The 53,940-nt window shown below is 35.6% G+C and carries 51 protein-coding genes and 1 pseudogene; 5 read left to right on the forward strand and 47 right to left on the reverse strand.

Going from position 1 to position 53,940, the window contains the following annotated elements; translation table 11 throughout:
• Window positions 1-465 (forward strand): annotated as a pseudogene (locus SCALIN_RS22190) (IS1634 family transposase); the annotation flags it as partial.
• Between the two features lie 428 nt (window positions 466-893).
• Here SCALIN_RS22190 and SCALIN_RS11405 read toward each other — a convergent pair.
• From SCALIN_RS11405 to SCALIN_RS11595, 41 genes are all read right to left on the reverse strand, one after another.
• On the reverse strand, window positions 894-2,198 hold the full coding sequence (locus SCALIN_RS11405) for a polysaccharide pyruvyl transferase family protein (protein ID WP_096894620.1): 1,305 nt from the start codon (window positions 2,196-2,198) through the stop codon (window positions 894-896).
• 1,366 nt (window positions 2,199-3,564) lie between these two features.
• Entirely contained in the window at window positions 3,565-5,235 is a 1,671-nt protein-coding gene (locus SCALIN_RS11410) for a right-handed parallel beta-helix repeat-containing protein (RefSeq protein ID WP_096894621.1), read from the reverse strand.
• A 689-nt stretch (window positions 5,236-5,924) separates the two neighbouring features.
• Window positions 5,925-6,362: an IS200/IS605 family transposase gene (tnpA, locus tag SCALIN_RS11415; RefSeq protein ID WP_096894619.1), complete on the reverse strand. Its 438-nt coding sequence runs from the start codon at window positions 6,360-6,362 to the stop codon at window positions 5,925-5,927.
• Window positions 6,363-6,564: 202 nt separating this feature from the next.
• Window positions 6,565-7,722, reverse strand: coding sequence for an alanine racemase (gene alr / locus SCALIN_RS11420; protein WP_096894622.1), 1,158 nt, complete (start codon window positions 7,720-7,722; stop codon window positions 6,565-6,567).
• 103 nt (window positions 7,723-7,825) lie between these two features.
• On the reverse strand, window positions 7,826-9,490 hold the full coding sequence (locus tag SCALIN_RS11425) for a hypothetical protein (RefSeq protein ID WP_096894623.1): 1,665 nt from the start codon (window positions 9,488-9,490) through the stop codon (window positions 7,826-7,828).
• The gene (locus tag SCALIN_RS11430; protein ID WP_096894624.1) at window positions 9,481-10,833 is read right to left on the reverse strand and encodes an O-antigen ligase family protein; all 1,353 of its coding nucleotides are present in this window, start codon (window positions 10,831-10,833) and stop codon (window positions 9,481-9,483) included. Before SCALIN_RS11430 ends, SCALIN_RS11425 begins: the two co-directional genes overlap by 10 nt.
• 252 nt (window positions 10,834-11,085) lie before the next feature.
• Window positions 11,086-12,561 (reverse strand): oligosaccharide flippase family protein, encoded by a 1,476-nt coding sequence (locus SCALIN_RS11435; protein ID WP_096894625.1) that lies wholly within the window; start codon window positions 12,559-12,561, stop codon window positions 11,086-11,088.
• A 24-nt stretch (window positions 12,562-12,585) separates the two neighbouring features.
• Complete coding sequence (gene asnB, locus SCALIN_RS11440) at window positions 12,586-14,484, reverse strand: asparagine synthase (glutamine-hydrolyzing) (protein ID WP_096894626.1); 1,899 nt, start codon at window positions 14,482-14,484, stop codon at window positions 12,586-12,588.
• 8 nt (window positions 14,485-14,492) lie between these two features.
• Window positions 14,493-15,494: a glycosyltransferase family 2 protein gene (locus SCALIN_RS11445; RefSeq protein WP_162532276.1), complete on the reverse strand. Its 1,002-nt coding sequence runs from the start codon at window positions 15,492-15,494 to the stop codon at window positions 14,493-14,495.
• Window positions 15,494-16,372 carry a glycosyltransferase family 2 protein gene (locus SCALIN_RS11450; protein WP_096894628.1) on the reverse strand — a complete coding sequence of 293 codons (879 nt, stop codon included), beginning with the start codon at window positions 16,370-16,372 and terminating at the stop codon, window positions 15,494-15,496. The genes SCALIN_RS11445 and SCALIN_RS11450 overlap by 1 nt, the downstream gene beginning before the upstream one ends.
• A gap of 274 nt (window positions 16,373-16,646) precedes the next feature.
• Complete coding sequence (locus tag SCALIN_RS11455) at window positions 16,647-17,351, reverse strand: polysaccharide deacetylase family protein (RefSeq protein WP_162532277.1); 705 nt, start codon at window positions 17,349-17,351, stop codon at window positions 16,647-16,649.
• 495 nt (window positions 17,352-17,846) lie between these two features.
• Window positions 17,847-18,092, reverse strand: a complete 246-nt coding sequence (locus SCALIN_RS11460; RefSeq protein ID WP_096894630.1) for a type II toxin-antitoxin system HicB family antitoxin — start codon at window positions 18,090-18,092, stop codon at window positions 17,847-17,849.
• Window positions 18,093-18,389: 297 nt separating this feature from the next.
• Window positions 18,390-18,551 carry a type II toxin-antitoxin system HicA family toxin gene (locus tag SCALIN_RS23985; RefSeq protein ID WP_203415455.1) on the reverse strand — a complete coding sequence of 54 codons (162 nt, stop codon included), beginning with the start codon at window positions 18,549-18,551 and terminating at the stop codon, window positions 18,390-18,392.
• Between the two features lie 237 nt (window positions 18,552-18,788).
• Entirely contained in the window at window positions 18,789-20,936 is a 2,148-nt protein-coding gene (locus tag SCALIN_RS11465) for a glycosyltransferase (protein WP_096894631.1), read from the reverse strand.
• Between the two features lie 457 nt (window positions 20,937-21,393).
• Entirely contained in the window at window positions 21,394-21,546 is a 153-nt protein-coding gene (locus SCALIN_RS22195; RefSeq protein WP_162532278.1) for a PIN domain-containing protein, read from the reverse strand.
• Between the two features lie 255 nt (window positions 21,547-21,801).
• On the reverse strand, window positions 21,802-22,071 hold the full coding sequence (locus tag SCALIN_RS11470; RefSeq protein WP_096894632.1) for a hypothetical protein: 270 nt from the start codon (window positions 22,069-22,071) through the stop codon (window positions 21,802-21,804).
• A complete protein-coding gene (locus tag SCALIN_RS11475; RefSeq protein ID WP_096894633.1) occupies window positions 22,068-22,415 on the reverse strand; it encodes a hypothetical protein in 348 nt (115 codons plus the stop codon). Before SCALIN_RS11475 ends, SCALIN_RS11470 begins: the two co-directional genes overlap by 4 nt.
• Window positions 22,416-22,524: 109 nt before the next feature.
• The gene (locus SCALIN_RS11480; protein ID WP_096894634.1) at window positions 22,525-22,767 is read right to left on the reverse strand and encodes a DUF4351 domain-containing protein; all 243 of its coding nucleotides are present in this window, start codon (window positions 22,765-22,767) and stop codon (window positions 22,525-22,527) included.
• A gap of 31 nt (window positions 22,768-22,798) precedes the next feature.
• Window positions 22,799-22,969 (reverse strand): hypothetical protein, encoded by a 171-nt coding sequence (locus SCALIN_RS22200; RefSeq protein ID WP_162532279.1) that lies wholly within the window; start codon window positions 22,967-22,969, stop codon window positions 22,799-22,801.
• A gap of 364 nt (window positions 22,970-23,333) precedes the next feature.
• Window positions 23,334-23,699 (reverse strand): type II toxin-antitoxin system PemK/MazF family toxin, encoded by a 366-nt coding sequence (locus SCALIN_RS11490; protein ID WP_096894636.1) that lies wholly within the window; start codon window positions 23,697-23,699, stop codon window positions 23,334-23,336.
• A complete protein-coding gene (locus SCALIN_RS11495; protein ID WP_096894637.1) occupies window positions 23,690-23,929 on the reverse strand; it encodes a hypothetical protein in 240 nt (79 codons plus the stop codon). The genes SCALIN_RS11490 and SCALIN_RS11495 overlap by 10 nt, the downstream gene beginning before the upstream one ends.
• 541 nt (window positions 23,930-24,470) lie before the next feature.
• Window positions 24,471-24,698: a type II toxin-antitoxin system HicA family toxin gene (locus tag SCALIN_RS11500; protein ID WP_162532280.1), complete on the reverse strand. Its 228-nt coding sequence runs from the start codon at window positions 24,696-24,698 to the stop codon at window positions 24,471-24,473.
• Window positions 24,685-24,984 carry a type II toxin-antitoxin system HicB family antitoxin gene (locus SCALIN_RS22750; protein ID WP_096894639.1) on the reverse strand — a complete coding sequence of 100 codons (300 nt, stop codon included), beginning with the start codon at window positions 24,982-24,984 and terminating at the stop codon, window positions 24,685-24,687. The genes SCALIN_RS11500 and SCALIN_RS22750 overlap by 14 nt, the downstream gene beginning before the upstream one ends.
• A gap of 653 nt (window positions 24,985-25,637) precedes the next feature.
• Complete coding sequence (locus SCALIN_RS23990) at window positions 25,638-25,871, reverse strand: type II toxin-antitoxin system HicA family toxin (protein WP_096894640.1); 234 nt, start codon at window positions 25,869-25,871, stop codon at window positions 25,638-25,640.
• Window positions 25,852-26,163: a hypothetical protein gene (locus SCALIN_RS11515; protein WP_096894641.1), complete on the reverse strand. Its 312-nt coding sequence runs from the start codon at window positions 26,161-26,163 to the stop codon at window positions 25,852-25,854. Before SCALIN_RS11515 ends, SCALIN_RS23990 begins: the two co-directional genes overlap by 20 nt.
• A gap of 347 nt (window positions 26,164-26,510) precedes the next feature.
• Complete coding sequence (locus SCALIN_RS11520; protein ID WP_096894642.1) at window positions 26,511-26,735, reverse strand: type II toxin-antitoxin system HicA family toxin; 225 nt, start codon at window positions 26,733-26,735, stop codon at window positions 26,511-26,513.
• A complete protein-coding gene (locus SCALIN_RS11525; protein ID WP_096894643.1) occupies window positions 26,728-27,108 on the reverse strand; it encodes a type II toxin-antitoxin system HicB family antitoxin in 381 nt (126 codons plus the stop codon). The genes SCALIN_RS11520 and SCALIN_RS11525 overlap by 8 nt, the downstream gene beginning before the upstream one ends.
• A 415-nt stretch (window positions 27,109-27,523) precedes the next feature.
• The gene (locus tag SCALIN_RS23995) at window positions 27,524-27,919 is read right to left on the reverse strand and encodes a GNAT family N-acetyltransferase (protein WP_420885432.1); all 396 of its coding nucleotides are present in this window, start codon (window positions 27,917-27,919) and stop codon (window positions 27,524-27,526) included.
• 688 nt (window positions 27,920-28,607) lie between these two features.
• Window positions 28,608-28,787, reverse strand: coding sequence for a GxxExxY protein (locus SCALIN_RS11535; RefSeq protein WP_096894645.1), 180 nt, complete (start codon window positions 28,785-28,787; stop codon window positions 28,608-28,610).
• Between the two features lie 71 nt (window positions 28,788-28,858).
• On the reverse strand, window positions 28,859-29,272 hold the full coding sequence (locus tag SCALIN_RS11540) for a GxxExxY protein (protein ID WP_096894646.1): 414 nt from the start codon (window positions 29,270-29,272) through the stop codon (window positions 28,859-28,861).
• A gap of 140 nt (window positions 29,273-29,412) precedes the next feature.
• Window positions 29,413-30,606 (reverse strand): DegT/DnrJ/EryC1/StrS family aminotransferase, encoded by a 1,194-nt coding sequence (locus tag SCALIN_RS11545; RefSeq protein ID WP_096894647.1) that lies wholly within the window; start codon window positions 30,604-30,606, stop codon window positions 29,413-29,415.
• Window positions 30,607-30,629: 23 nt separating this feature from the next.
• Window positions 30,630-31,025 carry a GxxExxY protein gene (locus SCALIN_RS11550; protein ID WP_096894648.1) on the reverse strand — a complete coding sequence of 132 codons (396 nt, stop codon included), beginning with the start codon at window positions 31,023-31,025 and terminating at the stop codon, window positions 30,630-30,632.
• Window positions 31,026-31,050: 25 nt separating this feature from the next.
• Complete coding sequence (locus SCALIN_RS11555; protein ID WP_096894649.1) at window positions 31,051-31,521, reverse strand: acyltransferase; 471 nt, start codon at window positions 31,519-31,521, stop codon at window positions 31,051-31,053.
• A 63-nt stretch (window positions 31,522-31,584) separates the two neighbouring features.
• Window positions 31,585-32,592 (reverse strand): Gfo/Idh/MocA family protein, encoded by a 1,008-nt coding sequence (locus SCALIN_RS11560; protein ID WP_096894650.1) that lies wholly within the window; start codon window positions 32,590-32,592, stop codon window positions 31,585-31,587.
• Window positions 32,585-33,721, reverse strand: a complete 1,137-nt coding sequence (locus tag SCALIN_RS11565; protein WP_162532281.1) for a sugar transferase — start codon at window positions 33,719-33,721, stop codon at window positions 32,585-32,587. Before SCALIN_RS11565 ends, SCALIN_RS11560 begins: the two co-directional genes overlap by 8 nt.
• A gap of 132 nt (window positions 33,722-33,853) precedes the next feature.
• Window positions 33,854-34,591, reverse strand: a complete 738-nt coding sequence (locus SCALIN_RS11570) for a CpsD/CapB family tyrosine-protein kinase (RefSeq protein ID WP_096894652.1) — start codon at window positions 34,589-34,591, stop codon at window positions 33,854-33,856.
• A 457-nt stretch (window positions 34,592-35,048) separates the two neighbouring features.
• Window positions 35,049-36,251: an ExeA family protein gene (locus SCALIN_RS11575; RefSeq protein ID WP_096894653.1), complete on the reverse strand. Its 1,203-nt coding sequence runs from the start codon at window positions 36,249-36,251 to the stop codon at window positions 35,049-35,051.
• Window positions 36,252-36,569: 318 nt separating this feature from the next.
• Complete coding sequence (locus tag SCALIN_RS11580; RefSeq protein WP_096894654.1) at window positions 36,570-38,063, reverse strand: GumC family protein; 1,494 nt, start codon at window positions 38,061-38,063, stop codon at window positions 36,570-36,572.
• A 68-nt stretch (window positions 38,064-38,131) separates the two neighbouring features.
• The gene (locus SCALIN_RS11585) at window positions 38,132-38,854 is read right to left on the reverse strand and encodes a polysaccharide biosynthesis/export family protein (protein WP_162532282.1); all 723 of its coding nucleotides are present in this window, start codon (window positions 38,852-38,854) and stop codon (window positions 38,132-38,134) included.
• A gap of 170 nt (window positions 38,855-39,024) precedes the next feature.
• Window positions 39,025-39,438: an AAA-type ATPase lid domain-containing protein gene (locus SCALIN_RS11590; RefSeq protein ID WP_096894656.1), complete on the reverse strand. Its 414-nt coding sequence runs from the start codon at window positions 39,436-39,438 to the stop codon at window positions 39,025-39,027.
• 5 nt (window positions 39,439-39,443) lie between these two features.
• Window positions 39,444-40,553: a sigma 54-interacting transcriptional regulator gene (locus SCALIN_RS11595; RefSeq protein WP_096894657.1), complete on the reverse strand. Its 1,110-nt coding sequence runs from the start codon at window positions 40,551-40,553 to the stop codon at window positions 39,444-39,446.
• A gap of 965 nt (window positions 40,554-41,518) precedes the next feature.
• Here SCALIN_RS11595 and SCALIN_RS11600 point away from each other — a divergent pair.
• Window positions 41,519-42,490, forward strand: coding sequence for a peptidylprolyl isomerase (locus SCALIN_RS11600; protein ID WP_096894658.1), 972 nt, complete (start codon window positions 41,519-41,521; stop codon window positions 42,488-42,490).
• A gap of 147 nt (window positions 42,491-42,637) precedes the next feature.
• On the opposite strand, the gene tyrS is transcribed toward SCALIN_RS11600, so the two are convergent.
• From tyrS to argC, 6 genes are all read right to left on the reverse strand, one after another.
• Window positions 42,638-43,855, reverse strand: coding sequence for a tyrosine--tRNA ligase (tyrS, locus tag SCALIN_RS11605; protein WP_096894659.1), 1,218 nt, complete (start codon window positions 43,853-43,855; stop codon window positions 42,638-42,640).
• Window positions 43,848-44,597: a CPBP family intramembrane glutamic endopeptidase gene (locus SCALIN_RS11610; protein WP_096894660.1), complete on the reverse strand. Its 750-nt coding sequence runs from the start codon at window positions 44,595-44,597 to the stop codon at window positions 43,848-43,850. Before SCALIN_RS11610 ends, tyrS begins: the two co-directional genes overlap by 8 nt.
• A gap of 95 nt (window positions 44,598-44,692) precedes the next feature.
• Window positions 44,693-45,220 carry a glycine cleavage system protein H gene (locus tag SCALIN_RS11615; protein ID WP_096894661.1) on the reverse strand — a complete coding sequence of 176 codons (528 nt, stop codon included), beginning with the start codon at window positions 45,218-45,220 and terminating at the stop codon, window positions 44,693-44,695.
• A gap of 1 nt (window position 45,221) precedes the next feature.
• Window positions 45,222-45,785, reverse strand: a complete 564-nt coding sequence (thpR, locus tag SCALIN_RS11620) for an RNA 2',3'-cyclic phosphodiesterase (RefSeq protein ID WP_096894662.1) — start codon at window positions 45,783-45,785, stop codon at window positions 45,222-45,224.
• Between the two features lie 35 nt (window positions 45,786-45,820).
• Window positions 45,821-47,140, reverse strand: a complete 1,320-nt coding sequence (gene gltX / locus SCALIN_RS11625) for a glutamate--tRNA ligase (RefSeq protein WP_096894663.1) — start codon at window positions 47,138-47,140, stop codon at window positions 45,821-45,823.
• A gap of 11 nt (window positions 47,141-47,151) precedes the next feature.
• Window positions 47,152-48,171 (reverse strand): N-acetyl-gamma-glutamyl-phosphate reductase, encoded by a 1,020-nt coding sequence (gene argC, locus SCALIN_RS11630; protein WP_096894664.1) that lies wholly within the window; start codon window positions 48,169-48,171, stop codon window positions 47,152-47,154.
• Window positions 48,172-48,612: 441 nt separating this feature from the next.
• Between argC and SCALIN_RS11635 the strand changes: the two genes are divergently transcribed.
• From SCALIN_RS11635 to SCALIN_RS11650, 3 genes are all read left to right on the forward strand, one after another.
• Complete coding sequence (locus SCALIN_RS11635; protein WP_162532283.1) at window positions 48,613-49,623, forward strand: tetratricopeptide repeat protein; 1,011 nt, start codon at window positions 48,613-48,615, stop codon at window positions 49,621-49,623.
• Between the two features lie 1,022 nt (window positions 49,624-50,645).
• On the forward strand, window positions 50,646-51,932 hold the full coding sequence (locus tag SCALIN_RS11645; protein ID WP_162532284.1) for a TolC family protein: 1,287 nt from the start codon (window positions 50,646-50,648) through the stop codon (window positions 51,930-51,932).
• Between the two features lie 61 nt (window positions 51,933-51,993).
• Window positions 51,994-53,604, forward strand: a complete 1,611-nt coding sequence (locus tag SCALIN_RS11650) for an efflux RND transporter periplasmic adaptor subunit (protein ID WP_096894668.1) — start codon at window positions 51,994-51,996, stop codon at window positions 53,602-53,604.
• Window positions 53,605-53,940 lie beyond the last annotated feature (336 nt).

Genomic DNA, 53,940 nt, shown 5'->3' on the forward strand with positions numbered 1-53,940 from the left:
GCATTGCAAGAATTGGTTGATTGTCACTTTGGACGAACCCTTCTTTTTACAAATCGACATGATTGGAGCAATGCCAAGATTATATTGGGCTATCACGGACAATCTGAAGTTGAGAGATACTTCCAGGACAGCAAAGACCCTGAGCACTTCTCCTTTCAACCTCCCTATCACTGGACAGACCAAAAGCTGCATGTTCATGCCTTTTATTGTAATTTAAGCATGCTCTTGACAGGGCTGCTTCGTCGACGCCTCGCATTAAAAGGTTTGCTTTTACCCCCAGATGTTTTGTTGAAAAAGCTCAATGATCTACAAGAAGCAACCCTCCTTTACCCACAGGAAAAAGCGGCCCCACCACAATTATCTTATTGTTTGGTGCGTCAAGACAGAATACAAAAACAGTTATTTAAATTATTGAATTTATCACAATATACAAAAACAAAAGAAAATCCTTCAAAATCCACGTAAACAACTCCTTTATAGCCTAAAAATTAGTCAAAAAGAGGGTAATACATTTGTATTGTCATAAGATCAACAAACACAAGAGATTGTATCAATTTTTTCATATAACTTGTAAACTGGGGCTAGACAACGGGGAGGGGTTCACCAGAAGGATTAAAAGATACAAGGATGATTTATCTTCTTTAATGACTGAAAATTTTCAAATAATTAGATCAAACATCTAAAACCATTTCGATATGAGTATAAGTTCTGATTGTTTTTTAATATACTTAAAGAAACGTGAATTAAGGTTCAATACCAAATGCCAAGAAGTACAGATGTTTATTTGGAAATGATTTATAAACAACTCTTTATTTAAAAAAAAGAACCTTAAGGAAAAAATATGGCTAATTCATGTTAACAATTGATAAAGCAATTTATGAAAAAATTATTTTTCAACCATTTAAATTTTTAAATAAATTAATCACTGCATCTTTTACCTTAGGTATTTTTCTTTTAAGCTGTTCTCTAATTAAATCTTTTTGCTCGTATGCTTTATCAATTATATTTAATATATCTTTCTTACACATCTTGCGAGGGTCTGCAACAAGGACCTCAACACCTATAGTTTGCATTACTCCCAGAAATTTCTTGCTATAAGCAATTGACACCGGTGGTATGTTTTGAGAGAGAGCGGCAATACATGCATGCATACGAGAACCAATGAAAAAATCGCATAGTCCAATAATATATTTTATCTCATTTTGGTTATATTCCCCTTTTACAAGAAAAAGTTTATCTTCATATTTTTTACTTATTTTATTATATATGTTCTCACAAGCTACTGAGTCACTTTCAAGATGCTGAGAAGAACCAAATACATGAGGCAAGAGAATTATGTTCACATCTTTTTCATGAAACATAAAATCAATTATTCTGCACACAAGTTCTTTATAATCAACTTTTAAACCAAACATATTGTTTTGTGTATAACCACCTGCATACAACAACCCACTTATGTTTAAACCTACAGTACACTTATCCTTATTGCTTCTTTCAAAAAAACCAGGTATATTTATATTGTCAGGTTTTACGGGATCAAGCACAAATCCAACATCATAACAAAACCTTAATTTGTCAAAATTATACTTAGACCCAAGTAACTCTTTAACTTCCTTTAAACCAATGTAATCTCTTGAATAAACAACACTTGCACTATTAAGAATGTACCTTGCTAACTCTTTAGCAAACCTACTTTTAAACGGCCCCAATGTTTGTGGTAATAAAATTAAATCTTTTCCCATAAATAATACAAGAAGTTTTGGGAGAGATACATAAAGCAAACTCCTAATACCATAAATATCACTAAAACTATCACCACCTGCTATAGATGCAATAATGCCTGATTCAGAAATATGTCTCAAATAAATATTACTAGATATAATTTTATTCTTAATATTATTTATTGGTATAAGCTTTATTATTAACGCAATTAGATTTAATGTTACAACATTATTTAGCAAATATAGCTTTTTCGAGAACCGCATATTAAGTAATTGGATTTTAATATTTTTGTCGTTAATATTAACATCATAAAATAATTGTTTTTCACCATAACCTAACAAAGTTATCTCAGCATTAGGGAATTGGGAAGTTATACATTTAATAGATCCATAAGTTAATGCTCCAACACCCATATTGTTTGTATTGAAGACAGCGCCTAATATACAAACTTTCTTTATTTTAGTTCTAGATTTCATAACCTAAAGTTGTATTGTAGAATTCAACTAAGAAAACGAAGTGTGGATCTATATCACCATCAGTAAATTTTAGATTTTACTTGAGAAGATGATGCTTTTCTATATGTATAAAACAATGTATATTTTGAGCCATACTTTTGGAATACTCTTTGTTTTCAAAAAATACTGCATTATTTAAAGTAAATTATAAAAAAGTGGTGCTCATTAGAAATTTTTTTTACTCCTTGAGTGCTTTATTCAAAAAAATCTCTTCAACCTGATAGCCCATAATTTTTACCTTTGATAATGGTGATATGCACTTACTTCCCATCAATAACGGTACTTATCCTTTTCTTAATGGGTTATGGTATTTGGAGCTATTTAGTAGTCATTGAAAAAGTCACTTTTTTAGAAATGATAGTATATTAAACACGACTCTTAAAATATTTCAAATTGTAGATAACAATCTTTGCCACTAGAAAGCTGGGCAAATAAGAATCGGCTTCAATATATGCCTTATGTTATTTTCACAGCCAGACAATATGTATTGATATTGTCTCCCTCTTTTCTAATAAGATAGTTTCTCTCTAACCGTCTGTCTTGATATGTTCATTTACCACTCCAATAGTTGATCACCGTTTTTCACCACTTCGTTATCGCCTTTTTTAACTTCCTCTTGCCTCTACTAACGATATGTACCACTGTCTCACCTTCATCTTTGTATCCCCCCTAAACGAGCAGTTAAGATAAATCATCTTAAACCTTACGCTCGGTGAGACATTCCGTTTGCATGACGGCATCCTTAAGTGTATTCCGATCATATTGATTACCATTATACGTCTTCATGCCCACTATTAAAGCAATCGCTTAACGTAGCATTCACATTCACCTTATAACCAAACTCATACTTCTTATGTGCCTTGGCTTCTTGTTGCCTGATACTCGTTTACACCAACGTGTCATTGAACCCATATCAATAGGATATCCGTGCTCAAAATATTCATTACAACAGAATGCTACCAGTACGGATTTACTAACCATTGAGAAACCACATTCACATAGCTCAGGTCAAACATTCCCCGTGTTGGTTTAGCGGGTCTGCCCTTACATTTGCTCTATAATTGCAAAAGGTTTTATCTAACTCTGAACACTTTATTCTGACTTATAAAATGGATTAAGAGCGTTTAATGTTATTGTTTTAGTAAGAGCTTTATTGAACAATTCTGTCTGTTGAGACTTAGAGCTTGTCTACAAAAAATCCTCAGTATTTTGGGTATTTTACATAATTAATATGTTTTCAAGCTATTATGAAATAGTTGCGGGAGTAATGCGGATATCCCAATTTTTTGATATTTACATAAAAACAATTTTCTCAGGATACTAAATATTATTGTGACTCCACACGTACGTTTTGTGGTGGAGCCAGAGTCATAACAAAATATTCATAAGCTCCAATATCCCATGAAGCTGACTGTGGTCGGAGGACATCATCTTTATCACTATTAAAACCAGATATTGTTGCTCCTGTATTTATGGAGTTAAGAGAACCATTAGAAAGCCTATAATTGCCACTGCTTGACAGTTCTCCATTTGAAGGTATGTTAACTAAATTCGGATTACCATAACTAGAGTTAGCATCATAGCCCAATGCTTTCCACTGGTCCAATGAATACCAAGTATTCGATTGCCTTAATGTTTGTGACTCATTATTTGGTCTATAATATACATTATTACTAATAGTACCCGCCCAACCAGCATCAAATACTTCTAAGCAGGCAGATGAGGCAGAATTATATTGAACAAAGATATTATTTTTCACCTCAAAATCACTACCGCTCCCAAGACCAATTTTCATACATAAGCCAGTATTATAATTAACAAAAGTATTGTTATATATATATATTTTATCTGGTGCAAGTTCACTAAACTGAGTTAATAATGTACCATTATAAGCGTGAGGATTTATGAAAGTATTGTTTCTCCAAGTAATATTATTTACTCCTGTATGCATAAAAGAAAAAGCTGTTCCATGTGGATTTTGAAAATCTCGATTATTATAAAATGAGTTTCCTTCTATTAAAATATCATGTGGATACTCGGCGGCATTAGAATTTCCATAAATATGCAACCAATCGCCAGCATGGCATCTTTGTCCTGGGTCATCACCTTCATATTGCCAACCATCATGAAATATATTGTCGTATATCTGTATATTATGAGAGCTATATGTTATGCGCAAAGCAACACTAAAATATCCTGTTTGAATTCCACGATTAATACCCCCAAAGTTACAATCATGTATTTTAACATTGTCAGAACGAAACATATATATGCAATCCCTTCCAACTGCATAAAATTCGCAATTATTAATTTCGAAATTATCAGTTCCGGCAGTTCTCAGGAATATTTGAGTTTGATCAGCATAAACAGACTCGTCTGACCCTTGTGCACAAAGCATATCCCATCCTTCAGTTCTACTAAATATGCAATCTTGTATCAACCAATCATGACCACCAGAAACACGAATTGTCCCTCGTTGAGTTTCAGTTGATACTCTCTTGACACTATAGATATCAAAATTTAATACTTTAATATAGCTACCGTAACCATTAAATGCATGAAAGTATAATTCTTTTAAATCTAATTTTGCTTTCCCAACGCCCCAATCACCAGCCGGTGTATTTCCTCTATAAGAAATATAATTTTCAATAGAACCTGACCTGTTAACAGTAATTTCACCGCTATAAGTTGAGCCACCTTTAAATATAACAGTGTCACCTGGTATTAAATTTATCAACAGAGCATTATTTGTCGCATTAGAATCACCTGGACAATGTTTAAATGCAGTTCCTATTGATGTGCCAGTGTTTGTGTCAACACCATTTTCATAATCCACGTAATATGTAGTTGCATAAACTTGCAAAGTAAATAAAAAGTAAACTACAAATGAAAAAAACATAGTTTGTTTTTTTATGCAAAAAATATCGCACCTCGCGATACCTCCAACATATGAGATGATAGATAAAATCATTTTCAATATTTTCAGAACATTTTTCACCTTAGTCCTCCTTGAATGATTAATAAAAATTTGAATAATCACAATAATACCCTTTATCTATAATATAAACGATGCAATAGTAGTTGTTTAGTTTATATTTTTCAGATATTTGACAAAAGAGTTAATTTCTATAATAATTACTTTTACATTGCCAACCAAGCCATCGCAAATACAATGCCACCGCCACAGTACTATTTTAATAAATTGCAGCTTGCCATGTACACAGAAAGCTTACAAAGGTGACCTGCTACGGTTGTTAGCACCACCTTTAGAGTTAGAGTTCAGGTTAATACAGAAAGTTGTAACGTAGTGGAAACTATCTGTATAGATTTGATCGTCTCTGGAGCAGGTCACACACATGTATTCTTTTCTGACATTTGTGTGAAACAGTGACCCAGAATAATACATTAAATTGCTTAATGTGTTATTATAGAAATTCGTGCCATAACCAAAAATCTAACAAAATAATATTCGTTTTATAATAAATTAATGATTTGTGAACCAAACTATGTGTTAGAAAATTTAACCTTTTACTAACATGTGAGCATCATGGTTACATCTAATCAAAAGAGTATTATTTAGAGTAAAGAATCCACCTGCATAGCAGGTGGCTTTGGAGTAACCCCTATAAGGGGATAAAAATGCCTTCCTCCCAAAGGAAGCAAGGTTGAGTTGCCCCCATGATAAAGTTAAAATTTAAATTTCTGTTGTGCTTCTCCCTGACTCTCTTTCTTTTCTTGATACTTCACATATTTGAGAATCTTTTCCGCATCTAAACCTACTGTGTCAACACAGTAACCTCTTGACCAGAAATGATTACCCCAATAGGGTTTCTGCTTCAAATTCTTAAATTTATTCAGTACTCGAATTGCTGTTCTACCTTTAACTATGCCAACAAAATCAGATATCGAAATCTTGGGAGGTACCATAACAATCAAGTGAACATGATCAATCTGAATACTTAGCTCTATAACTTCACAACCTTTTTGCTCTGAAAAAGCCCTTATACACCTGTTTACTTCATTTGCAACTTGACCTGTCAGAATCCTTAAACGATACTTCGGTGTCCAAAGAATATGATATTGACAATGCCATAACGCATGCGATAATCTACGAAATCGACTCATTTGTTACTCCTTTGTTGATGTTGTGGGGACAACTCAACTCAGATTGTAACAATGAGTCTTTTTATTTGGCAAAGCCTTTGTTCTCTGACCACGACCAAAGGTCGTGGGTTTCCACAATATAACTAAATATTTTATTGATAGATTGCTGTTTTTGAAAAACGTTATTATATCTTTTTTTTAAGATTTTCTTTTAAATTATTTTTCATACTATGATTCTATCAATTTCTGAATTAATACGTGTAACAACTTCATAATTAATCGTTCCAAGTAAATTTGCCAAATTATCTGCAGAAATCTCTTCATCCCCTTGCTTTCCCAACAAAACAACTTCATCCTCTAATTGTACATCTGGAATGTCAGATACATCCACCATAGTCAAATTCATACAAATTTGCCCACATACAAATGCTTTTTTCCCCTTTATCAAAACATAACCATTGTTTGATAAACCACGATCATAACCCTCTGCATATCCAACGGGCAGAACAGCAATCCTTGAACCTCTTGTCGTCCTATATGTACAATCATAACCAATGTAATGCCCTGGTTGTACCCATTTTATTTGAGCAATACGTGTCTTCCATGTCATGACAGGAAACAGATCCCCTTTGTTTCCTAAAAAATGGTTTTTATAAGAAATAAACGTTTCCCTAGACGGCCATAATCCAAATTGACTTATACCCAATCGCACCATATCATAACGTGTTTCATTTAAAAGAATTGTTGCAGCAGAATTTGCAATATGCTTTTTCAATTTAGGAAATCCTTCATTGATTATTGTATTTATCATTTGTTCAAAGCGGTTTTTTTGATAATAAGCATAATCATAGTTATTTGTATCGTCAACACTTGCAAGGTGAGTGTAAGCTGCGTCAAGAACAACTAATGGTGTCCTTTTCAATTTCGATATAAACCACTGTAAATCATTTTCTGTAACTCCTTGTCTATGAAAACCGGTTTCCAGTTTTAAATGGACAATAACAGGTTTTTTTAGGCGTTGGGTAATATCAATCAATTTGATCAAAGACTCTTTGTTAAATAGTGCAAGATGGCAATCTGTGCGTACAGCCTCTTCCAACCGTGAAAGCGGAACATGTCCCATAATCAAAATATCTTGACGAAAACCCGCATTCAACAAATTTAAGGCTTCATCCAGAGAATAAACACAAAAGGTATTTATTTTACATTTTGACGCAAGCGATGCAATTAACTGCCAACCATGTCCGTAGGCATTGGATTTGATCATTACAGAGAGTTCAACATTATCTTCTATAAGTTTCTGGAAAAAACTTATATTATGAGCATAATTGCTTTCAGATATTTCAATCCAGTTATTTAAATTCTGAGAGTATTCAACCATTTAAAGATCTTAACACCAAATAAATTTAATTAACCAACACCTAGTCTTAAAGATTAACCTGTATAAACTAATTTAAGAAAATCAAAAAAAATCTATTTAAAATTCAACTTATTTTGTCAATGCTCGAATATATAGAGCCAACTTCACGAGCTGCAAGTTCTATAGTTAAAATAGAGCCTATTAACAAAGGGATAAAGTCATCTTGCTTAATCTTATTAACATAACGATTAAATATTTTTTTATTGTAAAGATTACCCGTAACCATTTCATCAATATTTAGTAAAGAATCAACTTCTTTAGAATTTAAAATCAAGCGCGCAAGGTTCTCCATATAGCCGCTAAAGTAGGTCCCTCTCAATTGCTTAATACGCTTTAGTAGTTTAACAATACGATAATTAAGCGACTCATAGGAATATGAAGATTCATTTTCAAAAGGTTTGTTCTTCAAAAATTGCCGAGTTGCTTCTTCTGCCAATCCTGAACTCCATTGGCGTAGTTCGATTGGTATTATAGACAGGCAGTCTATAACTGAAGGATCAAATAAAGGCATTCTTACTGTTCGCCACCTTCCTACAGCAGAGAAAGTGGTACCAGCAAAATGATGCATTCTATGCAATAAATAATAAATATCAAGCCTATGCCAATAAAATGGGGCTTGACTTAAAAATGTTTTTAATTCTTCTCTTATAACTTTATCTCCTGCTTTTGCAATCTCAGTCAATATAATTGGATTTGCAAAAGGCATCATTTCCCTTATCTTGCCATGCAAGAGAAACCACTTTCCAATAGATATAGGTATTTTGCCATTTCCTATCCATTCGTAATAAAACCCTCTAAATACTTCTCCGCCAACTCCTGTAATTGATCCTTTGGAATCTAGTTGGTCAAGTACCCAAGGAAGATGCCAGTATTGAAGCATATTTACCATTCCTCCGGAAGCTCTTAAATATTTTTTAGCTAAACTCATTCCTTCATCAGGATCAATATCCTTCAAACGGTCTAAAAAAATTGCTTGGTGCGGTACTCCAAGTTGTGAGGAACGACGTTTAGCCCCAATCATGTCAGGGTCTCCACTACACCCGTGAGTCCACGTACGAACAGGAATGTCTTCGCTTAATAAAGCGGATAAAACTAACAAACTGTCTCTGCCTGCAGTTAGTTCTTGTACATCACAATCTCGCCAATGACGAACTACCGCCTTTTTTACCGCATTTGTATAAATATCCACTGCATTCCGATGATTAGTATATGATGGATCTTTGGGAAACCAATATACAATCTTTTTCAGATTGGAATCCAATGGAATTAATGTAGAAGGCGAAATACACTCAACCTCTGTGAATAATGTTCTCCCCCCTTGAGGATTTCCTCTAGCCATAAGTTCATATGCTCCAATTGGATCTATATGTACAGAAGCAAATGATGCAACAGCAAGTGCATCAGCACCAACAACAACATCATCATCACCGATATGTCTTAAAAAAAGATGCTGCAAACCAATTGTATCGGTACATATCCAAGCCCCTTCTTCTATTTTGCCTCTCAAAATTACAGCCCACGGTGGAGGAAAATCACGTAGATGACGTTCTTGGATTGCACTAACGACTTCTTTAGGACTAGGAATTCCTTCAGGAGGGTCACTTCCAAACCACCATAATTCTCTGCCATCTTCATCACGTTGATATAATGCTAAGTCTGCTCTAACAATATGTATTTTTCTCTTTTTATAAACAAAAGTAATGGTCTTCATAAGCGTTTTTATTTCCATCTAAATTTAACATTTTTTGCTTTTCCACAATTCTTCTCTAATAATATACCGATTGATATTAAAGACCAAAACAAATAATTCAACTGAGGAGCAAATATCTTAACATTCGTCATCATAAATAACAGTACCGTAATACTTGTTAAAACACCAGCCACTATGTCTACGTTTGCCCTATCGATTCTTGCCCAAATAAAAAACAATCTTTTTAAAACCGTAATGTACAGCAATATAGTTAGACCAAATCCAATAAATCCAGTTTCAAAAAGATTGGCTGCGTAATGATTGTCCCAGCTCCATACAACATATTTCTCATCAGAATACGAAAGGTTTCTATCAATACTTATTACTTCACTGGCGCCTGGACCATAACCAAAAAGTGCTTGCTCAATCGATTTTCGGATTTCAGAATAAGCTATATCCCATAATTCAAACCTATATTGATAAGTTTGGCCTTTAAATGAATCCTGATTAAGTGTATCGGCAGTTTTAATTCCTAATGATTCATAAACACCCGGCTTTATAATCAAAACAGCTATTGCAAAAACAATAACTATCATAACTTTTTTTTTGATTCTGATAGAACCTAATGCAAACATCATCATCCCAGCTATGACTGTTGCTAACAAAGGCCCTCGACTGCTAGAGAAATAAATAGCTGATATTGACACCATTAAAGAAAACCATAATGCAAAATATTTAAAACTATTTACTTTTGAATATCCAATTAATACTAAAGTAATTGGCCATGCCATTGCCATCGCCGTCCCAAGAAGTATTCTATGCGGGTAGGTTGACATCACATCGTTTGCATATTGCTCCTTCCTTACGTATGCAAAAAGGAAGGAATCTACAGGATTAAACCCTGTATATTTTTCGATAAATGCAAGCAAAGCGACCAAAGACAGTCCAAAGGAAATATAGTACAACAATCTGATTGCATCATTTCTATTACTTATGCTTGTCGAGACAATCAAGTAAAAGAAAATTATCTCAATAATATAAGAAAAATATGTTTTAATGCTAAAAACGAAATCACTAGAAAATAACAGAGAAATAAAATTTGCCGCTGCAACTAGGACAAGCAAAAAAACAAAAGGGAGTTTAATTATTTTCTGATAATATATATTTCTTTTGTTCCGAAGATACCAAAATAATAACAATAAAATCAACATTAACCTATGAATCGAAAAGTTTGGAAAGCTACCAGGAGTTACTATCATCAAATAAGAAGTTAAGGATACGAATAATAAAATAGTTACAAAAAGACCATTTTTATAGTCTTTTTTTAAATAACATGTTAGTAGAATTAATATTACTATTATAAAGAGAACATCCGTTTTCACAATTTAGCTTTAGCCCTTATTGTATTTTAGATTTCTTTAATATTTTTTATATTTCCCGTAACAGCGAACTTACCATATTTTTCAGAGAAATTACTTTGACTGCGGTAGACACAAGATGTAATTTTTGTGTCTATGGACGAAATCTTTTTTACCGACTTTTGCAATATACTGTTACTGCCTGACCTTGTTTCCCTGCTTTAAGATAAGAAAGGAAGTTAGACGCCATAGTCCAAGACAAACAAGATTTAGTAGTTACCTTAGCGAAGGTTTTAACTTTAAATTTTTTTGTTTAAGAATGACCATAAAGGAAATACTATATGCAAAGACACATCCTATAATACTTGGTAAAATACCCAACTGATGAAATGGCATTATCTTATACATTGTAAACCATGCGATAATAACAGGAAGAGAACAACATAATGCTTTTGGAAAGATACAAAAGTACTCCCATATTTTAATTTCAGTGAGATAACGTAACCTCACCACCTGAAAGAAATAAGCAATCATCATCGCAAATAATCCAGCGCTTGCCGCGCCTACTACACCGTACCACTTAACAGCAGGATAAATAAATATAACTATTAGGATCGCCCTTATACCCACAAAGAGACGTTGCTGCTCTGGACGTCCCGTTGCAAAAAACAAAGTTGCAATAGGTGCACCGCAAGTTCTTGCCAAAGTAGTAACAAAGATTATGGCAAACGGAATAGCAACTACCGTATATTGAGTACCATAAACTAAGTAAAGCAGATCCTTTCCATTGAAAAACAAAAGGAAAAGTAGTGGGAATCCTAAATATGCAGTTAATGATGTAGTTTTCATAACTGCCCGATTTATTCTTTCTTTTTGGTCTTTCATTTCAGAAAAGACAGGCATCATAATTGGGTTAATAAATATTGAAATTAGTAGAGAAGGAATTCTCGCTAAACTAGCAACCATGCTGTATAAACCCAAATCACCCTTGGATAATAGTTTTCCAACTACAAAGATGTCGGCTTGAATGAATATAAAACAAAGTATTGGCAACCCAAACATACCACGTACATATTTAAATAATTCATTCAATTGTTTTCTATCAAAATCAAATCCAGGTATGAAAGGTGAAATCATGAATGACAAAAAACACCGTGAAGCAGCCTCAACAATAAAACCAATTACTAAAGCCCAAACATTAGTTATAAAAAAAGCTAATATGATGGCCGTTAAGATACCACAAACGCTACCGCCCTGTGATATTGATACCCATCTTGAATATTTCATTTGCTTCAGTACTACAAATGCTCTTGGGCTCATGAACCCATTAAAAAGAATGGTGGAAAACGATAGGATCAGCAACGGCAACAATTCTGGATCATCATAAAATCTTGCAATCCACGGAGCGCCTACATAAGCAATAGCAAAAAGGACTATTGAACGAAAAAATGATACCCACCATGCTCCATTAAGATAAGTTTGTTCTTCTCCTTTTGGATTTTGAATTATTGCCTCTTTAATACCAATTTGCGTAAAAGACTCAAAAGCAGCGTTCACTGCAAGCAAAATTGCCATTGAACCAAATGCTTCCGGTGCAAGCAGGCGAACCAAAATCATGTTGCGGGCAAATCTCAAACCATTTTCAATCGTACTACCTATCCCCAGCCACATACCTCCATGAATTGCACGATCTTTAAGACTTGTACCACTAAAAATTTTTCCAAAGTTTTTCGTTAATTTCCTTAAAATCATTTTAATGTCAACGCTATTTTATAATTATGTGATACAATCATTGTCAATAAACTTTCGGTGCCACAATTCAAGAACAATCAGTGAAAAAATCACCTTTGAATGATTCATACGCTGTGAATTTTCACGAATTAATCTTTCGATTGATTTTTTTTCAAAATAACCTCTATTGAGCGTTTTTTTATCCATCATGATATCATAGACAAAATCTTTCATTTCATTTCTCAACCAAGACTCGTAAGGGACAGGGAAACCTGTTTTTTTTCTATATAAGATTTCCTTGGGTACTTTATTAGAAAATGCCTTCTTTAAAATGTGCTTTGTCGTAAACCAATTAAGTTTATGGCTATCCGGCAAATTAGCAGCAAATTCCAGCAGCCTATGATCAAGAAGTGGCACTCGAAGCTCTACGGAATTAGCCATAGTGATTTTATCAGCCTTGGTTAAGAGATCATCAGGCAGCCATGTTTTCGTGTCTATATAAAGCATTTTATTCAAATTACTTACTTTTGTAATATTCTCAAAATAGTCTCTAGTGATTCCTGCCGAGTTGTTCTTATTTATGTTGTCCCCGAATTCTTTACTATAAAATTCATTCTTGTTATCATTAAAATAACCAGATGGACTTGAAGTTCTGCTATAATAATACTCTTTCATCTCTAATGTCATAAGGGGAGCATATTTTTTTAATTTCTCCAAATACCTCATATTACCCAGCTTGTCTATAAGGACCGAGATAGGGCTATTCAGTGGACCAATAATTTTCTTTATGCGTTCCATCCAAACATAATTTCTGTAATTTGGATAGCCGGCGAATGCCTCATCACCTCCTTCTCCTGAAATTAAAACCTTAACGTGTTCTTTTGCTAACTTAGATACATAATATAACGCTATCGCAGGTGGTTCACATACGGGTTCTTCCATATGCCAGACATATTTTGGAAGAAAATTCAGAAAACCCTGTGATGACATAGTCATTTCGTAATGTTTAGTCCCAAATTTCTCAGCAGCAAGCCTTGCAAATGGTCTTTCGTCTGCAAAGCTCTCTCCCTCAAAGCCAATGGTGAATGTACTTATATCCTTATCGGTCTCATCAATAGCAAAACTAAGCAAAGCCGTTGAATCGATGCCCCCACTTAATAAGAATCCAACCGGTACATCGCTGATCATATGGTCTCTCACTGACTCCCTTAATAAATCAATCAATTGGCCTTTCGAATCTTCAAAACTATAGTTTCTTTTAGAATTTGAAAAATTAAGATCCCAATACTGCTTAATATTTATTTTTTCATTTTTCAAAATTAAGTAATGCCCTGGACTAAGCTTGTGTATGCCCTTGAGTAAAGTTTCTGTTCCTGGAATATAGAAATATGTTAAAAATCTATCAACAATCTCAGGATTTTCTTCCCTCTTCACCTTTGGGTCTTCCAATATTGATTTCATCTCAGAAGAAAAAAGAAAAGAGTCTTTGGTCATACAATAATAAAGAGGCTTTATTCCTACTCTATCTCTGGCAAGTAACAAAACACTCTCTTTCTCATCCCATAAGGCGAAGGCGAACATTCCTCTCAGTTCTGAAATGAAACTCTCGCCATATTCTTCATATAAATGAACTATGACTTCAGTATCAGATTCAGTCTTAAAAACATGCCCCTTCTCTATAAGCCTTTTTCGTAGTTCTCTATAATTATATATCTCTCCATTGTAAACGACCCAGACATTCATATCTTCATTCGAAATAGGCTGTTTCCCCGTATTAAGATCAATGATTGATAACCGCTTGTGCCCTAAGCCAACCTGCCCTTTAATATACATGCCTTTATCATCCGGCCCACGATGGTTCATAATGGCCATCATATTTTCCAAGACCCTCCGATCTACAGTGCTATCTTTGTCAAAATTAACTTTTCCGCAAATTCCACACATTCTCAATCCTAATTTATACTCTTTGATGGTCCATGAGATACTTGACTATTAGATGTTAATTCTTTTGCCCATTTTTCATAGCCTATCGACCAACGAAAGATTTTTTTCCACTTTGTAAATGCAACAAGTATAGTATCTTGCTTACGCAATATTATAGCACTGGGCATGAGTATTATAATCAACATCATTCGACATATTGAAACAAAGGTCATTACAGACTTATAAAAATAAGCGCTTTTCTTACCCCTGTATTTCTCCATGAATTTGGATACAGATTCTCTCATGAGAACAATACCAAAATAGTTTTGTTTGCTCTTTGTACTTTTTCCACCATGATGAATAATTTGAGAGGAGTTGACGTAATATGTTTTGTAACCGGTTTGATTAATCTTATAACAAAGGTCCAGGTCTTCAGAATACATGAAATAATCCGTACTGAATTGATTCACCTCCTCAAAAACACTACGTTTAACCATAATACATGCACCGGAAATGACCTCAACTTCTTGCGGTTTGTCATTACTACGAAATAATGGTTTCATACCCCATAACTTCAATGTGGGAAATAAAAACTTTAGATAGTCAATATCAAATGCCTGGTTTAAAACAGTCGGATAAGGTTGGATACAACTTGTCTGCAACGATAAGTCAGTGTTAAGTAATCTGCAACCAATTGCGCCTGCGTCTGGCATTGTTTGTAAATTTGTATACATTATTTTGACAGCATTGCTAATTATTTCTGTATCCGGATTTAAAAAAAGTAATGTTTTTCCTGTAGAATGTTGAAAACCCAGATTATTTGCATAGGCAAAACCATGATTTTTTTTACTTTGTATAAAAATAACACGTGGAAAACCCTTTTTAAGCATTTCATCACATCCATCATAGGATGCATTGTCAACCACAATAACCTCGAACTCAACATCTGGCGGTTGACTATACATACTGGTGAGGCATTTTCTTAAATGGTGCAAAGAATTCCAATTAACAATTATTATTGAGATATCCACTATTTATATTTCCAGATACTCTGCCGAAAAAATAGTTTATTTAACTGTTGTTTTCTCAGATAAGCAATTAAGTCTTTATCATCAACCTGTGGTATTTTTATTATGTAACCATTTACATATCCCCACATAAGCGCTATGGAAACGATAAAATAAGGTTTTTGAAAAATCCTTTTTATACACTTAAGAATCATAAAAAGCGGATGATATCCGCTAATATAATTTGCCCTTCCATTCTTCGTCCAATTACCCCATGTTCCATCAGCCACTCCGGTACTTCTGTGATGACTTATTTTTAATTCGGGATAACTCCTCGTCTCCCACCCATTCATATTAGCCTTCACTTCATCAAGAGTGTCCCACCCGGGTGCTTTAAGAAGACCACCGATATCGTCCCAGCATTTTGCCCTGTATATCTTTGTAGCACCTCTAACATGAAAAATAGGGTCTCTTTCATATATCATTCTTCCATCAATTATGTTGTAAATCCCACCACCGCATATTCCGAGTTTCTGATTTTTTTTGAAATTCTCAAAACATTTCTCGAAATATGTATCGCTAAAAGTTAAATCACCATCCAATTTAACAATGAAATCCCATTCTTTAAACTGCAAATTATTAAAAGCATCATAAAAAGCCTCAATTACACCTCCACCTGCTTTGCGAAAACCTCTATCATGCCTGTGTATTGTTTTAATCCATCCGTATTGATTTGCATATTCGTCAATTATCATGGCAGTATTATCTGTCGATCCGTCATCAACAATAATCCATTCAATGGGTCTTATCGTCTGTGAAATTACCGAATTGATGGTTTTCTCAATGTATTCTTCTTCGTTCCGAACGGGTGTGATTATGACGTATTTTATTTTTTTATCCATGTTCAATGGTACTGATGAAAACTAAAGTGAGCTAAAGTTTTAAAGTGATCTTAAGTGACTAAAGTTATATTAAATAAAATTCATATAAATTTGACCTCACGCAAAGACGCTAGCTCGCAAAGGTTAAAGCACTTGACTCCCCAGTTAAATATGCTCCCCTATGGAACTTATTGATTCCATGTGGCAAACCCTTAAGGAACTGCTTATGCATTCCATTGGGCAAATCCCCGTGGAATAACTTGTTCCACGGGACAAGCTGGACAAATTTACCAGGTTAATTAAGTTGATTAGTGATTGAGGATAATTTCCTTTTGAACATCTTAAAAATACATTGTGGCTTATTAAGCCAATCATAGCCACCTTCAAGCTTTGCTTTGAAAAATATGATGTCATCACAAGAATTTACGGGTATTCGTTTAGCAAAACAGATATCATCTTTTCTAGAAGTCGTTCCTATTCTAGTACTCACACTATATTTGTAATCACATTCGCGGAGAATGTCTTTTAAATATTTTCTAAATTCATTATCTTCCTCTGGAAATGCGAACGGATAAGAGAAAGAGTCTATTACTTCTCCAAGCTTATCCTCGATGGTTTCCTTGGAATGCCTGATTTCATATTCAATTTCCTCTTTCTTTATAGATTTAAGTTGTGGATGCGTAACCGTATGAGAGCCAAAGTTTATGCTATTATTATTCAATTCTCTTACCTCATCCCAACTGAGATGCTCTTTCTCATTAAGTCTTGATCCATTATTGTTAATAAATTCTGTTGGTAAAAATACCGTAGCAGTAAAGTTATATTTCTGTAGAACAGGAAATGCCTGTGTATAAAAATCACGAAATCCATCATCGAATGTTATGACTACGTACTTGAGTTGACGAGTTGATGAGTTAAGGAGTTGAGGAGTTTTCTTAAGTATATCTACAATATCTTTAAGACTTACAACTGAGTAGTCATTTTCATGGAGATATCTCATATGTTCGTTAAAAATATCAGGGGATGTATTGACTCTATAATATGGGTGAACTCCATTTTCACTCTCATTTGAGATACTGTGATACATTAAGATAGGAATACAATCATCTCTTTGTGACCGTCTAATTCGACTGATAGGGTAAAAGAAATATAGGGTAGCTATACGGTCGATACGGAGCATTTTATAAGTACAATATAGAAATTTAAGAATTCAGGGATTAAAGTACAATGATTCAGGAATTAAAGAATTCAGGGATTTAGGAATTATGGATTTTAGAGATTATTCCATTCATCTACAGAAATGTCTCGATTAAGCTTTTCTTTAACTTGCTTTAATAGCATTTTCATCTGTGGAACTGAGAATTCTCGATTTGTAGGCACAACCTGTTTTTAGGATCCGTATCTCATGATTCCATGCCTGCTGCCTGCCTCAATATCACTGAATCCAAGTTTCTTAAGTTTCATCATAAAATCCCTTCTCTTGCATGGCACCCATTTATGCAACTATAGCTTCCTTTAGATTTAAGTTGATTCCTTCTATAACAGGTATTTTATCGCGATGTCTCAACCCATTGATTAGCCAATCTTCTAAAGCGAAGTGAAGTTCTTTTTGACATTCATAAAGAGTACTTCCGAAAGCAATGGTTCCTGAAAAAGCTGATATTTTTCCACAGTAAGATCCATCTTCTAGTTTTTCGTATTCAGCCTTGCTCATTGCCCTCTCGATATATTGTGTAAGCATTGTTAACCTCCAAAGTTTATGGTTGAACTTCCTGAAAATATCTTAGAAACACGAAAACACCGCGTTATACATCCTTTTCGAATCCTGTTGCAAGGTGTAAAGGCGAAAGCATTAGCTAGATGCTTGATACTGAATTCTCGTTTTGGCTTTGTGCCAAAGTTGCACAGATTTAATAAAATTGGTTAGCATCCTGCCAAGGTGGTTGTATTAAGGTTAATTTAGGAATTCAGGGGTTTGTATGGTTCAGCGTTCTGGGTTCGGCGTTCATAGTTACAATAAAAAACACGAAATGCGAACCTATTTATTTTCAAAAAATATCTTTTCCTCAAGCCCTGATTGGCGTACCATACTCCGAAACGTTTTTATGTCAAAATCCTTCTTATTATCCAGCACAGTAACCCTTCTCTTTACACCATTTATAACAGCTTTAAACTGTTGATGGCTACCCTTTTGTCCCACAAATACGAATTCGGTACTGCAAATTTTCTCGTTCTCATTTCCAGCTCTTTAGAAAATTCTTTATTATCCACAACTCTAGGCACTTTAAAATTTAGTTCATTTTAGTCACTTGAATAGAAGAGTCTTTACAATTAACTTAAGTTGAAATTCATTCAAGCTTTCCAAGAAACTTATTAGCCAATAAGCAATTAACCTTTTTTATCAATGTAATCAACCTATCAACTTATTGACTATTCATCAATTCTTATAATTACCTACCAGTTTATCTACGATATTGAGATAGATATTTTCTTTTACTTCCCAGCAATTGCTTTCCATGTATTTTAGTGAATTTTCAACAAGCTGATCACGTAATACTTTATCTTTTACAAGCAAAAATATTTTCTCTCCCAAATCTCTTTCATCGCCAGATTTGAAAAAACTCACCAAAGACTCATCAAAATAAAATTGATCTATTTTAGTATTAGAAGCAATCACCGGAACTCCGAGACCCATAAATTCAAATATCTTTGTACTGAAAGCCTCATTACCAAAACCATCAGCTCTTTTGGGAACTATTCCTAAATCTGCAGTCGCCATACAGTTTGCATTTTCTTCAACTGGCAGATAATCCTTAAAAAATATCCGTTCTTCAAGTTTCAAATGTGCAACTAATTCCATAAGTTCGCCCACCTGGACACCACCTCCACGGATATGGAACTCTAACTCCGGAATATTATCACAAATAATGCCAAAAGCCTTAATTGCAATATCAAGTCCCTGGTGCCAATTTAGGGTACCAGGGTACATGATCAGAAACTTATCTTTCCTTTTCTTTTTCTCTCGTTTGAAAAAAACACTTGAATTCGGATAGTTTAGGATTGTTGTACATTTTCCCTCATCGACAGATCTGGTGATAAGCTTACTCCGCCATAAATCATTGGAAACGATAACATGATCAGCAAAGGCGGCAGACAGTCTTTCAACCATAACTAAGAGTTTATAAGTTAGAGAATTATTTCCCACCTTAAACTTATCCACATAAAACTCAGGGACAATATCATGTATGTCCAAAATAATTTTTGATCCTGCTATCTTTGGAATAAATGCTGTAAATACTAAAAAATCGGGTATATTGTGGATATGTATCATATCATACTTTTTAAAAACGTATTTTCCAGTTAACACAGTTGACGCCTTAATATAGAACAGAATAATCTTAAACAAATACATATATTTTGAGGTTTCTTTATGAGATCTCTTTTGCACTCGAAATACTCCAACACCATTTACTTTGTCATAACGTGGTTGATCTTTTACCCCCAGACAAATTACATCTACTTGGCCTCCACGCCTGGCTAGTGACTCTGCATATCTTATAACTCTATTATCAGATTCATAGTTTGTATATGCTACCATACAAAACTTCTTCATACCTTTATCACTACCTTTTTCTTGACATTTTTTATTTGTAATTATTTCCCTTAAATTAGTGGATTGCATTTTGCAAAATCCAGCCATATGTTTAGGCAATACATGCCAGTATTGATCTTTATATCTCTTTTTAATATATTTAAGAAGCTCAACATAATATTCTATTGGATATTCTTCAATGTTCCGTTTTTTTTCCCCTAAATTCATATAATCAGGATGAGTATTTAAGAGCACCATTCCACCCTTCTCAACAATCCAGTCCAGCTTTCTTTTCCAGATATCTATTGTATTCTCTCTCATAAATAAAAACAGTGTAGAATCTTGTGGGAGTGTATATGGAAGTTCTATATAACTATTGTGAGTCAAGTTGCTTGTCACCAGGAATGGGAAAATTGTTTTCATGCCTTCTGACTGTGGTTCAAATGGGTCTGTATCGAATGTTGAGGAGTCGTATTCTATATTTAAACCATGAATCCAATCCAGGTTGTTATGCATGGATGGAGAACGAAAACCTACAGAATTCCATTCCTTTAAATAATGGTTAATTTTTATCGCTCGTTTTTGAAATGTCTTTTTGGACTTATAAAGCTTTCCGTCATGATACAATCCATGCACACCTACTTCAAACCCGTTATCCGTAAGATAGTGACGGAGTTCTTTAGATACTTTGTGTCGTTCAGGCACAAAATTAAAGCATGAATGAAAGCCTGATTCCATCTCTAATTCTGCTAATTTACGGCAATTATCCTGGCCCTTTACCGTCTCAACATCGTGTGTGAGTACAAGCGCGAATTTCTTTCCCTCCGGCCAGCCTGTCCAGCCTTGAGGCGGATTTCCCGCCTTTTCATCTATGGGCCAGACGGCTGAGCATGCCCGGCGTTTTCTTTGAACATACATTCTGCGAAGGCCTATCTGCAGGCGTCTCGGGATGAAAGGTTTAAGACTATAGTAGAGGTTGTTGATAAGGTTCATGGTTCTTGGTTCTTGGTGCTTGGTTATTGGTTATTGTTTTCTTTATTGAATTTATCAGTCTATAATGATTACATTCAGAATTCGGTGTCTCTGCAATATCAATAACACCAACTGCAAAGTCTACAGTTTTTTGCCAAACCTCTAAATTATGAAATGAAACAACGAGAATAATCGTTCAGAAGTCAACATTTTCATCCACAGATTACGCAGATTGACGCAGATTTTTTGTAAGGGTTCCCCAGTGAAATTGGTTTCACATTTCACGGGGCAGGCAATCAGAGAATTCAAACCCTTTTACCCAATACTCTCATGCTTCAAAGGATTAATTACTTTGAAATTCATACGCTCAGCCACTTTGCACAAATTTTCGTCAGATGCTACGAAAACCCAGACCTCATCATAAATCATGCTGTATGTCCCTAAATGCAATGCATCAAGGGTCCTCAGCCCATGGGCTTTACCATGCCCCCCTCAATAAACGTTCTGATTCCTTTATTACTGAATGGGTCAGAGGTTCGACATTGAAAAGTGTCATCTGCTCCTCAAATGCTTCTATTGCCACCTCTAATCGGCCTTCATCAATCTCCCTGTTTCTAAACCTCCTGAACACTTGGGGTTACCTAATCTATTGACAAACTTCATACCCATGTTAACTTTTCAACAGACACAAATTATAAAGTTAAGTAGTCTCCCCAGTGGAATAATTGGTTCCACCCCAGTTAAACACGCCTTGCATTTCACAGGGCAGGCGGGATAAGTCGCGTTCCATAGGGCAGGCGCGAAATATGCTAAATTTACTTCTTAATTCACTTCCATCACGTTTCTAATTGCCTCAATCATATCCTTCAATCCCTCATCCGTAGTTTTAGCTGATAATCTCTTTTTGCCTAAGAAGCCTAATGTATTCTTCATACGTTAACGGACAATCTACTAATTCTTTAAAATTTTTTTGAGATAGTTTCAATTGCCCTCTAATTTTATTTTCTATCTTTTTGCTGATATCTCCCTTACCATGAGAATAATGAACCCTTAATATTTTTTTACCGTTCACTACTAACCATCCATAATAATGCCCAGTAGATCTGACACTCAAATTTAGCTTCTTAAATATTTTTCCGACTTCCCTTTTCTTCATCTGTCCTCAATAACTTCCACTAAGAAGGCTAACCATTTCCCGGGTAATCTGCCTAAATTGTCTTTATCTTCTTTTAGGTCTTCATAAACAGAAACAATCTCCTTACATAAATTGTTAATTGCTTCATACTCTGTATCAGCATAGGCAAAAGCTTCTATATCATCAAGAGACGCTATAACTTTATCTTCTTCTATTTCAATCGTGATGTATATTGGCTTTGTCAGAATATAGCTTGGGCTCTGCAGGGTATTTAAGGCTATTATCTTATAGTGACCCTCAATAGCATTTACTAATCTTTTAGAAAGGGTTTTGTATTGTTCTTCTGTTAAAATATCAATCTTCATTTTTTATCTCCTCTTTACATTTCAGATTTTGGGACGCGAAAGCCTTCCAGAAGAGGGTCAATTCTTTATCTTTGACATTTCTCACACTCATAGCCGTAGTTATAACAATTTATTCATTCTTAAATAAATCTTCGATTTTTTCGCAGCCAATTACCTTTTCTCCTAACGCTTCTAATCCTTCTGATGTTTTTATTTCAGATAAACGTTTATTGATATCAGATGGCAATGCACCCCACTTACTTTCTATCAAACGAATTAATAGTGTTTTTTCTCCTTCTATCTTGCCTTCCATCTTGCCTTTTATCTTGCCTTCCATCTTGCCTTTTTCAATTAATTTTAATGCAGTTGTCATACTTATTTCACCTCCCTTCTCTGATATCTCTTTATATAGTATTTACAACCTTATCCACCTCTATTTCGGTTGAACCATATAGATACCTGATTACACTTTCTAGAAACTTTAACCCCTCTTCCTCTTCAAAATACTGTCTGCCTATTTCAAGGAAACCCTTTAAATTTCTCTCCAACTCTCTTTCATTGAAAATATTCCTCATAATCAACAAAGATATCTCAAGAGAAATTCTTCCAAATACCTTCTCTTGCACGGCACCAACTTATACACCAATAGTTTCCTTTGGATTTAAGTATTTAAAATTTTTCAGTTTAAAAACCATGTTGTGGTTCTTTCCGGGTTATTTGTTCCATCTGTTTAATCTGTGGATCTTCTTATCCTTCGTGTTAGAGAATTACTTTTTTTGTCCACAGATTACGCAGATTGACGCAGATTTTTTATCACGCCAGGTACGCCAGGAAAATAAAAATACTAACCACGAAGCTAGAAACAAATTCAAAGGCGGAAATGATAAAAAGCAGAAAAAAAAGGGCTAAACCGCGAAATATGCTAAATAAACGAAATTATTAACGAAAAATTCCCAATTGAAAAAACATGGCATCTAAGATTTTATCTTGCCGTTCTACTGAATCAATCGTGCCAAGTTGCTCTATCAACCGCTTTTTGTCCAATGTTCTGATTTGATAACATAAGACGATGGACTCTTTTGTTAGTCCTCCTACGCCATTTGGAATCAGTGCTTCATTTGGGTAAACCTTCCTGTCAACTTTTCTTGAGGTTATCGGAAGCACATTTACAACAGGTAATAACTGATTGATTTGGTCTTCGCTAATTACCACAACTGGACGAGTTTTACCTTGCTCTGAGCCAATGGTTGGATCAAGATTAGCAAGGTAAACATTCCATCTAAAGAAATCCTTTATTACTGCCACTCCTCTAAGTCAACGTATTTTAAATCTTCAGATACCTCTTTTAAATCACTCAAGAAAAACTTATCCTGGGTCGCATTTTTAAGTTCATTGATTTTATTATTATAGTCTTCTGTCTTATTGCGGAAAAATATAATAATCTCAACAGGATCATTTTCCGGAACATGATCAGGGATCTTGATCCGAATTTCATGATTCTTAGGTGTTCTTACAATTTGCTTGATTGCTTCCATTTTTTACCTTTTTTGGGTTTGGAATTTATTGATACTATATACTTGATAGAAACTAAAGTGACTAAAGATGTTTCCACAGATTACACAGAGTAACTTCCAAATTATAATCCACAGATTTTACAGATTAAAAACCATGTTGTGGTTCTTTCCGGGTTATTTGTTCCATCTGTTTAATCTGCGGATATTCTTATCCTTCGTGTGAGAGAATTACTTTTTTTGTCCACAGATTACGCAGATTGACGCAGATTTTTTATCACGCCAGGTACGCCAGGAAAATAAAAATACTAACCATGAAACTCGAAACAAATTCAAATGCGGAAATGGCAAAAAGCAGAAAAAAAAGGGCTAAACCGCGAAATATGCTAAATAAACGAAATTATTGATAGTTTACATGGGCAATTCTTTAGCCATGAAACTTCTAACGCTCATTTTATCAAACCTAATACCTTTTGCCTTTTGCAATACCTTGAGTACATGAGTGATGATAGTAAATACTGAATTCTCGATGTTTAATGCTAGTCATAAAATACGAAATGCGAATCTATTTTTTTTCAAAAAATATCTTTTCATCAAACCCTGATTGACGGACCATACTCTGAAACGTTTTTATGTCAAAGTCCTTCTTGTTATCCAACACTGTAACCCTTCTCTTTACACCTTTTATAATGGTCTTAAACTGTTGATGGCTACCCTTTTGTCCCACAAATACAAACCCATATCTCTTTAATACCTTTTCAACTTCTTTACTTGTGATGTTAACTCTTGGCACAAGCTTTCTCACTGAATTCGTAAAATTCTGAAGGGGCAGATGATCTCAATAAAGATTTAAACCTTTGATAATATTCTTCGATTACCTTATCAGGAACATGTCTTGGAATAAAATCATCCTCCTCATTATCCTTTATAACGGACTCAAGATAACCTTCTACAGCCTCTTTAAGATTATTTCTTGCTTCTTTTAATGTCCCACCCTCTGTTGCTATATCAAGCTCAATGCATATTGCAGTATACTGGTCATCACTCTTTTCAATAATTCCATGGAATATCATTTCCATTTTTAGCCTCTCCTATTTAATACAAGATATACATTTATTTTCCCACTTTTAAAAGTGAATAAAATTAGTTAAACAGAATTTAAAAAAACAATCTCACGCTAAAAGCCACTGAGAAAAGTGATCTAAAGAGGTTTCCACAGATTACGCAGATTAACGCAGATTTTTTTTCACGCCAGGAACGCCAGGAAAATAAAAATCACTAACCATGAAACTCGAAACGAATTCAAATGCTCAAATGACAAAAACAAAAGCATTAAACCGCGAAATACGCTAAATAATCGAAATTATTAAGAGGTTCCACTGGGCGGGCGCAAAGAGATACAGATTTATGTATTTAAAAATTTCAGTTTAAAAACCATGTTGTGTTTTTTCCGGGTTATTTGTTCCATCTGTTTAATCTGTTTAATCTGCGGATTTTCTTATCCTTCGTGTGAGAGAATTACTTTTTTTGTCCACAGATTACGCAGATTGACGCAGATTTTTTATCACGCCAGGTACGCCAGGAAAATAAAAACTAACCACGTAACTTGAAACGAATTCAAATCTTCAAATTACAAAGATTAGAAACAAAAGGGTTAAACCGCGAAATATGCTAAATAAACGAAATTATTAAGAGTTAGGTTACAGGGGTTAAAGAGATGGTTTACCTTATTTTATGCCAAATCTAAAATCCTTATAATTTTATCTTTGTCGATACCTGCCTGTCTTAACATTTCATGAAATAACCATTGAGGAATATCACTTCCATGTTTATGGCTGATTCTTACTCTCAAAATTGCACCGTTTGATAAAGTTTTCCTCCATGTTTCATGTTTTTTTGAACGGACTTTTTCAAAACCTAATTGTTTTAGTACTAGTGTAAACTGGTTATACGTGTACGAAGCCATGTTTTATTTCGATGAGCATTTTCAATTCCCAGTCGGTTTTACATAAAGATATTGCCTTGATATACGGTAAATGATGCGCTCTGTTTGGACTTTTAGAATATAATTCAATATCTCCCATATATTCTTCAGCATAATCTTTTATGGCTTCAATCATATCATTAATCGCTTCTTCAGGAGAATCCATTTCGGTTACAATATCCAATTCAGGACAAAAGGCACAATATTCCATTCCTTCCTGGGCTAATAAAATAGAAAGTCTCCCTTCCTTTATCATGATTCTTGGCTCTTCCATAAATAACCCTCACTTCCTGCTATGGTAAACGTATTTAACAAAAACTATTTCATCTTCACGATCTAAGCGTATTCTGCGCAACTCTTTCAATATTGCAACCAGGTCCCGCCAAACTAACTGTCGGACAAGCTGGCGAGGACGGAATGTGACTAAAGAGGCTTCCGCAGATTACGCAGATTTTTTATTTTTTCAGCAACCATTATCTGTTGTTCATGAGTGAGTTGTGGATACATAGGGAGTGAAAGGATTTCTGAAGCTGCTTTCTTGCCATTTGTTGTTCAACTACAATTCCTTAATCCCCGAATTCTTAAATCTGTTCCATCTGTGTAATCTGCGGATTAATGCTTTTAATTCTTATTTTCAAATACATCAGCCGGTAATTCAAATTTTTCTATTAAGTCATTAATGGCATAAGATAGAATTGTTGTCTTCTTTCCATGAGACTTAATAGGATATGATTTCTTTGTTTCGGGATCATAAAATTTCGGATGCCTTCCTTTGCCGGTCACAAATATTATGTCATATTTTTTTAATGCTCTGATTACTTTTCGTAATTCCAGATTTTTAGGCATATGTTACTTCAGCAGTTAATTGTTCAAACTTCTTTGGAGACTCCATTATTATTGATTTAGACAACGATCTTTTAAAGCTCTTATTAAGTTGTTTGGTTTCCTGTTCATTAAACATTCTCCAATACATATTATGTGCGGGATCATAGATATTTGCTGTGTTAGAGTTTTCTATTGCCGTCAGAATGTACTCTTTAATTGACTCTGCTAGAGACTTTAATGCATCCGTTTCGTTTTGTCCATGTGAGGATACGGTAAAATCTAAACAACGAGTAACATATAGGTTATCTTCCCTGGTCAATAAAACATGTAGTTCGGGGCTTACCCATAACTCCCCAATTTTTATTTTAATTCTCAAAGCCTTTAATGTTTTCATAGCCCTCTCCAAAAAATTAATATTTTGTACGTTTTTATTTTAATACTCTTATATAGCATTGTCATACCATGTTTTTAATAGCCAGTTGCACGCAAATTTTTTTTTGCTCTCATCCACAAAGCACCTTGCCTTGTTCAAGAACCTCACATTCAAGAGATGCATGCACGCTACGATATTTATCATAGTCATAGACACATCCATGTTTTAAGTGTCTAAAGAGGTTTCCACAGATTACGCAGATTTTTCATCACGCCAGGTACGCCAGGAAAATAAAAATCACTAACCACGAAACTCGAAACGAAATTTAAATGTTCAAATGACAAAAAACAAAAGTGCTAAACCCGCTAATACGCGAAATATGCTAAATAAACGAAATTATTAAGAGGTTACAGGGGCAATTCTTATTACCATATTTCTACCCCATATATTTATAAAAAAGGTTGCCAAAAACTTTTAGTATTGGGATTGGAGTTTTATTAAATACTTTATTGTGAAAACCGGAGACCAATGAACTCTCTTTAACAAATTTGTTATCTTTTAAATCATATTTATAATATTTTATCATATGTTTAGCGGCACCCCACCCATTTTTAAATCGCACAAGGCCTTTGTGTTCTAAATTGGTTTTACCGAAGCAAAACTCTTGATATCCATTCCGGCAGTACCATTTTATGGCCTCCCACATAACAATGTTGTTTGGCCTGAATCCCTGATATTGTATATCCGAAGCGCCATATTTATATATTGCCTTTTCTCCAAAATGAAAATAAACGGCACCTGCAATAATTTTCTTTTTATATGAAGCAAGCAAAACAAAACCAAGATCCCTTGAAATAATATAGTCATATATGTTTCTAAAAAAAAAGCAGGCTGAGGTGGTAAACCATGCATCTTCCTCGTCAAACAGTTTAATCTGTAAAATTCATTTATTGATGCCAATGTATTACAAACTTCCACTTTTATATCTGCCTTGATCGCCTTCTTTATGTTTCTCCTGGTACTATCCCTTAAATTGGAAAATATCTGATCTTCACCTTGTGACAGATCTAACGTGTGTCCGTAGTAATATGAAGAAAGAGGTGATTCCTGAAAGAGCCACTCTCCACCTTTTATCTCAATAGATTTCCAACTACTCTTCTTCCCGTATTCAATTAAATAATCAAACACATCATTAATATGACTTCCCTCTGCAACAATAGGATCAACGTAATCAGCAAATGGTAGTGATACACCTTTCTTTCCTGCTATAAAGTTTTTTACTTCCATAATTGGCATTAAAACCAATAATTTATTTTCTTTAATTAATGTAAAGTAAAGAGGCTTAAAGTTGTATGATTCATGAAGTACCCTCGCCCAGCTTGATGAATGAAAGAAGGAATAATCTGGGTTTGAAAGTAATAGATCGTCCCAACCGGGATATGTTATGGGGTTTATTATTTTGAGGTTCATATTCATCCACAGATTACGCAGATTGACACAGATTTTATGGATTTTTATTATTAAAAATCAACAGGCAAGTTTACTTCCTTTTTCCATTTTATATTTCTATTAGCAAACTCAATACTTAGGGCTTCTTGATAAACGGCTTCCAGAAAACCGGCCCCTAGAGATTTATGAACCTCCATGGCAGCACCAATTATTTCATGTGTTTGTGGATCTTTCCGGGTTATTTGTTCCATCTGCGTTAATCTGTGTAATCTGTGGATATTCTTATCCTTCGTGTTAGAGAATCACTTTTTTTGTCCACAGATTACGCAGATTGACGCAGATTTTTCTTATTATTCTTATTAAAAATAAATCGTTTAAAACCCAGGCTGCTTGCGCCAAAGTTAATCAGTAAACCTGTCTCCAAGCCTGTTGCTTTTAAGTAATTGATAATTTGTGACTCTTCTTTTCCACTAAGTTCACTTAATGCTTTCAACTCCACAATTATTTTTTCGTAACATAAAAAGTCTGCTCTATAACTTGTTGAAAGTTTTACCTCTTTATAGTAAACAGGCAAGTCCACTTCTTTTTTAAATTGTATATTTCTATTAGCAAACTCAATGATTAGTGCCTCTTGATAGACTGCTTCAAGAAAACCGGCTCCTAGCACATTGTGAACATCCATGGCAGCACCAATTATTTCATGTGTTCGTGGATCTTTCCGGGTTATTTGTTCCATCTGCGTTAATCTGTGTAATCTGTGGATATTCTTATCCTTCGTGTTAGTGTATTACTTTTTTTGTCCACAGATTATGCAGATTGGCGCAGATTTTTCTTATTATTAAAAATAAAATTCACCTTCGCGGGAAGCCGCCCGAGTTATATAGTCTTCGCGTGAGGAAAAAACTCTTTTATTTTCTCCGCAACCTGTATCTGTTGATCATGGGTAAGTTGTGGATACATAGGTAGTGAAAGGATTTCTGATGCGGTTTCTTCAGACACGGGGAAGTCTCCCTTCTTATATCCCAGTTTTTCATAGGCTTTTTGCAGGTGAAGCGGTACCGGATAATGGAGTCCTGTAGCAATATTGTTTTCTGATAGATGGTGTTGGAGTTCTTCTCTGCTTTTTGTTCGTATGACGTAAAGGTGATAAACAGCCTTTGACCATTCTGGTTCATGGGGAGTCTTTATACTATCAATCTCGCTTAGCAGTTCGTTATATCCATTGGCCAATTGCTGCCGCTTCTCATTCCATTCAGACATGTGTCTGAGTTTTATCTGTAAAATACCTGCCTGTATCGCGTCAAGCCGGCCATTATACCCTTCTATCTCATGATGATATTTTTTTGTCTGGCCATGGTCACGTAGCTGTCTGATTTTTCCGGCTATTTCTTCATTGTCTGTAGTTACAGCCCCAGCATCTCCAAACGCGCCCAGGTTTTTCCCTGGGTAAAAGCTGAATGCTGATACCAACCCCATCGAGCCCGCAACTTCCCAATTCTCCGTTTTTTTAGATTTGTATTGAGCACCATGTGCCTGACAGGCGTCTTCAATAACAACAAGATTGTATGTTTCCGCTATCTGCAGAATAGGATCCATATCAGCAATCTGACCATAAAGATGCACTGGGATTATGGCTGTTACCGGTTGTCTGGTTTTAGCGTTTAAGAGTCGATGAGTTTTATTATCAAAGCAGCATTTGGTTTCAAGATATTCTCTTAATTTCTCAATGTCAATATTGTAAGTACTTTCATTAATGTCAACAAAAGCGGGTAAAGCACCTGCCTGTGTTATGGCCTCTGAAGTGGCAATAAAGGTGTTGGGGACGGTGATCACTATATCACCATCATTTACTCCAGCAGCTATCAATGAAAACCTGAGAGCGTCTGTTCCGCTATTAAGACCTACACAATATTTTGCATTGCAAAATGCAGCAAAGTCCTTTTCGAAGTTTTCCACCATAGGCCCACCTATGAAGCCGCCTGTACTCAGGGCTTTATTAAAAACGGCCAGGAATTCCTCTTTTAGTTCCAGATGAGGGGTGATGAGGTCTATAAATGGTATTTTGTTCATTTCTTCTCCTCAGATTACGCAGATTACACAGATTTTTTATCTTTAAATATAAAACGTTTAAATTCTAAACTACTTGCACCAAAATTGAGAAGTAAACCTGTTTCCAGGCCTGTTACTTTCAAATAATTTATAATTTGGGACTCTTCTTTTCCACTAAGTTCACTTATAGCTTTTAACTCAACAATTACACTTTCGTAACATAAAAAGTCTGCTCTATAACTTGTTGAAAGTTTTACCTCTTTATAGTAAACAGGCAAGTCCACTTCTTTTTTAAATTGTATATTTCTATCAGTAAACTCAATGCTTAGGGCTTCTTGATAAACGGCTTCCAGAAAACCTGCCCCCAGCACTTTGTGAACATCAATGGCAGCACCAATAATTTTATGTGTTCGAGGATCTTTTTGGGAAATCTGTGCCATCTGTGAAATCTGCGGACTAATGTTTTTAAATCTTTCTTATAAAACGAGCGGGGTTTCCTGCAACTATGGAATCTGGGGGAACGTCTTTGGTCACCGTGCTACCGGCACCGACAATGGAGTTTTCGCCAACGCTTATATTTGCGAGAATCGTAGCGCCAGAGCCGATAGAAGCGCCCTTTTTTACCAATGTTGTCTCCACATTCCAATCTTCTTCACTTTTCAACTCTCCCTCTTTGTTTGTTGCACGAGGATATTTGTCGTTTATAAACATAACACCGTGACCTATAAGTACATTGTCTTCTATAGTCACGCCTTCACAAATGAATGTATGGCTCTGTATCTTACAATTTTCACCAATTTTCGCGTTCTTTTGTATCTCAACAAAGGTTCCTATCTTTGTTTTATCGCCAATTTCACAGCCGTAAAGATTTACAAAATTACAAATTTTTACATCTTTCCCCAACTTTACGTCATCAGCAATTGTAGAAAATTTCATTTTATTTTTAATATTTTAAGCCATGAGTCCTGAATCATAAGCCACCATCTAACAATGGTTTAGTTAAATCGCTACCTTTCCACCGCCATTTGACAATGATTTTGAGGATGCCTCCAGGATTTCAACTACTTTCAAACCTTCTTTGCCACATGAATCGGGTTTTAAATCGCTTTTTATACAATCCAAAAAGTGCTGACATTCCGTTTTTAATGGTTCGGCCTGTTGGATAAATGGAGCATGCATATCGCCGTAGTGGTAAGAAAATTGGAACTCTGCAAATGTGTCATAATGTGGAGGCCTTTCTACTCTTTTGTCATATACCTTAATCTTTTCATTTGGTTCTAAATCGTCGTAAACGAGCATTTTCTTAGTACCGACAAACTTCGTCTCTCTTACCTTGTTAGGATCAAGCCAGCTACTCTGGATAGTGGCAAACCCACCATTCTTGAAATCGATTGTCATATTTGTAATGTCTGCAATATCTTTAGTGATATGTGCCTTACCCTGACAATTTACGTGTGTGGGCTCATCATCCAGAACATAGAGGATAATGGATATCTCATGCGGCGCAAGGTCCCAGGTAACGTTAATGTCTTCCTGGTAGAGCCCCAGATTCAAGCGTCGTGAGCCAATATACATAATATCACCTAGATCACCTCTTCTAATAATTTCCTTTATTTTACGTACCGGTGATGAGTAAATGAATGTATGCCCAATCATAAGTTTCAACCCATTCTTCTCTGCTAGAGCGATCAACTCTTTACACTCCTTTCCAGAACGAGCCATGGGCTTTTCTATGAAAGTATGTTTATTTGCCTGAAGACTTTTCCTGGCCATCTCAAAATGGAATCTAACCGGTGTTACAATAAAGATCACATCTATATCTTTATTGTCGACTAAATCATCATAATTGGTGGTTGTCTTGATGTTACCATAGAGCCCCTTCATATGGTTTAATCGCTTAACATCAATATCACATATCATCTCAACTTTACAGTCAGGAAGAGAATAGAGATTTCTCACAAGATTAGGCCCCCAATAACCACAACCCGCAACTGCAACTTTAAACATATTTACAAACTCCTTTCTCTTTATTTTTGTTTTCCTGCATACTATCTAAAACTTGAAGAACAATGGCAAAAGGAGTTTTGAGTATGATAATAACGTCTAACAAAAAGGATTCTTGTCTTGAATACCTGATGTCAAGCCGTATCATCTGTTCAAAAGTAAGTCTATTTTTCCCACTTACCTGCCACAATCCAGTAATTCCCGGTAAAGCATTAAAGCGCCCGTTATGCCAGCTCTCGTATTCCTCCTGCTCGTAAAGAACCGGTGGACGGGGGCCAATCAAACTCATTTCACCTCGAATTACGTTAATCAACTGGGGTAATTCGTCTATACATAATCGTCGAAACACCTTTCCAAAGGGAATTAAACTATTTAAATTATCCCGTTTGATCATAGGTTTGTTTACATTTCCGTCACTATGTTTTTCAGATTTTATTAGTCCAGCCACATATTTTTTATGAGCATTCGTACAATTTCCGACCTTCATACTTCGAAATTTCAGCATGATAAATGTCTTGCCCATATACCCCACTCTTTCCTGTTTAAAAAAGACAGGCCCTGGAGAGAGTATTTTAATTGATATGATCGTAATGAGAAAAAGAGGAGATGCCAAAACAAGAACTAAGACAGACACGGTTATATCAACATATCGTTTCCAAACGGGCATTTTGTAGTCGTAATTATTTTTTATTTTATACTCAAGTTTAACGTTATCGACAAAATCCTTCTCAGTCTGATCACTTATTGAATATGATTTATTTGAACTGGGGTTGCTCTGTTTAGTGTAACCATTATTTTTATCAGATTTATTTAAGTAGTTAGTTATATTATTAATATCTTTCCAATCAATTGGATAGATATAAACTTTAAAGGTAATATTTTGTCCCGTGGTAGAAATAAATTTCTCTTTTATATTTTTCGCGAAAATCGATGCACCTGCCCTATCAGTATTATTCAAACAGACACCAATGTGTTGATTGTCAATCATTCCAACTTCATCAATCATACGTGTCCCACGCTTATTAAATATCTTTATAAATAGCTCGATAGTTTTTTCGCTTTTTCCACTCAAGTCAAACTCCACAAGAGAAAAAACACTTTCACTTCTGTCGCATCTAACTCGTTCCCGCATAATAATACTCTTAAATTCATTTTCTGAATAAATATTGCAACGTAAATTCCTTGGGCGAGCATCACCATTCAATTTATTATGTTTCAAAAATGTGAATAATTTCATCGTTTTAATACCTAAAGCTTATAACTTTTAAAGTCTTTTATATATACATTCTGGAATATAATGCTTTCTTTTATTCAGAATTACACCAAGTATATTTCCACCATTATTTTTGATTTTTTCTTTTACTATATTTATTTTCTGCCACTTTGTGTGATCTGCCTCTACAACCATGACAACCCCATGCACTTTATTGGATATCGCGATTATATCAGAAGATGTATCTGCAGATGGAGAATCTATCAAGATATAATCAAATTTTTGTTTTAGTTCCTCAAAAATATCACTAATTTTGGGAGATCCAAAAATTGAAGTTACATAGTCCCCATTTAATGAAAGTTGTCCTACATATAATTTAGAATTACCGATCTGATGCAGTACATCGTTAATAGACCTACCATTACTAATAACTTCTGCAACTCCCCCCCTGGGTTTAATACCAAAGAATTTAGAATGGCAAGAGTTAGATTTGGCATCTAATAACAAAACGTTTTTATCAAGTTTGGAAGTAGAAATTCTGGCAAATTCCCGAATCACAGAGGAAGTGCCTTCTCCTCTGGATGAACTAATAAACTGAATAATCTTGTTCGGAAATTCAGAAAGAAGAGAATTGATGTTTTGATAAAGGAGTATCATCTCATCTTCCATATCAATTTTTTTATGGACCTTTGCAGGAGACCGCTCGGCAATATTATCTGCAAAGGGTATCTCCTTTAATCCTTTCTGCTCCTGTCTGGCATGTTCCAAAGCTTTGTATATTTTACTCATAAATGTTTTTCCTTAACAACAAGACAGTAGCAACGTTCATATTTTACTACCATAACAACAAAAAGAATTAAACCGCGAAATATAGGAAATAGGCGTTCTTGGTTCTTAGTTCTTGGTTCTTGGTTCTGGATTCTAGGTTATTTTTTTTGCCGACTTTGATTGTAAGCCAGTAAATATTTTATGAAACCACAATATCCTCAAATCGATCTATCCTCATACCTTCTACTACTAACAAAACCAACGAAACATATGTTCAGCCCTGTCCAGTTAGATGAATCCATTCGGATGCTTCAGCGAATAACAGGCAGGTTTTTTGTACACCCTGAACCTTTGAACGGCAAACCCTGAGCGGCCGCTATATTTTAATACTAATATGTTAATCTGATTTAGACATCTCAGCATTTACGCGTTCTTCATAGCTGGATTTTAGCCTATCTAACGGTTGCTTCTCTTTTGCTCATTTTGTAACATAGTTTGCTGTTTCGTAATTTTCATCGATTGTTACGCCTTTAGAACCTAATACCTCTTTTGCTTTATCATCATGTATTTCACTATTTTTAGTTGAGACAATATTACTGCCGCTAAGATAGATATGAGGATTTGCAGGATTTGCTAACCTTTCTAAAATTGTAATTGTTGTAAAGTTCTTTTTAATCGGCTCTGCAGCTTCTTTTTCCAAATCAGGTTTTATCTCTTTTTCCTCGTTAAATGTTATACTTGTCTCTTGAAAAAGTTCTTTACTCTTTTCAATTGATAAAATTTTACTTTTTTGTGAATAGAACAAAAAAAGTACTAAGAATAGTGCAAATGCTATTGGTAAAGCGAACTCCCATCTCAAAATAGAAAATTTCCTCTTTCCCTCAAAATCAGCAATAACTTCACTGACTGTTCTGCCAGTAACCGGCCTTTGCTGATTTCCATATCCGGTAATTAGCGCATTGTCACAGAGGATATTTAAGATTCGTGGGGTACCTTTGGCTTTTTTAATAATCCGATTAATTGCGCCTTTTGTGAAAACCCAGGCGTCATCTGCACCAACTGTAGCTAATCGGTGCCTGATATATGTTATACTCTCTTGCTGAGTAAGTGGAGATAGTGTGCTTCTGACTGCAATGCGCTGTTTGAGCTGACGCAGGTTGTTTTGCTCAAGCATATTATCAAACTCAGGTTGCCCGATAAGTAATATCTGAACCAGTTTATCTGTAGACGTCTCCAGATTAGAAAGCATACGAAGATTTTCCAACGTTTCAAGGGGCATATTTTGTACTTCATCTATTATGATCACAAAATTATGACCTTTTTTGTATTCCTTTATCAATACCTGATGTAAACAATTTACCATTTCAAAGACTTCATCTGTCTCAAGAGTAATTTCCAGTTCGTCGAAAATAGTCTTAAGAAGGCCCTTGAAGGAAAGGTTGGCATTAATTATATAGATAGTTTTTAAGCTATTCTGATCAATCTCTTTAATATACGAACGCAGTATGGTTGTTTTCCCTACCCCAACTTCACCGGTTATTGCCATAAATCCTTTCCTATTTTCTACCGCGTAGAATATTGAGGCTAACGCCTCCTTATGTCCTTCACTTAAGAATAGAAACTCCGGATCCGGTGTCACATTGAAAGGTTCATTACTGAGTTTGTAAAAGTTCAGGTACATGGTATTAAAGTGAGTAAAGTATAATGAGCTACTTTGTACCTACAGATATAAAAAAATCGCAAGTAATTCACTGTATTAGTTCGTTTTAGTCACTTGTACAGCAGGCCTCTGCATGGCCATTAGCTCTGGCTCAACGTTGGTATTCTGGTGGATGGCTACGCAGCGCAATGAATGTATGCACAGCTCCGCCATCTCAGTTACATCTTAACTGTTCTCCAGGACAAACGCTATTTAGATCCTTCCACTTACAAATGGATTTAAACATTTATCCTCTTTTGACGAATGAGCTTGCTATAATTTGCCCTCTTCGTGGTTTTTTTACTTTTTATAATTTATGGATGTTAATACAGGTAATCCTAATTGTTTCTCTACATTCTCAACCGTCTTTATTGTGTCGTCCAGGTATTCCCGTATGTAGGCAATACCAACACTACCAACAAGGCCCAAAAGCAAACCCATTGCAAGATTACGTTTTTTTTTAGATTCTATAGGAAAAGCGGGTAAGCTGGCTGGCTGGAGGATAAGTACGTTAGAGATTCTGCTTGAATCAAGTGCTACAGATATCATAGATTGTTGGTAGCTTTTACGATACTGACTATACTCCTCTTTTGCAATGTCAACTTCTCGCTGCAAAGTCAATAAAACCGCTTCGTAATTACTTAATTTTTTCAAATTATTTTTTCTCTTTTCCAGAGACTTTTTCAAGAATTGTTTGTTTAAAAGCAATGCCTGGAGCTTTGCCTGTTCCTGTTCCAATTCAAGCTGTATAGCCTGGTAATTGGCATCAATGCCGGTGGTTAGTTCAGTATTAGTCTCCTGCTCTTTTAAGAGTTCGGCCTCTACAAAACTGATTTGTGAACGCAGTTCTACCAGTATCCTGGAATCATCTAAATACCTGTTGCCAAGTTCGACCTCCCTGAATTTAAGGTCAATGAGGCGCTGCTTCAATGAATCTGCCACAGGGTTCGACTTGCCAGTTACTTTGCTTAGTTCTGTGACCTCTGTACGTTCATCCAGGCTTTTTTCAAGCATGGCAATCCTTCCTTGTGAGGATATTATAAGGCCATCGGTCTCTTCTATATTCTGCTCCAGCCCACTAATCCTGGCTATACCTTCTTCTTTTTGCACTTCAATCGAGACAATTCCCTGTTTATCACAGTATTGTCTTAATTGTTTCTCTTTTTCTATCAATAAAGATTTGAACTTGTCAGACTGCTTTCGAAAGAATTTGGGCTGCGCCTCAGCTTTATGTATATCAATATGCCTATCGATATAAACGTCTATCAAATTCTCAAGCACGTCCCTGGCAATACGAGGGTCATGTGACTTGAAACTAATGGTAACAATCTGCTGTTTACCCTTTTCTGGAATGACCGAAAGATTTTCCAGTACCAGCCGCTCTGCCAGTTGGTCTCTCTGCTCCTGAGAATCTAAATCATCGCGCAAGACCGGAAGAATCGCTTCCTGCCCGACTAACTCAATAACACGTCCTAGAACATACCCGCTGGTAAGGATCGATATCTCGGCGTTTAAACCTCCTTCTTTAGCAAAAACTAAATTAGGCGCAAGCGCCGATTCATCCCACGATATATTTTCTCTGCCAGGCTTGATCAATATTTGTGCTTGAGATTCATAAATATCAGTTTCGATTGACAATACAATTAAAGTAGCAGTTACACTGGTTAATAAAAATACCAACAAAACTTTCCATTTATTTCGAAAGATAACAAAAAGGAAATTACGCAACACAAGCGAATTATCTTTTCCCCCGGTTTCTACCAACTCTAAATCTGCATGTTCTTCCAGTTGCATAATAGTTACCTTTTCTTTTAAGAAACTACTTTTTGTGATTTCATTGTTACGTTCATTTTCACTGTTGATTATCTGAAAGACCCCCCACTATTGGGCCTAAACCCTATAGTATTGGTACTTTTTAGCTTTTGAGTAGTGTTTGTTGCAGTAAACGATGGGGGCATTAATCCCGTAATGTATTGTGCTACAAAGTCATTCAGCTTGACAATCATTTTACGTGGTACAAATAACATATCGTTGGGGCCCAGAAAGTATGGATCACTTTCAGGTTTATAAAAAGCGTTTTCTAGATCAAGCAGTGACGCATAACGCTTTTCACCAATGTTTTGTATAAGCACGACATTTTTAGGTGCCGCTGTAGTCGTATCAAAACCACCTGCTATCATAATCGCCTCAAGGGCTGTCATATTACCATTAATAGGCAAAACACCTGGAGTTTTAACCGCACCGCCAATATAGACGCGCTGATCAGCCTGGGAACGAACTATCACAGTAAGAACGGGATCTTTTAAATGTTTCTCATAGAGTTTTGTAAGATGTTCGTCCAGCTTTTCAGGTGTAAGACCCGCTACCTGCACTTCATCTATCAACTGAAGCGAAATATTACCATCGTGCCTAACAGTCTGGATTTCATTTAATTCAGGCCAAAAGCGGTACTTTACTTCTATAACGTCACCCGGTCCGAGTGTAATCGTGGGACGTTCCAGTGGATGCAACGGGAACTCTGTATGCTCTAATTTCGGAATAGTATTCACTCCTAAGCATGAAGCAGTCATTAAACAGATAAGCATAAGACATACTATACTCTTAGCCGCAGATTTGTATTTATGTACTTTCCCTTGAAAATTTCTATTCATAAATATAACGCTTTCCATTAGTTACACAAGTTATTTAATAAAAAACTTTTTACTACCAATTTTCCGGAAGCTATTCTTCGATAGAGATAAACTTGTAGAGTATGTCAGCACAACATATGTCTCAAAATATTAAAATTTTCTATCTTATTATTGAGACTCGCACGGCTAATACCGAGCTTTCTGGAAGCTATGGTTTTATTCCAATTTGCATTTTTAAGCTCATTCTCGATTACTTTCCTTTCAACTGTTCTTAAGATGTTTTTGACGGAGCTACGAGTTGATTTCCTTCTCTCATGTTTTACTGAAAAAGCATTACTCTTCATATGTGGAGGAAGAAGCGTTGCTTCGATTTTATTATTTATACCAGATAGAATGATTAAACGTTCGACCTGATTTTTAAGTTCTCGAATATTACCCGGCCAATTATACGCTTCAAACAATTTTATTACCTCCTCGTCTACCTCCTTTTTTGCCGTATTACAGGTATCCGCATTAGTCTCTAAAAAGTGATATAACAATGGTATTATATCGTCCTTCCTCTCTCTGAGAGGAGGCAAAGTAATTGGAATAGCATTAATTCTATAGAAAAGGTCTTTTCGAAATAATTTTTTTTAACCTGTTCGTGTAATTTTTTGTTTGTTGCAGCTATAATCCTGACATCGACCCTTTGTAATTCAGTGCCTCCTACCTGGTAATACGTGCCATTTTCCAATATGCGCAAGAGGTTTGACTGGTTTTCTATACTCATATCTCCAATTTCATCGAGGAATAAAGTTCCCCCATCTGCAATTCGAAACAGACCTTTCTTATCTGATATGGCGCCTGTAAATGCACCCTTTACGTGCCCAAACAACTCTGAACTCAAAAGTGCATTATTAAATACTGAACAATTTTGAATAATAAATACTTTGTCCTTGCGGGGGCTATTATAATGTATGGCCGCTGCCAGCAGATCCTTGCCAGTTCCAGTCTCTCCTTCAATCAAAACTGTCGTTTCAGACCTCTCTAAAGTTCCCACTAAATCAAAAACCCTGGTCATTGCAGTGCTTTTGAAAATTATATTCTCATACTTTTCAAGATAGTGATTTTCCCGCAATTTTTCATTACTCTTATCTAACAGCAATATCTCATTTTGTATTTTAAAATTAACTTTGACAACTTCAACAATTAGTTTTAAAAAACTCTTTACATACTCTTCTGCAGAACCATTTAGAGGGACAATACTATCATAATTCCGATTAATTATTGTATCGTCAATCCCGAAGCTTTTTAATTTTATATAAATATTTTTATCAAGATTTTTTTTCTTAGACAATTTCAAGCCAGAAACAATTATAGTACCTACAAATTCCTCATCAACCATGATTGGGAAAATTATTGCATCTAAATCATTATAGCATTTCATAGAGAAACACCCATTGTGTGTGTCAACTTCCTTGAGACATGTACTATAAAATTGACGGCAACTTTCTGCACTTTCATTACATGAATGCATTAAATTACAAAAAGAATTTCTCATATGTCTTTTTTCGGATATGCAATTGTTATCTTTATCATAAAACAGTGTTACCATTCCCCACCTTTTATAGCCGATATAACAAATTGTTTCGATCACATGAGATTCTAATATCATATTCCAGTCACCATATATTTTTATTTACTGTAAGAAACATAACACTAAAGTTTGCGTACAATAATACAAACCGTTTGCTTTTGTCAACAAAAAAAATTTAAAAAGAGATTTCAGTTCATTCATTAGTGTACTTATCGACAACATTTAAGAAAAAAACAGCTAAAAATCTTGCACTCAAAGTGCATAGTTTCTCTTTAGAACATTAAAAAACAATAAAAAAAGAGAGAATCAGAGCTTTCTTTAGGGGTGCCATACCTTTTGAATCAGCGAAACTAACCCCAATTGTGGCATAAACGCGGAGAGGACCCCCTCTGTTTTCATACTCTGAAAATGATAGACAAGTAGGGTGCATTCCATGCACCGCTAACAACGTTGGATATGGCAATGGTGTTATATTTTAAACAAATACTTGATTATGCTGACATGTTTCTGGTGCGTAAAACGCACCCTACGATTTTCGTTTCCGGATGTAGAATGTTTTTGGTGGGCCCACCCTACAGCGACTTCCTTATAGTCGTTTTCATATTGTTCGTTAAAAATTACACGTTTTACCTTCCCTATTTATACCTTTTCCACGGACAAATTTATCATACACAAAAAAACAAAAAAAGAATTATAAGGAAACAGGAAGCCAGGAGATTGTTAACAACTTTAACGGAATTCTATTAGCAGCATAGCAATAATTGCTAACGCAAATGTTAAAATACAGCGTCATCCGGTCAGGTTTTCATACTCTGAAAATGATAGATGACAGATTACCTGAGGAATTGTATACTAGTATACTTTAGAGCAGACGAATAAACTCCATTCCAGAGAAGGATGTAGCCACATGCAATGCCACATATGGCACTGACAAACTATTAATATACTATAAACAGTATGCATGTTTTATGCGAGCCGTGTTTATGCGCAGGCTCTATATTTTATTAAAAATCTACAACAAACAACGCAGGAGGAGATAACTCTTGAAGATTCTGAAATTAAGTCTGGCATTTTTTGTTGTACAACTATTTTATCTGTATCAAATAAACGCTGAAAATTTAAACGCTGTACGTGTCATAGTAAATGGCGAGATAATAACAGAATTTGATATCAATAAACGAGCTTATGAAGCATTCAGTATTGCCGGACAAACATACTCGAAGTCAGAACTGGAGTCGAAGAAAACTGAGATAGTCCAGAATGCTATTGATGAATTAATTGACAGGAAAATACTTGTACAGGAAGCGAAGAAGCTTCTGGCCGAAAAACCTGAACTTTCAGAGAAGGTTGAAAAAAACGTTGATTCATTTGTCAAAGGCGCTGTTGACCAGGTAGGTTCTCTCTACAAATTTTATGAACTTGCTAATAAACAGGGAATTAACCCTCTCCAGAAAAGAGCAGAACTAAAGAACGATCTATTAATAGAAGAAATCATGCGTGAGAATGTTTATAGTAAAATAATTGTTACGCCAAAGAAAATTAAAAACTATTACCGGGACCATGTTGATGAATTTTCAATGAAAGGCAGTATGAGTTTCAGGCATATATTACTGAAATTTTCCAGCTATAATTCTAAAGAAGAGGGAAAAACTGCTGCTGACAATCTATTAAACAGATTGAAGAGTGGTGAGGATTTTGAGACTCTGGCAAAAAAACATTCACGCGGACCGCATGCAGACAGAGGTGGCTTGTGGAGTCTTGATGAGGCAAGCGGCTTCAGAAAAGATCTGGTTGCCGCCATTTCTCATTTAAAAGAAGGTGAAATAAGCCCGGTAATAAAATCCTCGTTAGGTTACCACATCTTTAAGATAGAAGAGGTTATTGCGGCTCAAACATTGTCCTTCACGAAGGTACAGGATGAAATCCGCAATACACTTTTTCGAGAAGAATTTATTAAGAAGAAAAAAGCGTATTTAAAGAAATTGAGAAAAAGAGTGGTAATACAAAGATATTAGACACTAATTTCCTGCCCGAAAGGCAGGTCAGGCGGGCACGGATTTACACTTATTAATTTTGGTTTAACACGGAACACTAATTATTTATACGCCCTCCTGCCGGACTGACAGGAATGTGCACTAAATGAAAATGTTTGACAACCTGGCTTATCCGGTCTGTGTTATGACTATTTTCGCAAATCGTCGTTTTCCTACTTTTAATATCATACCGTCTTGTAAACTTACTTCCTGTGCCGGGTCTGTATACTTTTTATCATCAATGCTGACCCCCCCCTGAGTAATCAATCTTCTCGCTTCTCCGTTAGTAGACGCGAAACCATGATCCACCAGTAATTTCACTATCCAGATTTTGTGATTATTGCTTTCATTTGATAGGAGCGTTATCTGTGGAATATCATCCGGAATTTTATGTTCTTTAAAAATCCTGTCAAATTCACCTGCAACCTTCTCTGCCACCTCGTTATCGTAATACCGGCTAACAATCGCTTTTCCCAGGACTGTCTTTGCCTGGCGAGGATGCTCTTTCAGCGTGTTATCGATTGCCTCCATAGTCATGTCTGTTGCCAGCTCAAAATACTTACGCATAAGTTCATCGCTTATTTTCATTGTTTTACCAAAGATCTCTTTCGGATCTTCATATATACCGATATAATTACCCAGGCTTTTACTCATCTTCTTATTCCCGTCAATTCCCTCCAGTAAGGGGGTAGTAAGTGCGCTTTGCGGCTGCATATTTGCGTCTCTTTGAAGGTCACGGCCCACAAGCAGACTGAATATCTGATCTGTACCACCGATTTCTACGTCGCTTTTCACCATTATTGAATCGTATCCCTGCATTAACGGATAAATAAATTCGTGAAGGCTGATAGGGACCCCCGAAGAATATCTCTTTGAAAAATCATCTCTCTCCATCATTCTGGCAACCGTCATCTTTGAGGCAAGAGTGATTACATCAGTAAATTGCATCTCTTTAAACCATTCGCTGTTGTAACGGATTTCTGTTTTTTCAATATCCAGTATCTTTCCAATCTGATCCAGATATGTTTTCGTGTTATTGGCTATGTCTTCATGGGTAAGTTGGGGCCGGGTTTTATTTACTCCGGATGGATCACCAACAATTGCCGTATAATCCCCAATGATCAGTACTGCCGTATGACCAAGCTCCTGGAAATTACGCAGTTTATGGATTGGGACCGCGTTTCCAATATGTATGTCCGGTGCGGTGGGGTCGAGTCCCAGTTTAACCCGCAATGGAGTTTGTGTCTCTTGTGATTTTGTAAGTTTTTCAATTACCTCTTCCTCACGGACAATTTCTATAACTCCTCGTTTAATAATTTCAAGTTGTTCTTCAACGCTCTTAAACATGACTTTTCAAAAAATATTTAAAAGAAATTAAAAAAACCAATGTAGTAGTATTATGACAAACATGAACGGTTATTGAGGCTACTAACGTCCCGGTTTTTTCATATAAATACGCTAACAAAAGTCCTAAAATAAATATTTGTAAAAATACATGGGCATTCCAATGTATTAATGCAAACACAAATCCACTGATAAAGATAGTTTGCCTCTTGTCGTAAATAATCCTTACGGCAGATTGCATGAATCCTCTAAAAAGAATTTCCTCTACAATCGGTGCGGCGAACATCCCAAAGAAAACCATGAAAGCAAGGACCCCGGAAGAGTCCTCTCTGAGAAGATTATTAATAATATTTTGCTGCTCAGGGTCTATACCAAACGCTCTCAAGACAAAATCTACTATAAAGCCAGATGCAAGTATAACAGGAAGAATGATCAGGTAATGTTTCAGGCCGGTTTTAACATCACTTTTCCAGTCACGAATAGTTAAGCCCAATGATACTACAGGCAAACCATATCCTGTTCGGACAATATTAAAAATATAAAGGCAGGTTAAAATATTTACTACCAGCGACAAACTGAGAAAAACCGTATTCTGTCCAAATCTCTCTACTAAATCTAATCCGGAAATTTGCTTTACTATATATAAAAAAACAGGGATCCCCGCAAACATCATAAGTAAATAAAACAGGAAAACCTTAAATATATCCCTTAAACTCCAATGTTTATCACCACGTGAAAGTTCCAATTCAAAAGCGCTTAGAATGCTTACCCGCCTGCCGGTCTGTTTTGACAGGAAATAAAAAAATAAAAAATCTGCTTTTCATCACAACTCTAATCTGGTTACCGTTTCTTGCTTTTAGCCGCTGCCTTCTTCTTTGTTGTTACCTTTTCTACTGTCTTTTTTACCGTCTTCTTCTCCGCCTTTTTCTCTTCTTCTTTTTTTGCCTCTACTTTTTTCTTCTTTTTTCCTGCTTCTTTTACCTGTTTCTTAATATTTTTTATGTAATCCTCATATTCATCTTCATCCATCAGGGAATCAAGGTTATCATCTTCAGCCAACCGGACCTTAATGAACCAGCCATCTCCATAGGGATCTTTCTGCAAAGTTTTTAAACTGGTAGACAAATCGGTGTTTACCTTCACAATTTCACCACTTAGTGGCGCTATTAAGTCATGCAGGGTATTTATGGATTCGATTTCACCATATGAAATACCATAAATAACTTCTTCTCCGACTTTTGGCAGACAAAGGTCTATGAGATCTCCCAGCGCGTCAGTAAGATAATCAGTTATTCCAATTGTTACTACTTTCCTTTTTAACTCAATCCAGTTATGTTCCGGAGCATATTTAATTTTTGCTTTTTTCATTTTAGTTTAATATAAAATTGTTTAATCTCGTATAAATTGGCCCTCTTGGGGTTAACTTACTTTGTATTAACGACAGAGATGTGACTTTTTCAAGGCCGAAGAAACAATCTGTTCCGGAGCACAACGCATTTTTGAGTTTGGAAATCTTTCTCTGTGATTTGACTCTGCCGAGTGTAATATGTCCAACGTATTTTCCTGATTCCTTTCTTATACCAAGCCGCTCAACTCCTTTGTCGAGTTTCTCATGGATTCTGCGAAGATCATTGCCTCGCTCCTGCACATAGACATAAACCACTCGCGGGTTCTTAAGACCTGGAAATGCCCCAATATTCCCAATGCTTATACTGAATGGCCTTACGCCGGAAGCAGCATCATTAATAATCTGATTCAAGTTTGTAAGCACCTCCTCATCTATATTTCCAATAAATTTCAGAGTCAAGTGGATATTCTCAGGAGCAACCCACCTGACATCAGCGCCTGTCCTCTTTAACTTGCTCAAGTATTCAGATAGTTTGTTCTTTATATCACTATCAATTTCTATTGCGATAAATACTCTAATAGTCATGTAAATTTTACTATCGTTTTCCGGAAAATCCAGTATTAGTCTGATAAAAAAGTATTTATTGCGTATTCCAGTCTCTTCAGGGTCTTTTCTTTACCTAAAAGTTCTAAACTTTCAAAAATTCCCGCGCTGGCACTTTTTCCTATAAGAGCAACTCTTATTGGTTGGGCCAATTTACCAAACCCAATATTATGTTCAGTTGTTATCGACCGCAAACAATTTTCTAATTCCTCAATTGACGAGAAGTCTCTGATTTCCTTCAGTTTCCTGTAAGCATCTTCTACTAAAGACAAATTACCCTTTTTCAGATGCTTTCGTACTGCCGCGTCTTCATACTCAATTTCATCAGAAAAAAACGGTGCAGCTAATGTTACAAACTCCGGTAGCGTTCTAAACCTCTCTTTATATAACTCTACGAGCTTATGCAACCATTCAGCTGACACTACATCATTATCTAAATTTGCATCTTTTATATATGGTTGTAATTCACTGACAAGTTTGCCAACCGGCAGATTTTGAATATATTTGCTGTTCATCCAGTCAAGCTTTGCAAAATCGAAACGTGAACTGGTTTTATTAACTCGTTTCAGAGTAAACTTCTCTATCATCTCCTGCCTGGTTAAAAGTTCCTGATCATGCCCTGGCGACCAACCAAGCAGCGCTATAAAATTAACCAGAGCATCAGGCAAATAACCTTTCACGCGATAATCCGTTACAGATGTCGCTCCGTGGCGCTTACTCATGCGGGAGCCATCTTCTCCAAGAATCATTGGAATATGAGCAAACTCTGGCAAGTTAAAACCCAATGCTTTGTAAAGAGCAACCTGCCTTGGCGTATTGGAGAGATGATCATCTCCACGTATAATGTGTGTAATTCCCATTACCCCGTCATCAACAACACACGCAAAGTTATATGCAGGGAAGCCGTCTGCTTTCTGTATAATAAAATCTTCAATAAGGGAAGTGTCTGAATGAATATTTCCATGAACCATATCATCAAAACTGGTCTGCTCCCCCGTAATTTTAAAACGTACAGCCCTCCCTTTCTCCGGATCGTCTACATGATACGCTTTGTCCTCCTGCAATAATTTTTCTACGTATTCATTGTATATCTCAAGCCTGTCGCTCTGATGATACGGACCTTCATCCCAATCTAAGCCAAGCCATGTCATACTATCCAGAATTGCCTGAGTTGCCTCTTCGGTAGAACGCTGCCTGTCGGTATCTTCAATCCTCAATACCATTTTCCCGTTATTGTGTCTGGCAAAAAGCCAGTTATAGAGAGCTGTCCTCGCGCCTCCAATATGCAGAAAACCTGTGGGGCTGGGTGGAAATCTTACTTTAACATTTGAATCCATTAATTTTACCTCTAATACAAAAGTCCCAATGTCTCTTCAAAACCGTACATAATATTCATATTTTGAACGGCCTGCCCGGCCGCCCCTTTTATTAAGTTATCTATTGTAGACAATATTATAACACGTTCGTCAACTACCCTGATTGCTATCTCACAAAAATTTGTCCCAACAACGTCTTTCGTTCCTGGAAGTTTGTCATCTTTTTTGACCCTGACAAAAGGTTCTTTTGAATAATAATCATTATATATAGCTATAATCTCTTTACCAGAGCTTTTCTTTCTGGTTTTTACATATGTTGTACACAGAATGCCCCTGTTCATTGGGATTAAATGCGGAGTAAAGTAAACGTTTGTATCTGATTTCCCAATCAGGGAAAGTATGTTTTTAATCTCAGGCGTATGGCGATGTACACCCACATTATAAGCCTCAATATTTTCATTGCGCTCACAATATTGAGTCCCCTCTTTAGGTTCACGCCCGCTACCGGAAATTCCGGATTTAGCATCAATGATTATATCATCTGTCTGAATGTAACCATTTGAGATCAATGGAGCTAAGCCAATTATCGCAGAAGTGGGATAACATCCGGGGTTTGCAACCAAATCTGCCTTCTTAATCTTTTCCCTGAATATCTCAGGAAGGCCGTAGGTCGCATTGTCCAGATTCGATGGATCAGTATGTTTAGCCTTGTACCATTTTTCGTAAATAGATTTATCCTGAAATCGGTAATCTGCACTCAGATCAACTACTCTTATTCCCGCATTCAGAAGCGCGGGAACATACTGCATAGCGATAACCGGAGGAAGGGTAACAAAAGCCATATCTACGCCTATTGGTACATCATCCTTGTCCATCCGAGAACAGTGCATATCAAGTCTGTTTGTTAAAACGGGAAAAATATCAGAAATCTTGAATCCACCTTCTCTTCTGATACCAAGATACGATAGGTCGATCTCAGGATGACGCAATAAAATCTTTATTAACTCCAGGCTTGTGTAAGCTGTCGCCCCGATAATACCAGCTTTGATCAATAATTATCTCCGTATTTCAAGGCAATAAGACTCATACGCTTGAAAAAATTCAATGTTATAACACTTCGGCTCAACTCAATGTGATGTCATCCTGAGCCCCCGCCTGTACCGGATCGGACTGGGAGTAAAAGGATTGTCTCTTGTCGCGTAGCAACCTAACTTGTTAAAATACAATTACTTTTGGATAATAACAACCCTTTCCAAAAACGTCAAATCCAAAATTTACCGTTATCAATTAAGTGAAAAGAAGTACCGTTTTTAATAGTGTCAAGGAGAAACGAGCCAGAGAAAAGGCAACACATAAATTACTACAGAAATAGAAAGTATGGTAATAACATTTCAATATAAATGAGGTATAAAGTTTGTGCCTTGACACTCAATTATTTGTTTGGTAGATTAAAAGATGTTATTCATTTAAACAATTTTTCAGGTAATACTAAAATGAAAAAATTTCTCTTTTTACCAATACTATTTATGGCTTTTTTCATGATGTTTTTTGTAACATCATCGCAGGGTGCCGACAATTTTAAGGAATTTTATAATAAAGGTATTGAATTTTATAAACAGGGCAAATACGATCAAGCAGGAAAAGAATTTAATAAAGCAATAGAATTAAAACCTAATGATGTTTACGCCCTTTATGGATTGGGGAACACATATTATTGTAAGGCAAAGTATGATGATGCTGTCAAAGTTTACACTAAGGCAATCAATATAAATCCTGATTATGCCAAGGTGCACTATTCACTGTCTCTTGCCTATAGTAAATTGGGAATGACACGTGAAGCGGAAAAGCAGAAGACAATGTTCAGAAAATTGTCTCAAGGAGGAAAAAGTGGCGGTTCATCATCGCATACGAAAGCATCACACACCAGTTCTCACGCAAAAGTTGAACACACCCCAAAAAAATCCTTATCTCATGCTCCAAAAAAATCTTTGCATGAAACGAAACGAACAGACACGCATGCGGCAAGTGGACACCAGGCGAAAACACAAGACACACATGCGGCAAGTGGACACCAGGCAAAAACACAAGACACACATGCGGCAAGTGGACACCAGGCAAAAACACAAGACACACATGCGGCAAGTGGACACCAGGCAAAAACACAAGACACACATGCGGCAAGTGGACACCAGGCGAAAACACAAGACACACATGCGGCAAATAAGCATGATGGTAGAGGAAGTTCAAACTCAATCTTCAAAGGTTATTCAGGGGAAACACATGAAGCAGATAAACGTGTTTTTAAGAATAAAAGTCGTGGAACATATAGTTTTTCGAAAAAACCCTATAGTCGCGTTAAATATTTTATTCAGGATAAATGGTTTGCGTCCGGCATAAATAAAATATGGATTTGCACTGCCGGCTATCTTTTTGGAATTCAGATATGGCTTTGCGTGGTAGCGTTCTTTTGCCTGGTATTGTGGAGAATCCGAGAGAAGGCATGATTTCCTTCTTTGTCCTCACAGGCTCATTTCTTTACATCAGAAACACCATCTTCAACTCCCAGCCTTAATGATATCAGGCAGGCAACAAAGTTAAACGTCAAAATTGAAAGCGAAAACGACCAGAATTGATTAATCAGTTTAAGCCGTAAAATCGTTTTTTTCAGATACTTTTAACTTTTTATGAATACATAAAAACTATTAATAGAAAAGGTGCGGATAAATACCTGCGGGGAATAACAATACCTCTTGTCTCCTCAGAAGCTTCTCAGGTTACATCAGATGTCAAATCTTTATACTGAAATTTCGGATGTTGTTAGTATTTAGATTATTTTAATTGACAAAATTCTTCCTTTTGTTATTTTCAATTAACACATGTTTTTATTTTAGATAACGGTAACCCATTAAATATGTTAAGAAAAACAATCAAGAACAGATGCTATATGACCCTGATATTGTTCGCATTTTGTTTATCAAGCGCGACTTTAGGCAGTTCTCTGTTATTTGGGTCTGATGCACATTTTCATCAAGATAACGTGCATGTTCATCACACTGATAAGGATCATGGTCTTGGAGGTTCGGACCATAAGGATGCAGATACAATCTTGTACCTTGACTATGTAACGGTGAATTCTTCTAATCATGTTAACATATTTTCCAGTCTCAATTCTTATCTTTATTCTCATGATCTTCCAGATTACTGTTTTAATTTGTCTAACAATCTTTCAGAAATTCTGCATTATTTAAACAAGTGTAGTTTCTGCACTCATGATCTGTATCAACTCAAATCAGCATATCTGATTTAAACAATTCATTCTGTCATTCTCTGTTTTTTAGCAATCCATTCTTACACGATCCATTTGATTAATGGTATCTGTACGTTCATTCTTACTCTGGACTAAAATGTTTTGCAGTGCAGAGGTTATGTCAATTTGTAATGAAAAGCACAGATTGAGGCGGCAAGTCAACACTATACAAACAGCTTGTATACACACTTTTTTTATTATTAACAAGAGGTAATGACAATGCAGAAAATATTACGTTTATCCATACTTATGCTCGGAGTCTCTTATTGCGCGATATGTTCCGATAAGGCCCTGCTGCAGTCTCACGCACAGGAATCAAATAAAGAAATTGAATATTTTACACTGGAAGAAGCGGTAGATATTGCCATTAATAATAATCCCTTAATAAAGTCAAAAAAACATAACATAGGTTCTTATGAAGGAAGAATAAAGCAGGCAGGACTGCTGCCAAACCCGGAGATAGAATTCTACACACAGGAAACACCAACTAATAATATAGGTTTTGATCAGAGCCAGAACTCTGTTGCCTTATTCCAGAAGCTGGAGACAGGGGGAAAGAGGAAATTGAGAGTTAAAGCAGCCAAAAAAGAAAAGAAGGTAATGGAAATGGATCTTCAGGCTACAATAACTGATACTAGAGCAAAGGTTAAGAAGTCATTCTTTAACGTTCTTACGGCACAGGATGAATTAAAGTTTGCAGAAGAGACCTTAGAGATTGCTAAGAGTCTGATGTCTATTTCAAGCCAAAGATTTAAAATTGGAGATATTGCCAGGATTGAGGTTCTCAAAGCAGAAATAGAATTGTCCAATGCTAAAATGAGAGTGCAAGATGCTGAAAGAAAACATCTTAATTCAGTAAAGATGTTGCAGACTGTCATGGGTGTACCAGACATTGGTATGAATAATCTGTTTCCTATTTCAACTGATGATACACCGTCACTAAATCTGGATACACTAAATGATTTACTTTTAGAAAACCATCCCGCACTGAAGGCGAGGGAGAGGGTTGTAGATCTCTCACAAATAAATATTTCCGAGGCAAAGAGAATGGCAATCCCTGATATTAATGCAACTGTTGGATATAAAAGGCTCTCTTCAACAGATATCAATACTGTTCAGGCGGGAATAGAGTTTCCTTTACCAATTTTCAACAGAAATCAGGGTAAGATTATTGAAGCCAGGGCATTATCTCACAAGGCAAAAGACGATTTAGAGATTGTTAGAAATCAATTACTACTTCAATTGAGCAATGCATTTTCTTTATATATTTCAACTCGTGAACAAGCTCGTTTCTTCGTCGATACCATAATACCACAGGCAGAAGAATCCTTAAAGCTAGCCAGACAAGGATATGAGCATGGTGAATTCGATTATCTTCAGGTGCTGGATGCACAAAGAACATTGGCAATCACAAAAGTTTCATATTTGAAGATTTTAAACGAACTCTTTTCTTCAATAACTGAAATAGAAAAGCTTGTTGGAGTAAAGATATCTGATATTAAATAATTTATTATTTACCACTGAAAATCACTATAAAATTAAAAACATTTTTCACGAGGATATTTACATGATTATAACCTCTATTTATTATCCGCTTTTTAGAGCTAAGTATTTGTGTGTTCGTAAGGAAATTTTTAACCATTTAAAATCACTTACCATGGACAAAGCAATTATTTCATTCCTCATCATTACAACCTTATTATTCAGTTGCAATAATGATGTCCATAATCACGTTAATACCGAACACGGAAATGAAACACATACAAGTGTTGAGATTGAACCACTTGCTTACACTCTCTACACAGATAAAACGGAACTATTTGTAGAGTTTAAACCTTTGATTGTAGGAAAAATTTCGAAGTTCGCTGCCCACTTTACCCAATTAGGCGAAAACTTCAAAGCAGTTACAGAAGGTACAGTAACCGTTAGCCTGATCGGAAATAAAAAACAATCACCTGATAGAGCTGAAAAACCATCATCTCCAGGCATATTTCGATTGGCTTTGAATCCAGAAAATTCTGGCACGTGTCAGTTGGTCTTTGACATTCAGACTAAAGAATTTACTGACAAAATCACAATCCAAAGCGTTACTGTTTACCCTGATACAAAAACTGCATTGGCAAATCGGCAAGAACAAACAATCGAAGAAGAATTGGTTTATTTAAAAGAACAGGCATGGAAGGTTGATTTTGCCAATAGGGAAGTTAAAAGACAACCATTTACTGAAATTATCAAGACAACCGGACAAATCTTATCAACATATGAAGACGAGGTAATTATAACAGCAAAAAGCAGTGGTATCATATCGTTTGGAAAAAATAAAAAACTGATTGGTTCTTCTGTAGATTCCGGCGAGACCCTATTTATAATTTCAGGATCCGGTTTAACAGAAGACAATTTAGATGCTAAATACAAGGACGCAAAAAACAACTATGAAAAAATCAAAATAGATTTTGAAAGAGCCAAAGGTTTGGTAAAAAACAATATCATTTCACAAAAACAGTTTCAGGAAACACAACTCCGACTCAAAAATGCTCAAACGACTTTTAACACTATTGAGAAAAACTATACTGCTGGTGGACACAAAATCACGTCACCAATACACGGGTTTATAAAAAGTGTGATGACAAGAGAAGGAGAGTATGTTGAAATCGGACAGTCAGTCGCCAGTATTTCCCAAAACCGCAAGCTCATCTTAAAAGCCGAAGTGCCTCAAAAGTATTTCTCAAAACTAAATAACATTTCATCAGCAAATTTTGTCACCACTTACGACAGTAAAATATACAGCACCGACAGCTTAAATGGAAAACTCATTTCCTATGGAAAAAGCACCAACAACAACGCTTATTATATTCCGGTAAATTTTGAGATTAACAATAATGGAGAAATTATTCCCGGCTCTTTTGTAGAAGTTTTATTAAAAACAAATGTGATTAAAGAAGCGTTAGTAATACCATACTCAGCGCTTATAGAAGAACAGGGCAATTATTTTGCTTATGTGCAAACATCAGGCGAAGGATTCCAAAAACGTGAATTAGAAATCGGCGCCAATGATGGCATGAGTGTCCAGATATTAGAAGGCATAAACGAAGGTGAAAGAGTTGTCATTAAAGGAGGATACCAAATAAAGTTAGCAACAATGTCAGGAAAAATACCTGCTCATGGACACGAACACTAATTGAAATTTTGGATGTTGAATTTTGAATTATGAATGGTAAAGGGGACTTATAAAATGAAAAAGGGAAATATAGTTTTTAATAAATCATTTGATTTTGCTTTACAAATCACTGCAATTGTTAAAACATCGCAATCGAAAGCGTAAACTTTAATGAAATGTGAAATGTTCTAAAACAAAAATAATCCAAAATTTAAAATTTCTACCATGTTAAATAAAATTATACAATACGCCTTACATAATCGCCTAATGATTGTTGTTGCATCAGCGCTGCTTTTGATAGCAGGTATCTACACGGCTTCTAAAATGGAAGTTGATGTATTTCCTGACCTTACTGCA

It is taken from the genome of Candidatus Scalindua japonica, from assembly GCF_002443295.1.
Taxonomy (GTDB): Bacteria; Planctomycetota; Brocadiia; order Brocadiales; family Scalinduaceae; genus Scalindua; species Scalindua japonica.

Bases quoted from the DNA above. Each gene is read 5' to 3' on its own strand.
- SCALIN_RS11580 (WP_096894654.1), bottom strand. From the start codon at position 38,063: ATGCAACTGGAAGAACATGCAGATTTAGAGTTGGTAGAAACCGGGGGA.
- SCALIN_RS11475 (WP_096894633.1), bottom strand. From the start codon at position 22,415: ATGAAGATTGATATTTTAACAGAAGAACAATACAAAACCCTTTCTAAA.
- SCALIN_RS22200 (WP_162532279.1), bottom strand. From the start codon at position 22,969: ATGAGGAATATTTTCAATGAAAGAGAGTTGGAGAGAAATTTAAAGGGT.
- SCALIN_RS11635 (WP_162532283.1), top strand. From the start codon at position 48,613: ATGAAAAAATTTCTCTTTTTACCAATACTATTTATGGCTTTTTTCATG.
- SCALIN_RS11560 (WP_096894650.1), bottom strand. From the start codon at position 32,592: ATGTTTAAAGTTGCAGTTGCGGGTTGTGGTTATTGGGGGCCTAATCTT.
- SCALIN_RS11650 (WP_096894668.1), top strand. From the start codon at position 51,994: ATGATTATAACCTCTATTTATTATCCGCTTTTTAGAGCTAAGTATTTG.
- alr (WP_096894622.1), bottom strand. From the start codon at position 7,722: ATGGTTGAATACTCTCAGAATTTAAATAACTGGATTGAAATATCTGAA.
- SCALIN_RS11545 (WP_096894647.1), bottom strand. From the start codon at position 30,606: ATGAACAAAATACCATTTATAGACCTCATCACCCCTCATCTGGAACTA.
- SCALIN_RS11525 (WP_096894643.1), bottom strand. From the start codon at position 27,108: ATGAAAACATTAAAGGCTTTGAGAATTAAAATAAAAATTGGGGAGTTA.
- SCALIN_RS11425 (WP_096894623.1), bottom strand. From the start codon at position 9,490: ATGGAAATAAAAACGCTTATGAAGACCATTACTTTTGTTTATAAAAAG.
- tyrS (WP_096894659.1), bottom strand. From the start codon at position 43,855: ATGTTTAAGAGCGTTGAAGAACAACTTGAAATTATTAAACGAGGAGTT.
- SCALIN_RS11540 (WP_096894646.1), bottom strand. From the start codon at position 29,272: ATGGAACAAATAACCCGGAAAGATCCACGAACACATGAAATAATTGGT.
- SCALIN_RS11470 (WP_096894632.1), bottom strand. From the start codon at position 22,071: ATGAAGAAAAGGGAAGTCGGAAAAATATTTAAGAAGCTAAATTTGAGT.
- SCALIN_RS11480 (WP_096894634.1), bottom strand. From the start codon at position 22,767: ATGACAACTGCATTAAAATTAATTGAAAAAGGCAAGATGGAAGGCAAG.
- SCALIN_RS23990 (WP_096894640.1), bottom strand. From the start codon at position 25,871: ATGGCTTCGTACACGTATAACCAGTTTACACTAGTACTAAAACAATTA.
- SCALIN_RS11595 (WP_096894657.1), bottom strand. From the start codon at position 40,553: ATGATATTAGAATCTCATGTGATCGAAACAATTTGTTATATCGGCTAT.
- SCALIN_RS11615 (WP_096894661.1), bottom strand. From the start codon at position 45,220: ATGAAAAAAGCAAAAATTAAATATGCTCCGGAACATAACTGGATTGAG.
- SCALIN_RS22750 (WP_096894639.1), bottom strand. From the start codon at position 24,984: ATGGAAATGATATTCCATGGAATTATTGAAAAGAGTGATGACCAGTAT.
- SCALIN_RS11460 (WP_096894630.1), bottom strand. From the start codon at position 18,092: ATGCTTACACAATATATCGAGAGGGCAATGAGCAAGGCTGAATACGAA.
- gltX (WP_096894663.1), bottom strand. From the start codon at position 47,140: ATGGATTCAAATGTTAAAGTAAGATTTCCACCCAGCCCCACAGGTTTT.
- SCALIN_RS11515 (WP_096894641.1), bottom strand. From the start codon at position 26,163: ATGGAAGAGCCAAGAATCATGATAAAGGAAGGGAGACTTTCTATTTTA.
- tnpA (WP_096894619.1), bottom strand. From the start codon at position 6,362: ATGAGTCGATTTCGTAGATTATCGCATGCGTTATGGCATTGTCAATAT.
- SCALIN_RS11435 (WP_096894625.1), bottom strand. From the start codon at position 12,561: ATGATTTTAAGGAAATTAACGAAAAACTTTGGAAAAATTTTTAGTGGT.
- SCALIN_RS11535 (WP_096894645.1), bottom strand. From the start codon at position 28,787: ATGGAACAAATAACCCGGAAAGATCCACAAACACATGAAATAATTGGT.
- SCALIN_RS11645 (WP_162532284.1), top strand. From the start codon at position 50,646: ATGCAGAAAATATTACGTTTATCCATACTTATGCTCGGAGTCTCTTAT.
- SCALIN_RS11555 (WP_096894649.1), bottom strand. From the start codon at position 31,521: ATGAAATTTTCTACAATTGCTGATGACGTAAAGTTGGGGAAAGATGTA.
- SCALIN_RS11455 (WP_162532277.1), bottom strand. From the start codon at position 17,351: ATGAGATATCTCCATGAAAATGACTACTCAGTTGTAAGTCTTAAAGAT.
- SCALIN_RS11570 (WP_096894652.1), bottom strand. From the start codon at position 34,591: ATGAGTAAAATATACAAAGCTTTGGAACATGCCAGACAGGAGCAGAAA.
- SCALIN_RS11565 (WP_162532281.1), bottom strand. From the start codon at position 33,721: ATGCGGGAACGAGTTAGATGCGACAGAAGTGAAAGTGTTTTTTCTCTT.
- SCALIN_RS11465 (WP_096894631.1), bottom strand. From the start codon at position 20,936: ATGAACCTTATCAACAACCTCTACTATAGTCTTAAACCTTTCATCCCG.
- SCALIN_RS11520 (WP_096894642.1), bottom strand. From the start codon at position 26,735: ATGCCTAAAAATCTGGAATTACGAAAAGTAATCAGAGCATTAAAAAAA.
- SCALIN_RS11450 (WP_096894628.1), bottom strand. From the start codon at position 16,372: ATGGATAAAAAAATAAAATACGTCATAATCACACCCGTTCGGAACGAA.
- SCALIN_RS11550 (WP_096894648.1), bottom strand. From the start codon at position 31,025: ATGGCACAGATTTCCCAAAAAGATCCTCGAACACATAAAATTATTGGT.
- SCALIN_RS11405 (WP_096894620.1), bottom strand. From the start codon at position 2,198: ATGAAATCTAGAACTAAAATAAAGAAAGTTTGTATATTAGGCGCTGTC.
- SCALIN_RS11585 (WP_162532282.1), bottom strand. From the start codon at position 38,854: ATGCTTATCTGTTTAATGACTGCTTCATGCTTAGGAGTGAATACTATT.
- asnB (WP_096894626.1), bottom strand. From the start codon at position 14,484: ATGTGTGGAATTTGCGGAAAAGTTAATTTTGACAAAGATAGCACTGTA.
- SCALIN_RS11575 (WP_096894653.1), bottom strand. From the start codon at position 36,251: ATGTACCTGAACTTTTACAAACTCAGTAATGAACCTTTCAATGTGACA.
- SCALIN_RS11495 (WP_096894637.1), bottom strand. From the start codon at position 23,929: ATGGAAGCAATCAAGCAAATTGTAAGAACACCTAAGAATCATGAAATT.
- thpR (WP_096894662.1), bottom strand. From the start codon at position 45,785: ATGACTATTAGAGTATTTATCGCAATAGAAATTGATAGTGATATAAAG.